The 57671-nt window shown below is 58.7% G+C and carries 55 protein-coding genes and 1 pseudogene (2 of these 56 cut by a window edge); 13 read left to right on the top strand and 43 right to left on the bottom strand.

All coding sequences use genetic code 11. The features are described 5' to 3' along the window. From L6639_RS36365 to L6639_RS36295, 15 genes are all read right to left on the bottom strand, one after another. Nucleotides 1–491 carry the start of an extracellular solute-binding protein gene (locus tag L6639_RS36365; RefSeq protein WP_128929621.1) on the bottom strand. 577 nt of this gene lie to the left of the window's left edge, so only the first 491 of its 1068 coding nucleotides appear in the window; it begins with the start codon at nucleotides 489–491; its stop codon lies off the left edge, out of view. A gap of 117 nt (nucleotides 492–608) precedes the next feature. Beyond that, a complete protein-coding gene (locus L6639_RS36360) occupies nucleotides 609–1676 on the bottom strand; it encodes an extracellular solute-binding protein (RefSeq protein ID WP_128929622.1) in 1068 nt (355 codons plus the stop codon). Between the two features lie 71 nt (nucleotides 1677–1747). Then, nucleotides 1748–3562: an ABC transporter permease subunit gene (locus L6639_RS36355; RefSeq protein ID WP_164933842.1), complete on the bottom strand. Its 1815-nt coding sequence runs from the start codon at nucleotides 3560–3562 to the stop codon at nucleotides 1748–1750. Then, nucleotides 3559–4587, bottom strand: a complete 1029-nt coding sequence (locus L6639_RS36350; protein WP_128955179.1) for an ABC transporter ATP-binding protein — start codon at nucleotides 4585–4587, stop codon at nucleotides 3559–3561. The genes L6639_RS36355 and L6639_RS36350 overlap by 4 nt, the downstream gene beginning before the upstream one ends. Nucleotides 4588–4600: 13 nt before the next feature. Beyond that, nucleotides 4601–6058, bottom strand: coding sequence for an NAD-dependent succinate-semialdehyde dehydrogenase (locus tag L6639_RS36345; protein WP_128955180.1), 1458 nt, complete (start codon nucleotides 6056–6058; stop codon nucleotides 4601–4603). Continuing rightward, nucleotides 6055–6639: a thiamine pyrophosphate-dependent enzyme gene (locus L6639_RS36340; protein WP_128929626.1), complete on the bottom strand. Its 585-nt coding sequence runs from the start codon at nucleotides 6637–6639 to the stop codon at nucleotides 6055–6057. The genes L6639_RS36345 and L6639_RS36340 overlap by 4 nt, the downstream gene beginning before the upstream one ends. Before the next feature lie 11 nt (nucleotides 6640–6650). Further along, nucleotides 6651–7166 (bottom strand): thiamine pyrophosphate-binding protein, encoded by a 516-nt coding sequence (locus L6639_RS36335; protein ID WP_164933841.1) that lies wholly within the window; start codon nucleotides 7164–7166, stop codon nucleotides 6651–6653. 243 nt (nucleotides 7167–7409) lie between these two features. Next, on the bottom strand, nucleotides 7410–8828 hold the full coding sequence (locus L6639_RS36330) for an amidase (protein ID WP_128929628.1): 1419 nt from the start codon (nucleotides 8826–8828) through the stop codon (nucleotides 7410–7412). A 71-nt stretch (nucleotides 8829–8899) separates the two neighbouring features. Next, the gene (locus L6639_RS36325) at nucleotides 8900–10276 is read right to left on the bottom strand and encodes an NAD(P)/FAD-dependent oxidoreductase (protein ID WP_237866328.1); all 1377 of its coding nucleotides are present in this window, start codon (nucleotides 10274–10276) and stop codon (nucleotides 8900–8902) included. Nucleotides 10277–10496: 220 nt separating this feature from the next. Further along, complete coding sequence (locus L6639_RS36320) at nucleotides 10497–11660, bottom strand: NAD(P)/FAD-dependent oxidoreductase (RefSeq protein WP_128955182.1); 1164 nt, start codon at nucleotides 11658–11660, stop codon at nucleotides 10497–10499. 77 nt (nucleotides 11661–11737) lie between these two features. Further along, nucleotides 11738–12142 carry an acetyl-CoA carboxylase biotin carboxyl carrier protein gene (locus L6639_RS36315; protein WP_128929630.1) on the bottom strand — a complete coding sequence of 135 codons (405 nt, stop codon included), beginning with the start codon at nucleotides 12140–12142 and terminating at the stop codon, nucleotides 11738–11740. Next, nucleotides 12139–12309 (bottom strand): biotin carboxylase N-terminal domain-containing protein, encoded by a 171-nt coding sequence (locus tag L6639_RS36310; RefSeq protein ID WP_164933826.1) that lies wholly within the window; start codon nucleotides 12307–12309, stop codon nucleotides 12139–12141. The genes L6639_RS36315 and L6639_RS36310 overlap by 4 nt, the downstream gene beginning before the upstream one ends. 4 nt (nucleotides 12310–12313) lie before the next feature. Next, the gene (locus L6639_RS36305; protein ID WP_128929632.1) at nucleotides 12314–12727 is read right to left on the bottom strand and encodes an acetyl-CoA carboxylase biotin carboxyl carrier protein; all 414 of its coding nucleotides are present in this window, start codon (nucleotides 12725–12727) and stop codon (nucleotides 12314–12316) included. Between the two features lie 205 nt (nucleotides 12728–12932). Continuing rightward, nucleotides 12933–14438 carry an argininosuccinate lyase gene (locus L6639_RS36300; RefSeq protein ID WP_128929633.1) on the bottom strand — a complete coding sequence of 502 codons (1506 nt, stop codon included), beginning with the start codon at nucleotides 14436–14438 and terminating at the stop codon, nucleotides 12933–12935. Between the two features lie 242 nt (nucleotides 14439–14680). Beyond that, nucleotides 14681–15973, bottom strand: a complete 1293-nt coding sequence (locus L6639_RS36295; RefSeq protein WP_128929634.1) for an aspartate aminotransferase type Ic — start codon at nucleotides 15971–15973, stop codon at nucleotides 14681–14683. 848 nt (nucleotides 15974–16821) lie between these two features. Between L6639_RS36295 and L6639_RS36290 the strand changes: the two genes are divergently transcribed. From L6639_RS36290 to L6639_RS43565, 4 genes are all read left to right on the top strand, one after another. After that, complete coding sequence (locus L6639_RS36290; RefSeq protein WP_128929635.1) at nucleotides 16822–17148, top strand: type 2 periplasmic-binding domain-containing protein; 327 nt, start codon at nucleotides 16822–16824, stop codon at nucleotides 17146–17148. Nucleotides 17149–17293: 145 nt separating this feature from the next. Beyond that, the gene (locus tag L6639_RS36285) at nucleotides 17294–17650 is read left to right on the top strand and encodes an extracellular solute-binding protein (RefSeq protein ID WP_128929636.1); all 357 of its coding nucleotides are present in this window, start codon (nucleotides 17294–17296) and stop codon (nucleotides 17648–17650) included. Nucleotides 17651–17922: 272 nt separating this feature from the next. Then, a complete protein-coding gene (locus L6639_RS36280) occupies nucleotides 17923–18786 on the top strand; it encodes an asparaginase (protein ID WP_128929637.1) in 864 nt (287 codons plus the stop codon). After that, nucleotides 18698–18922 (top strand): hypothetical protein, encoded by a 225-nt coding sequence (locus L6639_RS43565; protein WP_371746378.1) that lies wholly within the window; start codon nucleotides 18698–18700, stop codon nucleotides 18920–18922. The genes L6639_RS36280 and L6639_RS43565 overlap by 89 nt, the downstream gene beginning before the upstream one ends. A 521-nt stretch (nucleotides 18923–19443) precedes the next feature. Here the strand turns inward: L6639_RS43565 and L6639_RS36275 are convergent. The 5 genes from L6639_RS36275 to L6639_RS36255 form a co-directional block, all read right to left on the bottom strand. Further along, the gene (locus tag L6639_RS36275) at nucleotides 19444–20172 is read right to left on the bottom strand and encodes a class I SAM-dependent methyltransferase (RefSeq protein WP_128929638.1); all 729 of its coding nucleotides are present in this window, start codon (nucleotides 20170–20172) and stop codon (nucleotides 19444–19446) included. A 797-nt stretch (nucleotides 20173–20969) separates the two neighbouring features. Next, entirely contained in the window at nucleotides 20970–21899 is a 930-nt protein-coding gene (locus tag L6639_RS36270) for an alpha/beta hydrolase (RefSeq protein ID WP_206733167.1), read from the bottom strand. Beyond that, a complete protein-coding gene (locus L6639_RS36265) occupies nucleotides 21896–23236 on the bottom strand; it encodes an MFS transporter (RefSeq protein ID WP_164933839.1) in 1341 nt (446 codons plus the stop codon). Before L6639_RS36265 ends, L6639_RS36270 begins: the two co-directional genes overlap by 4 nt. 114 nt (nucleotides 23237–23350) lie before the next feature. Next, nucleotides 23351–24973, bottom strand: coding sequence for an FAD-dependent monooxygenase (locus tag L6639_RS36260; protein WP_128929640.1), 1623 nt, complete (start codon nucleotides 24971–24973; stop codon nucleotides 23351–23353). Nucleotides 24974–25015: 42 nt separating this feature from the next. After that, the gene (locus tag L6639_RS36255) at nucleotides 25016–25708 is read right to left on the bottom strand and encodes a GntR family transcriptional regulator (protein WP_128929641.1); all 693 of its coding nucleotides are present in this window, start codon (nucleotides 25706–25708) and stop codon (nucleotides 25016–25018) included. A gap of 93 nt (nucleotides 25709–25801) precedes the next feature. On the opposite strand from L6639_RS36255, the gene L6639_RS36250 reads away from it, so the two are divergent. The 4 genes and pseudogenes from L6639_RS36250 (at nucleotide 25802) to L6639_RS36235 (ending at nucleotide 28422) form a co-directional block, all read left to right on the top strand. Further along, the gene (locus L6639_RS36250; RefSeq protein WP_128929642.1) at nucleotides 25802–26581 is read left to right on the top strand and encodes an SDR family oxidoreductase; all 780 of its coding nucleotides are present in this window, start codon (nucleotides 25802–25804) and stop codon (nucleotides 26579–26581) included. A 27-nt stretch (nucleotides 26582–26608) separates the two neighbouring features. Further along, the gene (locus L6639_RS36245; protein WP_128955087.1) at nucleotides 26609–27553 is read left to right on the top strand and encodes a VOC family protein; all 945 of its coding nucleotides are present in this window, start codon (nucleotides 26609–26611) and stop codon (nucleotides 27551–27553) included. A gap of 229 nt (nucleotides 27554–27782) precedes the next feature. Continuing rightward, on the top strand, nucleotides 27783–28028 hold the full coding sequence (locus tag L6639_RS36240) for a type II toxin-antitoxin system VapB family antitoxin (protein ID WP_128929644.1): 246 nt from the start codon (nucleotides 27783–27785) through the stop codon (nucleotides 28026–28028). Further along, nucleotides 28028–28422 (top strand): annotated as a pseudogene (locus L6639_RS36235) (type II toxin-antitoxin system VapC family toxin). Before L6639_RS36240 ends, L6639_RS36235 begins: the two are co-directional and overlap by 1 nt. A 423-nt stretch (nucleotides 28423–28845) precedes the next feature. Here the strand turns inward: L6639_RS36235 and L6639_RS36230 are convergent. The 7 genes from L6639_RS36230 to L6639_RS36200 all read right to left on the bottom strand — a co-directional run bounded on the left by L6639_RS36230 (nucleotide 28846) and on the right by L6639_RS36200 (nucleotide 36064). Next, nucleotides 28846–29151 (bottom strand): hypothetical protein, encoded by a 306-nt coding sequence (locus L6639_RS36230; RefSeq protein ID WP_164933838.1) that lies wholly within the window; start codon nucleotides 29149–29151, stop codon nucleotides 28846–28848. 818 nt (nucleotides 29152–29969) lie between these two features. Further along, nucleotides 29970–30908 carry an ABC transporter substrate-binding protein gene (locus L6639_RS36225; RefSeq protein ID WP_128929645.1) on the bottom strand — a complete coding sequence of 313 codons (939 nt, stop codon included), beginning with the start codon at nucleotides 30906–30908 and terminating at the stop codon, nucleotides 29970–29972. Beyond that, nucleotides 30905–31999 carry an LLM class flavin-dependent oxidoreductase gene (locus L6639_RS36220; RefSeq protein WP_128929646.1) on the bottom strand — a complete coding sequence of 365 codons (1095 nt, stop codon included), beginning with the start codon at nucleotides 31997–31999 and terminating at the stop codon, nucleotides 30905–30907. The genes L6639_RS36225 and L6639_RS36220 overlap by 4 nt, the downstream gene beginning before the upstream one ends. Before the next feature lie 28 nt (nucleotides 32000–32027). Then, nucleotides 32028–33200: an acyl-CoA dehydrogenase family protein gene (locus L6639_RS36215; protein ID WP_128929647.1), complete on the bottom strand. Its 1173-nt coding sequence runs from the start codon at nucleotides 33198–33200 to the stop codon at nucleotides 32028–32030. Next, nucleotides 33194–33976 carry an ABC transporter ATP-binding protein gene (locus tag L6639_RS36210; RefSeq protein ID WP_128929648.1) on the bottom strand — a complete coding sequence of 261 codons (783 nt, stop codon included), beginning with the start codon at nucleotides 33974–33976 and terminating at the stop codon, nucleotides 33194–33196. Before L6639_RS36210 ends, L6639_RS36215 begins: the two co-directional genes overlap by 7 nt. Continuing rightward, on the bottom strand, nucleotides 33970–34986 hold the full coding sequence (locus tag L6639_RS36205; RefSeq protein WP_128929649.1) for an ABC transporter permease: 1017 nt from the start codon (nucleotides 34984–34986) through the stop codon (nucleotides 33970–33972). The genes L6639_RS36210 and L6639_RS36205 overlap by 7 nt, the downstream gene beginning before the upstream one ends. Next, nucleotides 34964–36064, bottom strand: coding sequence for an ABC transporter substrate-binding protein (locus L6639_RS36200; protein ID WP_128929650.1), 1101 nt, complete (start codon nucleotides 36062–36064; stop codon nucleotides 34964–34966). The genes L6639_RS36205 and L6639_RS36200 overlap by 23 nt, the downstream gene beginning before the upstream one ends. 477 nt (nucleotides 36065–36541) lie before the next feature. Between L6639_RS36200 and L6639_RS36195 the strand changes: the two genes are divergently transcribed. Beyond that, the gene (locus tag L6639_RS36195) at nucleotides 36542–37522 is read left to right on the top strand and encodes an ABC transporter substrate-binding protein (protein WP_128929651.1); all 981 of its coding nucleotides are present in this window, start codon (nucleotides 36542–36544) and stop codon (nucleotides 37520–37522) included. 213 nt (nucleotides 37523–37735) lie between these two features. On the opposite strand, the gene L6639_RS36190 is transcribed toward L6639_RS36195, so the two are convergent. The 14 genes from L6639_RS36190 to L6639_RS36125 all read right to left on the bottom strand — a co-directional run bounded on the left by L6639_RS36190 (nucleotide 37736) and on the right by L6639_RS36125 (nucleotide 50349). Further along, nucleotides 37736–38026 carry a WGR domain-containing protein gene (locus L6639_RS36190; RefSeq protein ID WP_232995584.1) on the bottom strand — a complete coding sequence of 97 codons (291 nt, stop codon included), beginning with the start codon at nucleotides 38024–38026 and terminating at the stop codon, nucleotides 37736–37738. Nucleotides 38027–38358: 332 nt separating this feature from the next. Beyond that, a complete protein-coding gene (locus L6639_RS36185) occupies nucleotides 38359–38676 on the bottom strand; it encodes a hypothetical protein (protein ID WP_128929652.1) in 318 nt (105 codons plus the stop codon). 1306 nt (nucleotides 38677–39982) lie between these two features. Further along, the gene (locus L6639_RS36180) at nucleotides 39983–41215 is read right to left on the bottom strand and encodes a type II toxin-antitoxin system HipA family toxin (RefSeq protein ID WP_128929653.1); all 1233 of its coding nucleotides are present in this window, start codon (nucleotides 41213–41215) and stop codon (nucleotides 39983–39985) included. Beyond that, nucleotides 41215–41595, bottom strand: coding sequence for a helix-turn-helix domain-containing protein (locus L6639_RS36175; RefSeq protein ID WP_128929654.1), 381 nt, complete (start codon nucleotides 41593–41595; stop codon nucleotides 41215–41217). The genes L6639_RS36180 and L6639_RS36175 overlap by 1 nt, the downstream gene beginning before the upstream one ends. Nucleotides 41596–41797: 202 nt before the next feature. After that, nucleotides 41798–41974, bottom strand: a complete 177-nt coding sequence (locus tag L6639_RS36170) for a hypothetical protein (protein WP_232995585.1) — start codon at nucleotides 41972–41974, stop codon at nucleotides 41798–41800. A gap of 310 nt (nucleotides 41975–42284) precedes the next feature. Then, nucleotides 42285–43016: an enoyl-CoA hydratase/isomerase family protein gene (locus L6639_RS36165; protein WP_232995649.1), complete on the bottom strand. Its 732-nt coding sequence runs from the start codon at nucleotides 43014–43016 to the stop codon at nucleotides 42285–42287. A gap of 41 nt (nucleotides 43017–43057) precedes the next feature. Beyond that, nucleotides 43058–43633, bottom strand: coding sequence for a cysteine dioxygenase family protein (locus tag L6639_RS36160; RefSeq protein WP_164933837.1), 576 nt, complete (start codon nucleotides 43631–43633; stop codon nucleotides 43058–43060). Nucleotide 43634: 1 nt separating this feature from the next. Further along, on the bottom strand, nucleotides 43635–44825 hold the full coding sequence (locus L6639_RS36155) for a CaiB/BaiF CoA transferase family protein (protein WP_128929657.1): 1191 nt from the start codon (nucleotides 44823–44825) through the stop codon (nucleotides 43635–43637). A gap of 73 nt (nucleotides 44826–44898) precedes the next feature. Further along, nucleotides 44899–46305, bottom strand: a complete 1407-nt coding sequence (locus L6639_RS36150; RefSeq protein WP_128929658.1) for an MmgE/PrpD family protein — start codon at nucleotides 46303–46305, stop codon at nucleotides 44899–44901. 40 nt (nucleotides 46306–46345) lie between these two features. After that, nucleotides 46346–47452, bottom strand: a complete 1107-nt coding sequence (locus L6639_RS36145; RefSeq protein WP_128929659.1) for an ABC transporter substrate-binding protein — start codon at nucleotides 47450–47452, stop codon at nucleotides 46346–46348. Between the two features lie 19 nt (nucleotides 47453–47471). Continuing rightward, nucleotides 47472–48290: an ABC transporter permease gene (locus L6639_RS36140; protein WP_164933836.1), complete on the bottom strand. Its 819-nt coding sequence runs from the start codon at nucleotides 48288–48290 to the stop codon at nucleotides 47472–47474. Nucleotides 48291–48330: 40 nt separating this feature from the next. Next, on the bottom strand, nucleotides 48331–49137 hold the full coding sequence (locus L6639_RS36135; protein WP_164933835.1) for an ABC transporter ATP-binding protein: 807 nt from the start codon (nucleotides 49135–49137) through the stop codon (nucleotides 48331–48333). 16 nt (nucleotides 49138–49153) lie between these two features. After that, nucleotides 49154–49786 (bottom strand): thiamine pyrophosphate-dependent enzyme, encoded by a 633-nt coding sequence (locus L6639_RS36130; RefSeq protein WP_206733166.1) that lies wholly within the window; start codon nucleotides 49784–49786, stop codon nucleotides 49154–49156. Nucleotides 49787–49791: 5 nt separating this feature from the next. Next, nucleotides 49792–50349, bottom strand: coding sequence for a phosphonopyruvate decarboxylase (locus L6639_RS36125; RefSeq protein ID WP_232995587.1), 558 nt, complete (start codon nucleotides 50347–50349; stop codon nucleotides 49792–49794). 292 nt (nucleotides 50350–50641) lie between these two features. Here L6639_RS36125 and L6639_RS36120 point away from each other — a divergent pair, with 292 nt between their 5' ends. Both L6639_RS36120 and L6639_RS36115 read left to right on the top strand, forming a co-directional pair. Further along, a complete protein-coding gene (locus L6639_RS36120; protein ID WP_128929662.1) occupies nucleotides 50642–52090 on the top strand; it encodes an aldehyde dehydrogenase in 1449 nt (482 codons plus the stop codon). Between the two features lie 153 nt (nucleotides 52091–52243). Then, the gene (locus L6639_RS36115) at nucleotides 52244–53503 is read left to right on the top strand and encodes a Glu/Leu/Phe/Val family dehydrogenase (protein WP_128929663.1); all 1260 of its coding nucleotides are present in this window, start codon (nucleotides 52244–52246) and stop codon (nucleotides 53501–53503) included. 198 nt (nucleotides 53504–53701) lie between these two features. Here the strand turns inward: L6639_RS36115 and L6639_RS36110 are convergent, their stop codons facing one another. Continuing rightward, nucleotides 53702–54637, bottom strand: coding sequence for a LysR substrate-binding domain-containing protein (locus tag L6639_RS36110; protein ID WP_128929664.1), 936 nt, complete (start codon nucleotides 54635–54637; stop codon nucleotides 53702–53704). 92 nt (nucleotides 54638–54729) lie between these two features. Here L6639_RS36110 and L6639_RS36105 point away from each other — a divergent pair, with 92 nt between their 5' ends. Both L6639_RS36105 and L6639_RS36100 read left to right on the top strand, forming a co-directional pair. Further along, entirely contained in the window at nucleotides 54730–55578 is an 849-nt protein-coding gene (locus L6639_RS36105) for an HTD2 family dehydratase (RefSeq protein WP_128929665.1), read from the top strand. Nucleotides 55579–55591: 13 nt separating this feature from the next. Beyond that, on the top strand, nucleotides 55592–56743 hold the full coding sequence (locus L6639_RS36100; protein ID WP_128929666.1) for a CaiB/BaiF CoA transferase family protein: 1152 nt from the start codon (nucleotides 55592–55594) through the stop codon (nucleotides 56741–56743). Nucleotides 56744–56880: 137 nt separating this feature from the next. On the opposite strand, the gene L6639_RS36095 is transcribed toward L6639_RS36100, so the two are convergent. Then, nucleotides 56881–57671: the 3' portion of an acetyl-CoA carboxylase biotin carboxylase subunit gene (locus tag L6639_RS36095; protein ID WP_128929667.1), read on the bottom strand. The gene runs 574 nt beyond the window's last position; 791 of the gene's 1365 nt are visible here — the last part of the coding sequence; its start codon lies beyond the right edge, outside the window; its stop codon occupies nucleotides 56881–56883.

Genomic DNA, 57671 nt, shown 5'->3' with positions numbered 1-57671 from the left:
ACGCCAGGGATCGCTTTGTCCCACATGTCCGCAACGCAAGTCAGATCTTTCCCGGTCGCGGAGGTCCGATAAACCGTTGAATAGGCTGATATCGAGTCGGGCACAAAACCGGCGAGGTTCCTCAGCTCCACCGGAAGGTCGTCATACAGGTGTTTTGGAAGGGTGATCTTTTCAACCAAATCCAAAGCCAAATATCGAACTGCTTCGTCCATGCCTGCGCCAATGCAAGCATCGAAGATATAATTCTTCGTGTCGACCATCGACTGCATCTGGGGCAGCGGCTGCGCGGCTCGCACCACGGGAACGACCGTGATGCCGGTAGCCTCCGTGAAAGGAGTGTAAAAGAGCTCCTTATAAATCTGAGATACGGAGCCACCAGCATCTGCAATGTAGAGAGTTTCGCCCGCTGCCGAAGCGCGACCCATGATCGCGGGTGCTGCTAACGTTGCGCCCGCCAGCATTGTGGTCTTAGTAAACTTTCTTCTGTTCATTTCTGGCCTTCCGTTAGCGACTTACGCCGACCGCGGATTTCATCGAATGTCGTCGGAGGCAATCATCCCGGGGCGTTCAAAGGGATGGTCGTTGCCGATAGTGCCGATCATCATTCGTCATTTCACAAGCCACTGATTGAACAGCTCATTCGATTTCGTGAGATTCTCTCCCCAAAAAGCCACGTCCAACGGGACCATCTGCTTGAAATTATCTGGTTGCGTCGGGACGTACTCGAGCACCTTCTTGTCGATAAATTCGAAGGCACTTTTCGAGGCGCTTCCTTGCATCAACTCGGAAGCAAGCGCGGCTTGACGCTTCGGATCCAATGAGAACTCGATGAGCTTCTGCACCAAATGGACCTTTGGATTGCCTTTTGGGATGACGTACCCATAGGCAGTGTAATAACCTTCGTTCCAAAGCACTTTGAGGTTCTCACCTTGCCGGATCAGCGTTGCAGCCCGGTTCGCATACGTCGCTGTAATATCGATCTCCTGAGCTTGCAGAAGCTGAGCGCTTTGTGGGGCCGTACTCCACCAAGTCAGGATTTTCGGTTTGATCTCATCCAATTTTCGAAATGCGCGCTCCCACCCGGCTTTTGTTTTCAGCTCATTGATAATGGCCGGTCCCGCGGGAACGCCATCCGCTCGAAGCGCCCATTCTATGTTGTCGCGACCGCCAGTACGCAGCGAGCGAACTCCCGGAATGGACATGTCCCAAATATCGGCAACTCGTTTCAGATCCCGTTTTGTCGCTAACGGCCGATATACCGTCGCAAACGCTGCAACGGAGTCCGGATAGAAGCCCGGAACATTTCTGATGGAGTCAGGAAGGTCGTCATATATTGACCTCGGCAACTCAATTCGTTCGCTGAGCCCCTCAGCATCGTAGCGGACACCTTCATCGAGACCGGCGGCCCCATGCACATCGAACGTATAGTTCTGCGTTTCCACCATGGTCTTCATCTGAGCCAGCGCTTGGGCTGGCCGAACGACCGGAACGACATCAATTCCCGTGCTTGCAGTAAAGGGCGTATAGATAACCTTCTTGTAGGACTCGGTGTACGCACCGCCCGCATCCGCAACATAGAGGGTCTCACCGGCCGCCGATGCGCGTCCGACGATGGCGGGTAGTGGGAAAGTCGCGCCGGATAGCGCAGCTATCTTGACGAATTGCCTTCTATTCATTGTTGGCCTCCTCACTAACCATTGCCTCGAACTGACGGCTCTAATGTCGGCCCATCCAACCGATGCAAGCGCTACACGCGTCTGGACGTCCCGCCAACGGAATTGGCTATGAGCATAAATCCGAGAATTAACGCCAGGAGTAGCGTCGACACTGCTGCCAACTCCGGTGACGCCCCGTACACTGCCTGTTGGTATAGCTGCTTCGGAAGCGTGGTGAAGCTGCCTCCCGTGACAAACAGAGAAATCGTCACTTCGTCAAACGACTGGATGAATGCGAAAAGAAACGCGCCATAAACTCCAGGCTTGATGATCGGCAGCATGATATATCGGAAGGTCTTGAATTTTGACGCGCCCATCGTCCATGCGGCATAGTCCAACGAACGATTGTAATTTTTGAGCACGGCCATCAGTGACATCGTGGCATAGGGCAGCGCAAACACCATATGCCCCATGATCAATCCGACCCATGTGCCAATCAGCCCGAAGCGGGCATAAGCGTAGAACAGCGCGACCGCCGTGATGATATGAGGCAGAAAAATCGGAATGGTCAGCAGCAGAATTATCAGGAACTTTGCCCTCGTCTTTTGACGAACGAGAAATAGTGCCGCCGGAATAGCGATGGCAATGGCCATCAAGCTGGTGATGGCGGCGATGCCAACCGATCGCCAGAAAGCCAATACCCAGATTGGTGAGCTAAGGACCGACGTGTACCATCGGAGTGAGAAACCCTGGGGCGGCCAGCCGAACAGAAGGCTGTTAGAGAATGAAATCGGAACGATACAGAAGATCGGAAGTATCAAGAACAACGCAATTGCCAGCGAAACCATCGACAGAATGGGTCTACTCACCCTTTGCCTGAGCTTCACCGTCCGTCCCGTCAGTTTTTCGGCGACCAATCCGAAGCTGGCGGTAATCCATGAAATTCCGTTGATTAGTTTCATTCCGCCACGGCGGAGCATTCGGTTCAGTCTCGACGGATGCTGGTCGCCCTCTTCTCCGGTCAGAATGTGCATTCCAACCACCCGATCAAACAGAAAGAAGGAAATAAGTGTTGCCAGCAACAGCATGGCGGATATCGCCGCAGCGAAGTTCCAGTGCAACACCTCGGTAACTTGTTCGATGATCAATTGAGCGATCATCGTTTCCCGAGGACTCCCGAGCAGCTGCGGCGTGATGAAAAACCCAAGAGCACTCACAAAGATCAAGATACCGCCGGCCGCCACTCCCGGTAACGACAGAGGAAAATAGACCCGCCAAAAACCATGGGAGGGGCGGGCACCCAGCGTGCTCGCCGCTTTTTCCAAGTTCGGCTCGATGCCCTCCATTACGGAGTACATCGTAATAATCGCCAAAGGCAAAAGCGAGCTGCTCAGGCCGATCATCACGCCGTTCCAGTTGTAGAGGAAGGCGATCGAATGATCGAGCCAGCTCAACTTCAAGCCGGTTACGTTGATCAAACCGCGGCGACCGAAGATAATAATCAGTGACAGATTGCGGATCAGAAAGCTAGTCCAAAGCGGCACCAGAACGGACGTCAGGATTGCTGCTCGAACCCCTGCATTTGCTTTGGAGAGTGCATATGCAACGGGGTAACCGAGCGTCAGGCAGATCCCGGTGGCCCAAGCAGCGGTTTGAATCGTTCGCACGAGCACGCTAACGTATAGATTGGTCTTAAATACTCGCGAAAAATTCTCTAGCGTCAGCGCACCGTGAGCGTCAAAGAGGCTGAGAACAAGAATTCCGCCGACAGGCAGTACAAATACGACGGATAGAAACGTCAGCAGCGGTGCTATCTGAAGAAACGGCCAGCGCGCTAGCAATTCGCTCAGAGGTAGGCGCCGATCTGATCGCGGCCATGATCCCGGGATGGTCGTCCGATCTGTCACGTTCCTACATCCTTTATTTCTACCGACCGGGAGGCGGCCCAGCTCAAGATGCAACGTTGACCGTTCTCGATATCGTGAGGAGCCTGTGCATTCAGAACAAGGGCTGAAAGGACGCGATCGGACGCCGACTTGAAGAAGTACCGGGTTGTCGGCCCAATATTGATGCGCTCAATAAACGTCGCTTCGGTCCGGTGGTGCGCGGGAACGACGTCGGCGTTGACGCGAACGTATTCAGGTCGAACCATCAGTCGCGTTCCCGCCTGCATGGGCGTCACGTTGCCGCTTGCATCGCTCACTTCGCCAGCCGCCATGATATTGGACTGTCCGATGAAGTTAGCGGCGAAGACCGTCGAGGGGCGATCGTAAATTTCGTTCGGTGGTGCCAGTTGCTCGATCTCGCCACCGTTCATCAGACAGATCCGATCTGACATGGCCAACGCTTCTTCTTGGTCGTGGGTCACGTAGATGATGGTCGTCTTTAATCGCTTATGCAGATGCTTGATTTCGATCTGCATCTGCTCGCGCAAGTTCTTATCCAGCGCGCCCAAAGGTTCGTCCATCAGTACGATCGACGGCCGGTAGACCATTGCGCGTGCGAGAGCCACGCGTTGTTGCTGACCACCCGATAGCTCCTTGGGCACACGCTCGGCAACGTGAGGTAAGCTGATGATCTCCAACATCGACTTTACCCGGTCGCGTATATCAGCCTCCGGCATCTTCCGCATGCGCAGCGGAAATGCGAGGTTTTCCGCGATACTCAAATGAGGAAACAAGGCATAGTTCTGAAAGACCATGCCAATATCCCGATAAAACGCGGGCTCGTTGGTAGCTCGACGACCGTTGATGTAGATCTCGCCGGAGTTTGGAGGGGTTAGTCCGGCGATCATGGTTAGGAGCGTCGTCTTTCCGGAGCCAGAAGGGCCCAATAGAGTCAGAAATTCTCCTTCGGCCACATCGAGAGACGTCGGCTTCAAAGCGTCGAACGCACCGTACCGTTTCGAGAGGTTTTCGATCTTGAGCTTCATTCGTATGCCCGCTCTAACGATGCGCAGGAACTGAGTTGCGGGGCGGTCCCGCCAGGAATGAAATGCTGCGTACAATCGTGTAGTTCAACAACCCCTCAGCCCCACCCTCACGCGCATACCCCGAGTCCTTTGTTCCCCCAAAAGGCGTCTCCGGCAGCGATGACGTGAAGTGATTGATCGCAAGGTTTCCGACCTGCATGTGGTCGGCGATGTAGCCGGCGTAGTCAGCCGAATGAGTCATCGCGTAACCCGCAAGCCCATAGGGCAGTTCGTTGGCGCGCTTGATCGCGTCTGGCAGCGAAGTAACCGAATTTACGAGTGCGACTGGGCCAAACGGTTCTTCCTTCATAATACGCGCATCCGCGGGCACGTCGGCCAATACCGTAAGAGGCCAATAGTAGCCGTTATTCTTGATGCGCTCCCCACCGGCAACAAGCCTGGCACCTTTCGCGATCGCCTCGCTGACGAGTTCCTGTATCGCAGCAAGGCGCCGTGAATTGGCTACGGGCCCCATCTGCGTGGCCGGATCGAGGCCATTGCCGACCTCAATTTTTCGAGCCGCCTCGCCCATGTTGTTGACAAACTCTCCATAAATGGAGTCGTGGACGAACCAGCGTGTCGGTGATGTACAGATTTGGCCCGAGTTGCTGGCTTTAGCGGCAACCGACCTGCTCGCTGAATCGAGCGGATCGACATCGTCACAAATTATGACCGGCGCATGCCCGCCCAATTCCATAATGCAGGGCTTCATATGCATTCCGGCTTGCGCGGCAAGTCCCTTGCCAACTGGAACGGAGCCAGTAAACGCAACCAGTCTGATTGACGGGTGTCCTATCAAATAGCGCGAGATATCTGCGGGAATGCCGAATACCAAATTCAACACGCCATCTGGCAGTCCGGCTTTCACAAAGGCTTCCGCCAGATGCACGGCAGCCGCCGGTGTTTCCTCAGAAGCTTTCAGGACGAGACTGCAGCCTGCCGATAGCGCACCGCCAACCTTCCGGGCGACTGAACTTAAGGGATAGTTCCAAGGACTAAAGGCCGCTACAGGGCCAATCGGATAGAGTTGCACGGTGTTTCGATACCCGGGCTCGGACGGAATGGTCCTGCCGTAAAGTCGGCGTCCTTCTTCCGCATCCCATTCCAACACCTGACATGCCCGCCGAACTTCGGTCTGCGCGTCGCGTAGCGGCTTGCCTTGCTCCAGAGTGATATCGCGGGCCACCACATCGGCATTCGCACGCAGGTTCGCCGCGGCTTGACGAATTATCTCGGATCGCCGGGCCGCTGAGGTCAGTGACCAAACGTTGAAGCCGTTCGTTGCAGCATCGACGGCAGCGGCAAGATCGGCCTCCCTTGCCATAGGAACGATCCCCAGCACGGCTTCGTTTGCGGGGTTCAATATCGGAGCGCCGTTACGTTCGATCCATTTTCCACCGATAAACAGCCTTATTGGGGTGTGCCCAGTCATCGGGTCACTCCGAGGAATTTTCGTGTGTCGGCCACCACTTTTGCCGGACTACGCTTACGCCACGGCGCGCGCTGACCTGGCGGACGGTTTTCGATTTCTGGGTGGATCTTATTCCAGACGAAGACGGGCCCGTCCTTCGCCAGGATTTCTGGCAGGGCGGCAGTATATGTGGCTAGATCATCGAAAAAATAAGTGCGATTGATGCCACATCCGCGAGCCACAAGGTCATAAGCAACGTTCTTCGCGTTCGGTACGGGCTGTCCACCAGTTGTGGCATAGCATTCGTTGTCCATCAAGAAGTAGTAGTAGTTTCGAGGCGCCTTTTCGGCGATCGTTGTCAAGATGCTGAGGTTCATTAGTAGATCGCCCTCAGAATCGAAAACGACTACCGGCTTCTCAGGTTGGGCCAATGCGAGCCCAAAACTAAAGCCGGCATGACCGCCCATGGAAGGATCACCGACTGGAAGGTCCGCACCTCCTTCGCTGATGTCCAACCAATATTGACCCGAGCGACCCGAGACGACGAGCGCATTCCTGCGATGAGGTGCGAAAGCGTGGACAAGATCTTTTGTGTAAATCATCGACCCGCGCCTCAATTAAAACCGTGAAATTCGTCGGCGATCAGTACGACGACTGGGCGCTGAGTTAGTTCAGACTCGGTGAAAGCGAGCGAGATGCGATCGGCGTCCGCATTACTTTCCACCATGTAGAACTTGATTCCGAAAGCGAGCAGGAAGCGTTCTGTATATTCGGCCGCGCTATCGTGATTGACGCCGTGCCGCGTGTAACCGCGGTAACCAACCAAGAAGACGACCGGAACGTTCAGATTGAGCAGCCAGCCGCGCATGGAATCTCCCGATTCCATCATGCCGGTATTCTGCACCAACACGATCGGCTTTGCTCCTCCTGCGAAAAGTCCGGCCGCTATTGAGCAGGCATGCCCTTCGCGGGCGACGCCGACCAAGCTCAGCGATTGCTCCTCCTGCATTTTCAAGAACAGCCAGTTCGTCTCGCTATCTGGCAGCCAAACAACATGCGACACGCCGTTTTGCTTCATTTGCGCAACGACCGATTCGGGACTCAGTGCCGCGGCTTGCTCGTCACTCATCATCGTCCTCTTTTCGCCGGCCGCCATGGGAGCGAGGGCCCGCGGCCCAATTTGTATCCGAGACGTTAATTTAGGATACGATTAAAGGGCCTCCGGCACATTCGTGTCAACCTGAATGTGACGAAATCGTAATTTCCGAATGGAATCCTCATTTTCAGAAAGCCACGAACAATGCCCGAAACTCGGCAAGCCCCCCAAAAGGGCTCGGTCTGCGACAAGTCATTGGGGGGATCGCGAACGGTTTCATATGTATCCGGGAGGGATTGCTACGGCGCCCCCTCGTTCGCGGTCAAACGCTTGCGCAATCCGGAAGGCCGTTGCATCACCAAAACGGCGGACGGTAATTTGCAGACCTACCGGCATAAGGGCTGCGAGCCCCATGGGTATCGATATAGCGGCCAAGTCCATTAGATTGGCTATACGGGCGAGGAGACCAAAAGGTGCGGTTTGCTCGTGCGCCCCCTCGATCTCTGGAGTCACGATCGGAGCCGAGGGCAAGAGAAACGCTGCTGCGCCTTCCAGATAACGATCGAATTCCACCTGCATTTCGCGGCGGGTTGTAAGCAGGCCGAAATAGTCCCTCGCGCTGATGCCACTGCTTTTGCGCATTCGCTGCGCTATCAAACGATCAACTCGACTGTCGAGCCCCTCGATGTATTGCGATAGCCCATTCCAGCCTTCGGTCCCCGTGATACCGGATGCGTGAGCCGCATATTCTTCGTGACTCCGAGGCATGGGACGCACATCTATGTGAGCGCCTAGTCTCTTGAGGTCGCCCAGTGCCTTATGGAAAAGGTCCATAATTCGGGGGTCGACGAATTTGAGCTGAGAGTCAGTTGGCGCTCGCAAGATCAAGCCCTCGACGCCAGCCGTTAACTCGCCAAGAGGATTTATGCGCCCAATTCCGTAGGTCGAGGGATCCTGGGGATCCCGCCCTTGCAAGGCATCGAGTACCAACGCGGCATCCCGGATGCTGCGGGCCAACGGACCCACAGTGTCAAATGTCGGCGCCAATGGAAAGACGCCGCCCCGGCCGACCAAGCCGAGCGTACTCTTGTGGCCAACAATTCCACAAAGCGATGCGGGGGTACGAATTGAGCCGCCGGTATCGGTCCCGAGCGCAACCGGCACGAGCCCCGCCGCGACCGCGACTCCCGATCCGCTGGATGATCCGCCGGGTACTCTCGCAACCGAGGTATCCCAGGGATTCACCGGCGTACCGCAGACGGGATTGCACCCCCAACCACCAAAAGCGAATTCAACGGTGTGCGTTTTCCCGATGAGAACCATTCCTCGATCGAGGAGGCGCTGAACAGCGTGGGCTGTGTTCTCCGCAGGGGTCGATGCGGTCGCAAGCGATCCGGCCCGGGTCGGTCTCCCCTTGACATCAAATAGATCTTTGACCGCGAAAGGTATCCCGTCCAGCATATGCAAAGCGTTGCCGCCCGCACGCCGTGCATCGGCGGTCTTGGCAGCTACGCGAGCCGAATCCGCGTAGATTGCGACGAAGGCATGGAGCTGCGGGTCGAACTTCGCAATCCGCGCCAGAAAACGCTCCGTGATCTCGAGCGACGTGACCTGCTTGGTGGCCAATGCGCGCGAAAGCTCCCCGATCGTAGCGAACGCGACGTCACCAAGGGGCAATGTATGGCTGTCACTCATCGGAGTTCCCAACTAGTCCAACGCTAGGCGCGTATCTCTCAAGCAATGCATCAATCGGTCGGGCGCAGACATCAAAGCAGCCCCGCGCCCACCGAGCCCAGATCAGGGATCAACGAAGGATCCGTGAACCTGTCCATTGTGAAGACAGCCGATCCGGGCAACGGCTTATCCGCAACCCATGCGGCCGTTTGCTCTCCGACAGCGCAAGCCATCATCGTGCCAAAGCCGGAAAGACCGACGCACATATAGGAGCCTTCCGGTCCCATGGGCCCGACCAGCGGCCAATTGTCGTGGGTCCGCGTATACCAGCCGCTATAATGATGCAGACCGCGCGTCAGCCGTCCGATATAGGTCCTGAGTCCGGGGTTGAGCCTCGAAGCCCCTCGAAGCACAATTTCGGGAAAGCGGTCGTCCAGCGGAACGTCCCAGGTCGCGTTTACCTGCGCCCTCTCGTTGTAGGCCCATCCGAGCCGTAGCCAGCTGCCGCCGTCTCCTCCGTCGGGACGGCAATGAATTGCGCCGGTCATTGGTTGTGTGAGCCAGGCAGTGTCTGCACTGGCCCGAAGCAGGCTAGCTTCTTCTTCCGTCCAATTGATCATTTGATCATCGAGGTCGATCGAAAACGGCATGTCCCGAGGAATGACCTTGTGAACATCCTCGAAGGCGATTTTCTGCTGCATCACATTGAATAGGGGCAACTCGACGTCGAGCATGGCGGCAATGTCGTTCGCAAAGGGACCCGCACAGTAAATTAGCTTGACCGCTCGGAGAGTCTTAGAGGTCCCCTCGTCCTTAAAAGCGATAGTAAACCCGCCTTCTCGCTCCGCCTTAATGCCGTCGACCATGCCCTGCATGCGGTGCGCGCCGACGCTGCCCGTGTATTCCAGCATGAAGGCTCCCATCTGCTGCCCCGAAATGTCGCCGGCTTGGCGTACATGCAGGATTGTTCGCAGGTCGCGATCATAATTGGGAAACAGCGATTGGATCAGCTCGGGATTGCGAAGCAGATCGAAGCCTCGTGGCGCCAGCGTCCAGTCAGCGTCTGCGGGTCGTTGATAACTGCGGCTCGTGGTACCCTCATGGATCCGTACCTGCTCATCGAATTCCGCACCCAAGCTGAAGCGCAATCCCTCGATCAGCTCGGAGGCATCTGTCTTTCGCGACGCCAAGACATATCCGCGTCGAGTCATGTTCAGCCGATTGCCCGACTCTCGCGCGATGTCTTCCATGAGCTGGATGGAACGATCAGAGAGACGAACCATCAGTGGATGGGTCCACCAATTTCGATAATTCTCGCCAGACTGAGCGGACGTGAAGGCCATCGGAGGGCCTTGGTCGATGAGCGCGATATCAGTGATGCCGTGGTGTTTGGCCAGATAGTAGGCGACCGCGATACCAATCGTACCGGACCCGATGATAGCGACCTCGGCGCTTTTCACGCTCGCCATATTTTGCATCCCTTCTATTGTTTTTGGATACATTTTATATTGCCACACCGCAACTGATTTCGCATCGCCGATCGCGTTTTACGGAAGGGTTCCAAAGCGCCGTTTCGAGGTCACACGGTCCGTGGCGCGTGGCGCCTCAAGGAGAACGGCCTCGCGGTCACATCGGAAGGTCTTGGAAGGCAAAGCTCCCAAATCCCACAGGCAGGGGAAAGCGTTGAAACTATATGATGCCGCGCTCGGGCAGAGGGGCGTCGTCGATCAGTCGCTGCCAACCGAAACGAGTTAAATCCAGCGTTTCGTATCGTCCCTTCAGGATAAGTTCGGAAATCGCCAGACCACAGCCGGGCGCATGCATCAGGCCGTGACCTGAGAAGCCCGCCAGCATGTGGAAATTGCCCAGACCATCGGCCCCCGGCCCGATGATGACATTGCCGTCGAAGTCGTTCTGATCATAGAGACCCGGCAAAGTTGAACGGCATTTCGTCCGTTCGAACTGCGGGAAACGGTGCGCCAATGCTGGCCACACAACTGATTCGAAATAGTCGTAGTCGACCTCGAAATTATAGCCCCGCGGTTCCGCGAGCGTCGGAACACCGCCTGAATAGCCGGCGCCTTCGGGACGGAAAGCTAATCTTTCGGGGTCTTTGAGGTAAGGCAGCGGCTCGATGGGTTCTTGCGTTTCGAAGTAATGTTCGAAACGCCGCAGCGGGGTGATTGGAACATCGAACCCCAGTTGCTTGCAGATTTCCTTTGCCCACGCTCCTGCGCAATTGATGAATTGATCCGCTTCAATCTGAGCGCCGGATGCCACTCGGGCATGCGTTACAGCATGAGCGGCGCGGTCCATCCCCACCACATCGTCGGCAAGATATTTGACGCCGAGAGATTGCGATTTCTTACGAAAACCCATCAGCACACTATGCGGATCCAGCCAGCCGTCATCGGGAGAATGGACGCCGGCGCCAAGGTCCGAAACGTTCATCGAAGGGAATTTCTCTTTCAGACCGTCCGGCGTCAGCCATACGACATTGCAACCTTGATCTCGTTGAGCGTCGTAATTTTGACGCAACATCCCCGTCGCACTAAGGGGCACGATGAAGAGGTAGCCATTTTTCTTAAAGCCGATCTCGGCATCCACGCCTTCGATCGCCATCGTCTTCGGAAATGACTCAAAGAAGGGGATTGAGAAATTTGAAAGCTGGATATTCTCGGAAAGCGCGAAAAGACGTCGGACGCCACCAGACGCCCGTGGCGTCGAGGCTATCGCATAGGTCGGATCGCGCTCTATCACTATGACATCTGAAGCCGGCGCCATGAGCTTGAGAAAATAGGCAGCCGCGGAACCGATGGCTCCGCCCCCAATAATTGCGACATCATATTTCATTTTCCTACCTGCCCGAGTAGAGTAGATGGTGTGATACTATGCCAACGCCGTGCGCCGATGCCGTTCGTAGATGCCGCCTACTCCACGTCTACCGGAAGGATCTCGAACAAGGGCGCGCCGTAACTAACCGCGGCGCCTTCTTCGATAAGAATTGTGACCAACCGCCCCCGCTGCGGCGTTCTGATCGGGATTAGAATCAAATCATCCTGTAGGTAGCCGAGGATATCATCCGAGTTTAAAGACGAGCCCATCGGCACCGCCGCTGAAGCCGCCGCGGGATGCCTTGGTAAGAATCTTCCCGGCCCAACCGCGCGAACAACAATATTTGCCGTAGCCGGCGGCGCCGCTCGCACCTTCTCGTCGGTCGTCGCCGCAAGCTCAATGTTTATAAACTCGCCGCCTTCCTCATATTCCAGCCGGATCAAGCCATGGCGCCTCATGATGGCAGTCAATTGCGGAATGTAATCGCAAAGACCCGTCATGATGCCACCGCAGAAGTGGCTCTCTTCAGCCTCAGCCCAGCGGCCAACCAATTCTTCAGAAACCGGATGTCCGCGCTGCCGGCTTTGAACGCTTCAATGGCACCGCAGGCGCGCTCCATTCTAACGGCTATTTCCCCACGGTTGGCGATCAGCACCTTGTCAAACATTTGCTCACTCGAGAACGAGAAGAGTGTCACCCGCGCAAACCACCTGGCCGTCGTCGGGTAGGATTGCTCGCACCGTCCCCGCTCTGTCAGCTTCGACACGGAACAGTGTTTTCATGGACTCTACGACAGCAACGATCTGCCCCTTGGTGATTGTCTGCCCTACTTCAACCGCAGGAGAACCACCCTGGACATCCGAGCGATAAAACACTCCGTCGGTCAAAGCTCGTATCTTATGACCTTCTTGATTCGAACCGAGACTGTCAGCTTTTTGCAGTGACAGCGGCGCGCTGGTGAAAGCGGATGTCACTTCAGCGGCGGCGATCAGCAGCAGCCGAATGTCCCCTCTTTTCAGCTCAATCTTCTGCAAATTGAGCTCAGCCGCCTTCCGGCAAAAAACTTCGATCTGCTTCAGGTCCATGAAGGCCGCGGTCTCCCGAAGAACGAACTAATCGGCAACCGAAGACGGGGCTGACAGCATCAAACTGCGCCGGGCCGTTTGCGCCGATCGCGAGACAATGAGCACGACGCCCATAACAGTCAAGCACAATGTATTCTATTGCGGCCCTTTTGGATACATCATCATGTTGCGATAGATGCTGGCCGGACATATCGACCACCCAATGTTACTCAAGGATGGCATTCACGGCTTCATCAAGAGCTTTAGCGGCGCGTTCGCGAACACAACGCAGCTTTTCCTGCTGCTCCGCATCTCTGGTCTGGCTCTCGCGAGCGAGCTTTATCTGCGCGCACACATTGGCGGGCGCCGGGCTGCCGTAAGTCGAACGTCGGCCAACGAAAGCGAGTGGACTAAGGCTTTCCCGAAACAGTTGGGGGTCAAGGCTTGGTGCAGGAAAACCGAGCTGATTTGCTGCTGCATCCAAGTCGGCACTTGTCACCGTGTTTGGCATCATTCCGCAATTGAAACAGTGCGCCACGAATCCGGCGACCAATTCATGCGCTTTACGCCACCCCAACGCAGTCTCGCGCGCTATGGCCGCAGCAAGGTCCGTTGCGGTGCACCAGTTGGCACCCGCCAAATAGCTCATTCTCGCGACATCAAAGCGCACATCGCCCACAAGGCGCGACAGAGTATCCAGTCGTGCGGGAATCATTTCACCAATGGCCTTGAGCTGACTGTCCGTATTGACCCGCTCCATGGTGGTAAAACCAGTAGGTCCGCGTTCGGACATGCTTACAGCCAGGAAGGCCGATGATGCTTGCGTCGCCAAACTCTTGATGTCCTCCAGCCCATCAGGATTTTTCTTCTGCGGCATGATCGAGCTAGTACCACACAGATAATCCGGCAATTCGACATAGCCATATTCAAATGTCGACCATAACTGCAGATCATCGGCCAAGCGAGCGAGCGAATGCGTTAAACCTGCCATGAGACCGGCATATTCGATCTCCATGTCGTGGCTGATGATCGCATCGAAAGTGTTGGGCAAGGGCCCATCGAAGCCGAGGAGCTCTGACGAGCGCCGACGATCGATCGGAAAATCGCTCCCAGTCATGATGGCAGCGCCAGCAGGCGACTGATTGATGCGAGCATGAGCTTCTTGATATCGCTGCTGATGCCGGGCTGCGACCAGTTCAAACATCAGAGCCCAATGCGCCAGTGTTGTTGGCTGGGCGTGCTGGCCATGCGTGTTGCCCGCCATGACGGTCTCGATGTGTTTCGACGCCAATTCTATGAGAGAATGGCGCAGCTTCATCATGCCATCCAAGGCTGAACAGATCTGAGCCGCAAACGCCCTCCTTCGAGAAACGGCATTCAGATCTCCCGAACTGCGCCCGGTGGCGATCTGCCCACCAATTTCACTGCCATAAAGCTTTGTTAGATATCGTTCGCCCGCGTGCAGGCCCGAGTTCATCTTAGAATGAACATTTAGAACACCTTCTGCCTCCATCTGTCGCAGGCCGGCTAGAAGTTGCTGTCCGATTTTACGCTTAATTGCGCCCCCTTCGGTTAGCGCAACTAGATGGGCCTTGTCGAACGCATGAATATGCGGAGCCGTTATCGCATCGAACCGAGACTTGTAGTTGTCAAGATAATCTAGAGGAACTTGCTTCAAACGCGCTCCGGGGTTGGCGGCGCTGCGATAAGTTTGCGGAGCGTGGGTTTCCATTTAAGGATCTGCCTTAGCTTCGGGCCCGAACGAGCCGGTTTGCCGGCCACCGACACAACCAAGCAAGCCTGATGTATGCATATTAATTATACTGTATCCAGTCGCGCTGCCTGTCAATAACATGACACTGGGCGTGGCCGATAGCCTCCGGCGAAGCGGACGAAAAATCGATGGCGAGGTGGCCGCTGAGGTGACGGGTCAGAAGACAAATGGCTTGAGACGAGTTGTGCTGCGTGTTCACTTCAGTCATTGTCATTGATGCCAAGCTGCTTCTCGACTGCCGCCAGCAGAATTGAGATTGCAATTGCCTCAGCTGCAATCCGCACGTCTTCCAACGATGCAAAACTTGGCGCAATGCGGATATTGCTGTCCTTGGGATCATGCCCGTTTGGAAAAGTCGATCCTGCTGCAGTGAGAGAGATTCCCGCGTCGCCCGCCAGCCTGACAGCTCGTTGCGCTGCGCCTGCAATAGTATCGACGCTGATGAAATAACCGCCCTCAGGCCGAGTCCAGACGGCAGCACCTTTGCCTGCGAGACGTCTTTCGAACGCTTGGAGCACTGCGGAAAACTTGGGAGCAAGAATAGCGCGGTGTCTTTTCATGTGTCGTGTCACGCCCCCTGCGTCCTTGAGGAAACGCGCGTGACGAAGTTGATTAAGCTTGTCTTGACCAGCTCCACGCCGCTTGGCGCAGTCAAGAAACCAACGAACGTTCGCGGGAGAAGCTGCGAAGAAGCCGATACCGGCTGTGGCGAAGGTAATCTTTGAGGTAGACCAGAACATAAGCGGTCGATCCGCATTCCCGGCGGCCGCGCAAGCAGGCAAGATCCGTTTAGCTGGCTTGCTGTTATCGGCTAAGTGATGGACGACATACGCATCGTCCCAGAAGAGCCGAAAATCTGTGGCCGCAGCCTCCATCGCAGCCAGTCGATCAATTACTTCATCGGACCATATTTCGCCCGTCGGATTGGCATAAGTCGGCACGCACCACATGCCCTTCACACGTGGATCCCGCACATGATGCTCCACCACCTTCATGTCTGGCCCCTTGGGCGTGACAGGGACCGGAATCAGATCGATGCCATACTCGATGCACATGTTATGATGCAGTTCATAACCAGGCACGGGGCTAAGGAACGCGATTCTTCCCTGTTTCATCCAAGGGGTCGCAATTGCTGTCACACCCTTTAGAAGAGCCCACACAATTACATCATGCATGATCGCAAGGCTGGAGTTACCTCCTACCACGACTTGCTCCACTGGAACGTCTAGGATGGGAGCGAATATGCGGCGGAGTTCGACAAGTCCCTTCGGATCGCCCCCGTAATTTCGTGCATCGTCCCCAGCTTCCGTGATCCAATCATCGGGTTTCGGTAGCGAAAGCAGTTCGTTCGACAGATCGAGCTGCTCTTCTCCCGGGCGCCCGCGCGCGATGTTCAGCTTCAATTTGCGCGCGCGAATAGCATCGTATTCCGCCCTCACGTGGCGGAGCATCTGCTGAAGTTCGTCGGCGCTCATCTCGGCAAGCCGCATCATGATCCTCTCTCGCACCTGGCGAAGATGAGGCCTGTGGGACGATCCGATCCCGAGGTCTTGCATCATCGCACGTACGGCTTAGCTCTTCGCACTAATGCCATTTCGACGCCTGAGCCGATCTACTGCTCGCCTCTTGGCCATCATCGCGTGGTCTCATCCAGTTGCAGGCGAAACCCAGATCGCGCGTCACCACCAACATGGTCACGCGCTTGTTCCTCCGCATGGTCCATCCGTCGCCTCAGGCCAAAACGCAGCACTTCTGGTCGTGGCGGAGACACGGAGTTTCGGGAAGCACCCAGTTGCTCCAGCCGGCCCACAGCCGCCGCATCTTGCCGGAATTCCACCTGGAGGATTCGATCTCAGAAGCTCGGCAAAGCTGTTGATTATACACTTGACGGTGTTTGGATACGAAAATAGCGTCTGGTAGTCAAGCAGCGCTGGCGACCGCGAAGCGGAATGCCAGACTTGCGCGCCAACAGCAAGAAACCCGGAGAAGGTTGGCGATGGCAGCTCCCGTAACACGGCAACTCACAAAAATCTGCGCCTCACGGCGGCACCTTCGTCGCACTGCCCAAGCAGCTTTGGGAAGAAGCGATTTACCGCGCGACCCCTTCTCTTGCCGCGGTCTCCGCTTGGCTTCTGCTGGTCGTGCGCTCTGTGATGCTTATCGCTCACGTGACCGCAACGAGAGCCAACGCGACAGTGGTAAGGGCAATCAGGAATTCTAGGAACGCCATGAACAGAAGGACGTTTTTAAAATGGACGGCGCGCGCAACTGCCTCGTTGGCCGCGCCCACAGTCTGGAGTCCGGCGCACAGACATTATACGTTGCGGATACCGGAGGAGCGATGACTGAAGTCAATCGTGAGCTTCTCTATGGGCCATTTGAGAAAGCCACAGGAATCCAGGTCGTCCCCGTAATCCGTAGCGCTAGTCCGACCACCCAGATCAAATCGATGGTAGAGACCAAGAACTACATGTGGGACTGTGTTTTCGGGGCCGGCGCCGATGAGTCGCTGCAGTGGCAGCAGGCGGATTTGCTAGAACCGCTCAACGTGAGTGGCGAATTCGTCGATCAGATTCCCGAGGAGATGCGGCACAATCCAAGCTTTATGCCAGATATATCTCTGCCATTGCTCTGGTATGCCTTCCCTCTGCCACCAAGAAGGAGCTGACGTCTTTCGCCGACATGTGGGACTTTTCGATCCCAGGAGCTCGTTCACTTCGCAATGGCGGCCGCGACGACAGCGAAGTTGCCTTGCGGGCTGACGGGGTGCCCGGAGGCGAGGAGATCTACAAGGTTCTTGAGACTGACGACGGCTGGAAGCGCGCCTTCAACAAACTCGACAAGATCAGAAGATAGTGACTTGGTGGACGACTCCGCCACAAGGCGCTCAGCTGTTCCACAGTGGCGAGATCGATATTATGCCAACTTTTTCGAACCGGGCCTATCAATTGATCGCGCAAGGGGATGGGCTGGCGATTTGCTGGAATCAGGCATTTTACAACTCTTATGGCTGGGTCATCCCGAAAGGTAATCCCAAAGCCGAGCTGACTCGACGTCTCATCGTTTTCTCGCTGGAACCAGAGAGTCAGGCAGCTCGTTGCGCCAAGATCGGTGCCGGACCGTCTAATGTGAACGCATATCAGTTTATGAGCAAAGACGTCAGTCGATAATGTCCACCTATCCTGACAATCTGAAGCAAATGGTGCCGGTCGACAACGAATCTTGGAGCAAGAACCTTGCCGAAGGCGAGGAACGATTCAGGCAGTGGATACTCCAGTGAGCTGGCGTAACTTCGGAGCAGGCTCTTACAGGCCGGCAGTGCCGAAGGGCGTCAGAAGAGTGACCATGGTTCAGAAGGCATGGACGCAGCTACCCTGGCTTGGACCCTCCACAATCATCGGAGAAAAAGCATCCCTTTCCCCCGCAAACAGCTGAGGCGAGCATGTCACTACCATTAGTATATGTATTGACGACTGGCGGCACGATCGCGGGCAAGGGCGACTCGTCGGTTCGCCCTGCCGACTACGAGGTCGGTCTTCTTACCGGCAATGACCTCGTTCAGGCCATCCCCGAACTCGCTCAGTTAGCGGACACACGGGTCATCGAGATTGCGAACATTGGCAGTCAAGACATTTCGTTCGGTCATTGGAAAAAGTTAGCTGAGACTGCAAACGGTCTTCTCAGTTCTAAAGAAGAGAACATTGCGGGCATTGTGGTTACCCACGGAACCGATACCCTGGAGGAGACAGCCTACTTTCTGAATTTAACGATGAAATCGGACAAGCCGGTGGTCCTGGTCGGATCGCAGCGTCCCCCAACTGCAATGAGTACGGATGGACCCTACAATCTCTACAGTGCAGTTCGCGTTGCCATTCAGCCAGAGGCGGCAGGCAAGGGAACTCTGGTGGTCATGAACGAGCAGATCAACGCTGCTCGCGAGGTTGTCAAGACCAGCACCTTCCGGCTAGAGGCCTTTAAGTCGGGAGACTTTGGCCTTCTAGGCTATGTCGATACGGATAGGATTGTTTTCTATCGGGCACCTGTCCGTCGTCATGGCAACAACTCTGAATTTGATATCAAGAACATCAACGAGTTGCCGACGGTGCATATTGTTTACTCCTACGCCGATGCACCGGGAACACCGATCCGGGATGCTCTCGCTTCGGGCGCGAAAGGAGTTGTCATTGCCGGCGCGGGTGCCGGGACCCTATCCCAAAATGAGAAGGCGGCCGTCGCGGCTTATCGTAAGACAGGTGGTGAAGCCATCATCATGCGTTCCAGCCGCACTGAACGGGCGCGTCATTGAACGCGACCACTACCTAGAGCTTGGCGTCCTCAACGCAGACAATTTAAGTCCGCAAAAGGCTCGCATCCTCCTTGCGTTGGCCCTAACCAGGACCAACAAGCCGCATGAGATAAAGCGAATCTTCTCCGAGTATTGACCGACATGGACGAGTGCGCATGTCCTAGATGGCTACCTTGTCCCTCTGCGACGCGCCAGTGCGCTCATCGGATGAAGGGGACGGGTGGTGCATCATTCATGAGGGTGCTGAGACGTTCCTTGAAGCAGGCAACGTCGCACGGCACTTCTGGCGGTCATCTCAACGACCAGCATTCCCGACCACCCGCTTCATTCCAAGCCGACGGCGCAACAGCCCAATATTAGGAGGCATCCGCGCATGCTTCGCATCCCAAACGGCTTTCTCGCCATCCCAAATCCTGGGCGAGAGGCATCCCCGGCGACGGGGGTCTTTCTGTTGTGGCTTCGCGAGGTCCTGGCCGAGAGTTCTTTGGCCGCAGTCGAAAATCGCTGAAAGACCCGACCCGCCGGCTGGTCCGCCTGGTCAATATGGCGATATCTGCATAATGCGCATGGCCAAGGGCTTTGAGAAGATTACTGATTGACTCGATGCAGTCATTGACAACAAGCGCGCCGAACGACCCGAACAATTGACTTTGGGTGCTACCGTTGCGCGGAAACCAGAAGCATCATCGGTCGCTCCAACTCTTCTTCCAGCTCTGGCGTTTGTGTGATCTGCTCGGGGGACGGGGCAAACTCTTCGACGGCTAAGATCCGGAAGCCAGCACGGATCAAGGTGTTAAGCGTCGTGCCGATGGTCCGGTGATATTTGATTACGCCTTTCGCAAACCAGTCAGTCTGGCGCTCACCCTCGATCGAATAGCAATTGACTGGCCAAGTCTTGCGCCCGTCCTCGTCGGCGATCCAATGCGGATGGACCGCTGCCATAAAGATCGGATGCTCGATGGTGAATACGATATGCCCGCCGGGCGTGAGCGCTTGGTGGACCATGCGCGCGAGACGGCTGAAGTCCCTGATATAGTGAAAGGTGAGTGCACTATAAGCGAGATCGAAGGCTGCCGGCGGCAACTCCACTGTCTCCAGGTCTGCAATCCGGTATTTAATTTCTGGATCGTTGGTATCCGCCTTTGCCCGGCTGATCATGTTTTCGGAGAGGTCCAGGCCGAGCACCGAGTTTGCGCCTTGCTTGCGCATCCAGCGCGACGTCCAACCAAGGCCGCACCCCAAATCGAGGACGCGCTTGCCGAAAATCGCTGGCAAAATCGCGCGTATGGAGGGCCATTCAGGCGCACCGTCCAGACCGCGAATTTGTCTCGGAAGCTGGCTGTAACCGGCGAAGAAATCGGGATTGTCGTAGATATTCTGTGCCATGGTGTTCTCTTGTCCGGCGTAATGGGATTCGGATCATACGACAGACCGAGATTCCTTTTGTTCCCCTTTCGTCGCGTTTACGGCGCGAATTGGTTTCAACCAATTCTCACTATTTGGGGCAGTGGCGGCGGCGAGCTTCCCCTTGAACCCAGCGATGCGGGGCTCAATCTAGACCTAGGGGATGCAGCCGACACTCTGCACGCCCAAAGCGGCTGGAAGAAACGTCGGATGATGCCGGGATTATTGGGCGTCAAAAAGAACAGAGCGACTTGGAGACTCTAGACCCCATCCCGGACGCTCTATTGCCCGTCGCCAATGAGGTTTGGCAAAAGCAAAATCTGTCTCGCCTTCTCATTGCTGACTTTGTCGCCCCGGAAACGGGAGAGGTCTGCCTTACGTAAATGACGCGGTTCAAACGCTTCCAACCATTCTGCCGCCTGACATCACTCCGGAGTATTACCGTCGTCTCCAAGGGCCGCTCAACAGGAACTATCAGGACAACCGAGGCACGGCTCGTATTACTCTTCATAGCGCAAGTGTTACTCAGTAAGGCTCTAGGTAAGCCGCTTGGAAAGAGAGCTCTGGTGGGCATCACCAAAGGACCGGGTATCTCAACAGAGCGCCGTCAATTCAGATGAAGCTTGCTTTGGACTACGTGGTCATAGAGCGCTTTCGTGGAGCGGCCTGGAAGTCGCCGCCCCGTTCGCTTTCGGCTTCGCAATTCAGCGATGGCCCCCCTGACATCGCAATGCGGGACTGAGGCCGGCGTTCGGATCCGAATTGCAGTTCTCCATGGATCATTGGACTCTCGGCAGAGACTTCGCGAAATCGAGCACCCGTCCGCTTACGCTGGTATCCACCGTATTGTACGAGCTGAATTGAGAGATATGCCCATGGCCCAACAACCGGAGTAGCAGGGGGCAATGGGACGCCCGCAGCGCCAAGGTGGCGAATAGTTCTCCGGCTTGCACCTGCATCGGAACCGGATCGTATTCCGCGTAGGTGATCAAGGTCGGCACGTCCGGGGCATCTATCAGACGGGTCGTCGACATCTCCAAATATCGGGCAGTCTCCTCGCCGAAATAGGCCTGATTGCGCAGGTCGGGAGAAGGTATACCGAAAGCCGCAGCCGCGACGCGTTCGAGAGCGACGTTGTAAGACCCGGACTGCAGAACCACGCCGGCCGCTCGGAGAGGTCGCCCCTTGTGGAAGGTGGAGACGAAGGAAGCGAGAGCGACGTGCGCGGCTCCCGCCGATTCTCCGAGCAGACATATTCGTCTCGGATCTCCTCCATGATCTTGCGCATTCTCCTGGGCCCACCTCAAGGCAGCAATCACGTCGCGTGCCCCAGACGGCCACTTGCATTCCGGGGCAAGGCCATAGTTCGCGATGAAGGCCGTGACCCCGTTGCGGGCAAAGAAGTAACCCACATTGCTCCTATCGGACTTGTCGCCGCGACTGTAGCCGCCACCGTGGAAGAACAGCACCACAGGCACCGAACCCGATGTCGCAACCGGCCGATAGACGTCCAACGACTGCCTGGTCCCGTTTCCGTAGCGGATGTTGGGAATGACGTCGACTCCGTCGGTCGGCTGGTGAGCCAGGATGTCTGCGTAGATCCGCGCGGTTCCGGGCGGATCTATCACCGGCCCCAAGGCTCTTATTCTTTCTGCTATCTCGTTCGGCGGCGAAGACATCCAGCGATTGTTTTCGAATGGAGCGGTCATGCCTCCCCCTTTGCCCTTTCATCCAAAGTCCAGCCTCCGAACCTCTGCCGGCAGGCGTACGTCAGCACGCCAGCTATCAGGACGCCGAATACGAGAGGCAACGCGGCGGTTTCGAAGAAAGCGGTACCGGAGAGTTGCTTGGACATCAGGAAGCCTCCGAACAGAGGGCCTCCGATCGCTCCGAGGCGGCCGATCGCCATTCCCCACCCGACGCAGTTCGACCGGATGGTGGTTGGATATAACATTCCGAAAGCCGAGTTGATCGCGGATTGGGTACCGGCAACGCATATGCCGGTCACAAGAACCAACCACGGCAGGACTCCGCGATCGACGAACGGCTGGCCGATGAGCGCCATCGAGGGGATCGCGACGATGTAGAAAGCGACGATGACGAGAAAACCATAGCGATTGAACCCCACCGTAAGCATGAAGCTTCCGATCAATCCTCCGAGACCGAACAGGGTCGCCGTGAGCGCGGCGGCTTCGGGTGAAAGTCCGATGTCACGCAAGACCGTCGGAGCCCAGCTCGCCATCAGAAGGGTCGTGAACAAATTGACCACCGCGAGTAGCCAGAGGAGCGGTGTGATGATGTGCATGCCGTTTCGAAGCGGCACGAGCGGGGACAAGGCTCCCCTCGAGCCCGTGGACTTCAAGGCGAAAACCGCGTCGTCCGGAAGGTGGCCCCTCGGGTCGAGAGCCCTGGCGATCCTGAGAAGCTCCGCTCGCTTCGATGGAACGAGCGACAGGTACTTGATGGACTCGGGCAGTACGAAAACGAGCACCGTCGCCAGCACCACCGGAGCGGCGCCTCCTATATGGAAAAGTACTTCCCAGCCGTAGCGGGAGACCAGATACGCGGCGACGAGGCCGGGTACTATGCCTCCGATCTGCACGCCGAGCTGTACGACTATGAGGAAGGCACCGCGGACGCGGCGTGGAATGAACTCCGATACGAGCGCGGTCGCGTTAGGGATGATCCCGGCAAGGCCGACTCCCGCGACGAAACGAAGAGCGCAGAACTGCGCGACGGAAGCGGCCAGCACGGTCGAGCACGTGGCTAGGCCGAAAAGCAATGTCGACAGAACGATCAGAGGCTTCCTGCCAAAACGGTCGCCGAGATAGCCGGCTATCGGAGTGCCGATCAGCATTCCGACCAGGCTGGAGCTCAGGATGACGCCCATCGCGCTCCGATCGAAGTTCAATATCTTGATGATCTCGGGGGCGGCATAGCCCATTACGACAAGATCGAAACCATCTGCGATCGTGACCAGCAGTGGCCAAAGCACGACATTGAGGTGGAAGGCGCCGATCGATCGGCCTTCCACGAATTCGTCCAAGTCGATCCTGCGGCCGTCCGGTCGGCTATCGACCGGAGCGGACCCATCGAACGGAACGACGACTTGTCCTCCGATTCCCATATTCCCTCCCGCTTTTTCGTTCGTTTTGGTTCGTCAAGCTCCGCGCACCCGGTCGATCACAGCCGTCGGATCCTCCGGTGGAGCGTTTCCGTGCCATGCGATGTGCTGGTCGGGCCTGACCAGAACGAGTTTGGATTGGTAGGGCTGGCCAGGAGCGGGACAACGGACCACCGACAGCGGGAGCCTCCGCAGCTTCGCGGCCTCGAGCAACGCCTCGAGAGGTTCTCCGCTTTCGAAATCGACAAGGGTGTAGTCTCGACCCAACAGATCGTAGAAGCCGCGTCCGGGCGACGGCCAGAAGTGGGGCGAACGCGCTCCCGGAAAGTCGGCGGGCTTGTAGTTGCTCCATGTGTCCGGAGGCGCGGCAGTGCCATTGGCACAAACGATGGGGGAGGATTCGTACCGCTCGCCCAACTGCAGTCCGGACGTGTCGTATTCGTCGAGATCGTCTACGACCACGAAATCCCCGAACGTCTTCCGGGCACGCGCACCGGCCTCGCCTTCATCCTCGATGGTCGGCGGGATCAGCCACTTGCCTTTCCGTTTCGAGCAGTGGATGCCGATCTTCGAGTTCCTCAAACCGATGGATCTCCGCTCGGCCTCGTACGAATCCAGGAGGTTGGGACCGGCCCACCCCGAGTATGCTGCCGCAAGCTTCCAAGTCAGGTTCAGGACATCTCCGATGCCCGTGTTCATGCCGAAGCCACCTAGAGGTGTGTAGAGGTGCGCCGCGTCGCCAACGAGGAAAGCGGGACCTGCCCGGTATGCCGCGGCAACCAAAGACAAACCGCCGGTCCACGGCCCCTCCGCGAGGATTTCGTACGGAAGGTCTTTGCCGAATATCGACCGCATCACCTCGTCGCTGCGGACCTGCTCCCAGCCGAGGCCTTCCGGAACCTGATAATGAATGATCCAGCGCTCGCGGCCGTCCTGGGCAAAAACGAACGCGCGGAGGTCGTGATTTATGATCCAGGTGATGGTCGCCGGCGCACGCCTGCTCTCCTCCAGCAGAGTCGGGGCCCGAACGAAATACGTGATCATGGTGCCGGAGACGAACGCATTGTCGATGCGCCCGTCGTCGCCCGCCATGGAAATGTTGAAGTGACGACGAACCGGACTCCGAGCCCCATCGGCACCGATGACGTACCGAGACCGGATTCGTTTGCGCACTCCCGTGCGCACGTCTTCGACCGTTGCGATCGGAGCGCCGTCCTCCCCACCGAGCGCGACCAGGCGTGTACCGAAGCGCACGTCGACCGACTCCGAGGCCTCGGCATGTCGGCGCAGCAGCGGCTCCAGAAAGAGCTGGGAGATGGACAGGCCGGACTCCGGTCCGAGCTGCCCTTCACTAAGGCGCGTCTTCAGCAGATCGATGTTACCGAATTCGTGGCCGCAGAAGCGCGTGACGAAGGCTACGCGCGGATGCATTTTGGCAAGCGGCGCCGCCGCGCGAACTTCCTCCGCCAGTCCGAGACGACGGAAATGCTCCATAGTGCGTGCATTCACGAAATTGCAGCGGGGCTGGGTCGCCGTCTCGAGGTTTTCCGTAATCAGAATGCAAGGTACCCCCCTCTGCGCGAGATCGATCGCGGATGTCAGCCCGACGGGTCCTCCGCCTACGATAAGAACGAACGTTTCCTCGAAATCGCCTGTCATTTCCTCTCTCTTCGGCTTCTTGTTTGTTTTTAGGAACGCTGCCTAGCAAGGCGTTCGCGTCACGACACCGGGCTGGGCTTTTCCCTGCAACAGCAGTTGCTGCCGGCAGAGTTCGGCGGTCTCGCTGAAGTGTCGTGTCAGCAGGACGACCGCCTCGTCCGGACGGTGCGCGAGCACCGCGTCGGCGATCATCTTGTGGTCGGCGGTGCGGGCTCCGCCGACGTGTGCGGCGCGAGACATGAACCGATACCTGTCGGCGCTGTCGAACAACTGATCGCAATACGCCAGAATGCGCGGCGCGCGGCACGCGGAGAGAAGCGTGGCGTGGAAGACACGATGCGCGCGCTCCCATTCCGGGTCAACGGAAGCCGGCGTAAACGGAATGCGGGACAGCCGGTGCCATGAGAGCAGGACCTGCTCCTCCCACTCGGCCCCACCGTACTCGAACGATTTTCTGAGAGCGAACTCGTTGAGCACGATCCTGGTCTGCAAGAGGTCGTCCAAATCCTCGATGCTCAACGGCGCGACGGAAAAGCCGCGCTGGTCGGAATGCATGATGAGGCCGTCTTTGGCCGCCCGGGTCAGAGCCTCGCGCATCGGAGCTGCGCTGACCCCATAACGTTCGCACAGCGAGCGGATCTTCAGCTTTTGGCCGAAGGAAAACATCCCTCCGATCACGTCCATACGGAGCTTCTGGTAGGCGGCCGTTGCGAGCGTCTCTGATGCGTCCGACAAACTACCCCTCCTGAAATAGAAATTTCTTGCCTTGACGTATGATAATCTTTATTTAAGTCGGGCAAGTCAAATAATATATTGTTTGGAGCCGAAATGGACCTCGGTTTGGCGGCTAAACGGGCCCTCGTATGCGCGTCCTCTAAGGGGTTGGGTTTTGCATGCGCGACTTCGCTCGCCCGCGAGGGCTGCGAAATCACACTGAACGGCCGGGATGAGGAGCGCCTTCGCCTGGCCGCAAAGTCCATCGAGGCCCTCGCGGGTAAGCCAGTGGCGTTCGTCCAGGCGGACATCGCGGAAGAATCGGGTCGCCAAACGGTTATCGAGGCCTGTCCCGAACCCGACATCCTCATCAACAACAATCACGGGCCGGCGCCCGGAAATTTCCTCGAGTTCGGCCGCACGGAGTGGTTGGAGGCGATCGAGCAGAACATGCTCGCGCCCCTTCACTTCGTAAAAACCTTTCTTCCTGGAATGCGGGACCGGAAGTTCGGGCGGATCATCAATATCACGTCTGCCATGGTGAAGGCGCCGCATCCCAAGATGGAACTCTCGTCAGGCGCGCGCGCCGGGCTCACGGCGGCCTGCAAGTCGCTTGCCCGGCAATACGCCGCCTACAACGTCACCATCAACAACATGCTGCCCGAGCGCATCGATACCGATCGTCAGCGCTTCATGGCGGAAAGGATGATGTCGGAGCTGGGAATATCGCTTGAAGAGGCACGCACCAGGATCGCCGACTCGCTTCCGGCGAAGCGATTCGGAAAGCCAGAAGAATTCGGGGATGCCTGTGCCTACCTCTGCAGCGTACAGGCGGGCTTCATCACCGGCCAGAATCTTCAACTGGACGGCGGCTCCTACCCCGGCCTGATTTGAACGAAAACCAATACAAGGGAGGACTTGATGGCGATACCGCGACCCGTATTTCGTCCACCGTTCAACATGACCCGAGCAAGCCATGTCGTGCTCGCGGTGAAAGACCTGAAAGAGAGCAAGCGCTTCTACGTCGACGCGCTCGGATTCGTAGTCAGCAGCGAAGACGAAAACCGCCTCTACCTCCGAGGACTCGAAGAAGGTTGCCATCATTCCCTCGTTCTGGAACAGGGCGGCAAGCCGAGCGCGCAACACATTGGCTTTCGCGTTCTGACCGAAGAGGATTTGGATGCTGCAGAAGCTTTCTTCCGGGATCTAGGTCATCGTCCGACCTGGGTCGAGGTACCTCATCAGGCTCGTACGCTGCGTGTTTCCGACGCCGCGGGTGTTCCTCTCGATATTTGCGCCTCCATGGAAACGAGGCCTCGTCTGATCTTGCAATCCAGCCGTTTTAGCGGCGCCTGTCCGCAGCGGCTCGACCATTTTCAGATTTTGACACCACACGTGGACCGGGCGCTCGAATTCTACACTCGTCTCGGATTCAGACTGTCGGAGTACATTACGCAGGACGGATCGGAAGAACCGAGCTTCGTTTTCCTGCAGAGAAAGGGCAATCCGCACGACATAGTGTTCGCCCCAGGTCCGGGCCCAGGACCTCTCCTTCATCACGCCGCCTTCACCATCCCGGAGACCTACCATCTCATGTTCATCTGCGATCTGCTCGCCGAGATGGGCTTCGGTAGGTCGGTGGAGTACGGCCCGGCGCGCCATTTCGCTCCCGGATATGCCCGCTTCGTTTATCTCCGCGACCCGGACGGACACCGCATCGAACTGTTCAACACTCACTACCAGACGATCGACATCGAGGACGAACCGCTCAAATGGGAGATGGCGAAGGTATTGGCCGGTGGATGGGGCCCCCCTCCTCCCCAATCGTGGATGACCGAGGCAGCTCCGTTCGGCGCGGCAGAATAGTCCGGCCAAACTGGCTGCGGCAGAGGGCCACCGGCTATTCCGAATAGTACCTCTAGAAGAGGCGCACCCGGGTGGAATTCAGGACTGAAAAGCTAGAGCGACGCGAGGTTAACCATCAGCGCGCCGACTGCCTGCGTCGGGAGCTCGGTGATCAACTTGGAGCCCTAGCCTTCAAAGGGTGTATCCGACGTGCTATATAATGATACACGGCAACGGCTAGAGGATCCGGATGGCTTTCCATATTAAGAATCCTGATACTGACGCGCTGGCCCGCAGGATCGCGGCGCTCAAGAAGATCGGCCTCACCGAGGCCGTGCATACGGCGCTCACCCATGAGCTGGAGCGTGAGCAGGGTAAGCCTACCTTGGTCGACTTGGGCGTACAGTTCTGTCGCGATCTCCGGGCCAGGGGCAATCCGCAAAAAAGTAGGCCGGCAGACAAGGTGTTTCGCGACGGCCTTTACGAAGTTGACTGATGTTTATCGATGCCTCGGCGTTGACCGCGATGTCGATCGATGAAGACGAAGCGCGGGAGCTGTTGACGCGCCTTCAACAAGCGGCCGCGCGTTGACACTCGCCGCTGGCAGTGTGGGAGGCGGTGATCGCCGTAGCCCGAATACTTGGTCTTCCAATCTCGGACGCTAGCGAAGCAGTCGAGAGCTATCTGGCGCTAATGGAAATCAAGATGGTGCAAGTGCCGCCCGAAACGGCCCGGATCGCGCTCGACGCCTTTGACCGTTAAGGCAAGGGCCGACACCCAGCACGGCTGAATTTCGGGACTGTTTTGCTTATGCATGCGCCTGCCATTTAGGAGAGCCTTTGATGTTCAAAGGCACCGATTTTCCGCAGACTAATATTGAAGCTGCATGATGCCGTCCGCGCAGGAGTGCTCACGGCAAGTGTAGGCCAGGACGAGAGCTACAAATCCCGGTCAACGACCGGCCAGTGACTGGAAAGGGCAGGTGGCTTTCCGAAGAACGCGGGCAGTCTCATCTTCTTCCCGAAGAGTGGTGCATTGACTTCCAGAGCGGACGCGCCACCCTAGACTCCGTCGAGACAGAACTGTTGCAGCTCTCCCGAGTTTCCAACTCGTTCACCTCCGCGGTGGCTCATAAATATGCGCAAAACGCCTGTCGGAATACACATTCGACGCAACCATGGATGCCATCATGGAGCTCGACATGCTCACGACGGCGTTTGTCGTAGCCTATGTGCGTCTGCATCAGGGCGGAAACGGCAGCGGATTCGATCGCCATAACCTTCCTTAAACGTTTCACAAAGTTCATGATGAAATCATCGAGATGCGCAACAAGATTCGCGCATAAAGACAGCCACCTTCACGAACTCATGGGGCTCGATTTTTATGGCGAACGCTTCTTTCTTAAATGCGGCGGAGAGGATGAAGGAGGCTGCATCCGACAAGTCCGCATTGCACGATGACGTCGACCGAGGAGAGCAAAGTGAGGAATTCAAGCGCATCACCGGCGCAGCTAGTGAACGATCGGAACGACCATGCTCGGCGCTGCCGCCGAGCATCTGAGGACCGAGGTCAAATTGACCGGCATTTAGGGCAACCGGGTGCAACGCTGCCATGTCCAAGCGGCACGCCGCCTATTCGCTGGATAGTTTCGATTGTCGCACGGTCGAACGACGCCTCCTATGTCGCGACGCCGGCGGTTGTAACCGCGACACGGATTTATCACGGTAAGCGCCTTGAAGGATCAGCTCGGTTTCCCGCGGGCACCCGTGTTGGAGCGCCGATGGCGTGGCGGCCTTCCCCGATCCCGTGTTCCTGCCGACTCCGCGCTCATTTGCGGAGCACACCTACCGACATGCCAACAGGCGGCCATTTCGCAGCGATGGGAGAGCCAAAGCTGATGCTGGCCGACTTGCGAGCTATCAACGGCAGAGTCTTGGGAGAGCGCTGCTAAAGTCGGAACTCTCGCTTTCCGAAGCGCGGCGCATCACGCTTGCGGCCCAGGGCTTCAATATCCCTCGTCGCGGCGGAGCCACCAGAGCGGCGCGGCTACAACGAGCGATCAAGCGGCTCTGCCTGCTTCAAGGGGCCCATTGGTTCAGCGTTGTTTGCTCGTCCACCTGCGGCAGAGACATCGTCGATGTCCTATCTCTTGCGACGCCGCCTTCGACAATTCGCGGACAGCTATAAGCATGACCTCACTGGAAGCCCACCGAAGGCATGCCATTCACCACCAGAGGGCCAACATCGACCTTGGTTGACATGAGAACGATCTCGGCAACTGGGATCTTTCCGTCACCGATGTCGCACAGCGCCAGCGTGCGAGCCACATTTCCGAGACAAATTGCTTGACCTAATGCGCGAGCGCGCTATCCGCGATAGTTGCTTCGTGTCGGCGGCGGCTGCTACGGAGCACCACGCATATTCTCGCAAAGAAGCATCAGAACCCCGCCTTTCCGATCGCATCAGCAAACGAACGATCGACGATCTCCGCCGCAACCAGCTTCTGCTTGATGAGGCCCCAGCGGAAATACAGATCAATCGTGCCCTGCTCGTCCGCAACCACGCCGTCGTCGATCGGCGCGATCCGGATTTTTGCGCGCGAGAGCCAGTTCTGCGGTACTGATGTCGGGATGTTCATCCACTTGCCCCAGGTCGCGGCATAGCTGTCGATATTGTTCAGCGACCACGCGCGCGCCGCGGTGAGGCGACGGATGAAGTCGTTGAGCTCGGTGCGCTTGTCCCTGATGGCATCGGATCGCGCCACCTGGAAGCTGAGGCCCGGCGTCAGGCCTTCCGAGGTGATGATGCGGCGCGATTTGAACAGCACCTCTTCCTGGCTGACGTACGGCTCCCAGGTCGACCAAGCATCGACCGAACCTTGCGTGTAGGCGATTTTGGCATCGGACGGCGCCAGGAATGCGATCTGCACGTCACCGGCACTCCAGCCGTTCTTTTCGAGCGCGGCCAGGATCAGCTGATGCCCGATCGAGCCACGGCCGGTCGCGATCTTTTTACCGCGCAGGTCGGCGAAGGTCTTGATCGCCGAGCTCTCGGGCACGAGGATCGCGAGCCCCTCGCGCGTCTGCCGGATCGCGGCGATCGCCTTGACGGGCGCGCCGGAGGCGGCGGCGAAAGTGAAGGGCGCGTCTCCGACCAGCCCGGTCTCGATCGCGCCGGCGCTGAGCGCTTCCAGCAGCGGCGCCGCGGCCGGAAACTCCTTCCATTCGATCTTGTAGGGAACGTCGTTGAGCAGGCCCGCGGCTTCCATCACCGCCCGCGCATTGCCCTTCTGGTCACCGACGCGCAGCGTCGTCTGCGCGCTGGCGAGACCGGCGCCCGCAAGGGCGAGCGCCAAAGCAGCGATGAGCCGGATCATTCCGCCGCGATGCCCCGTTGCTGGTCGCGTGTCGCGATCAGCTTGCGCGTCAGCGGGATCAGCTCGCGGCCGTAGTCGATGGCATCGGGCAGCGGATCGAAGCCGCGGATCAGGAAATGGCTGACGCCAAGATCATAATAATCGGCGAAGACCTCGGCGACCTGCTCGGGCGTGCCGACCAGCGCGGTGGTGTTGCTGTTGGCGCCGGTGAGCTTTGCGATCTCGGTCCACAGCCGCTTGTCAATGCGCGCGCCCTGGTCAGCCAGCGCCAGGAGCCGCTTGGCGCCGTCGGTGGCGTGGTTTGGCCGGCGATAGCCGGTCTGGTCCTGGAGCGCAGTTGCGCGTTCGAGGATGTGCTCCGCCTTCTGCCAGGCCTTCTCCTCGGTCTCAGCGAGGATCGGCCGCACCGACAGGCTGAAGCGCGGACTCGGCCGCCCGTGTTTCGCAGCCGCTGCGCGCACCCGCGCCGTGACGTCGCGCACCTGCGCATAGGACTCGCCCCAGAGCGCAAACGTGTCGGCATACTTGCCCGAGACCTCGATCGCGGCATCCGAGCCGCCGCCGACGAAGGTGTAGATGCCGCCCTTCTGCAGCGGCTTCACCTGGGAGAAACCGTTCTCGACGGTGTAATATTTGCCGCTGTAGTTGAACGGCTTTTCGCTGGTCCATTCCAGCCTGACCACGTCGAGGAATTCGCTGGTGCGGGCGTAGCGTTCGTCCTTGTCGTCGAAGGTGTTGCCGTCCTGACGCAGCTCGGCGGCATTGCCGCCGGTGATGACGTGCAGCGAGACGCGGCCGCCATAGAGCTGGTCGAGCGTGGCGAGCTGGCGCGCCAGCAACGTCGGCGCGGTGAAGCCCGGCCGCTGCGCAATCATCACCTTGAGCTGTTTGGTGATGGTCAGCACATGCTGGGCAACTTGCAGCGCATCCGGCGTGGTGGAATGAAACGCGAGCAGCGCGCGGTCGAAACCGGCAAGCTCATGTGCTTTTGCCACCGTCTCGATATAAGCGGGATCGAGGATCGGTCCCTGGCGCACGATGGTCTCGGAAGCATTGCTGTTGGCGATAAAGCCGATGAACTCGACCGACATGATAATCTCCCTGTTGTTTTCGGAAAGGCTAGAGGCCCAATGCGGCGCGGCCGAGGCCGGTGCGCGTGGCATCGTCCTGCGGCGTGTGCACGCGCCCGCACAGGACATCGCGATAATGCCGCTCCAGCGGATTGCTGCGGGATAGGCCGTGATTGCCGGTCAGCGACAGCGCGTCCTCGACCGCGGCGACCGCATTGTTGGTGACCGTCAGCTTGATGACGTTGGATTCGCCGTTGGAGAGATCGACGCCGTCGTCGAAGTCGCGGGCGAAGGTGTCGAGCAGCCGAGCATTAACCGCGAGCCTGGCCTCGATCGCACCGAGGATTTCCTGCGCGCGCGGCAGCGTGGCAAGCGGCGCGCCGAGGCTGGCGGGCACGCGCTGCTTCAGGAACTGGACGAACCAGTCGCGCGCCGCACGGGCAATACCATCATAGATCGCGGCGACGAAGACGGTGTGGACGGTCGCCTGCGCGACGTCGGGGGCGCGCCAGTCGGCGGGCTTGCGGACATCGACCTCGGCGTCGAGCGGGATCACGACGTCGTCGAAAATGACGTCATGGCTGCCGCTGGCGCGCAGGCCGTGATGGTCCCAGGTCTCGACGATCCGCGTTCCCGGCAGGCCTGCCGGCACCAGGAACTGGCCCACCCGCGGCTCGGCTTCGTCGGTCCGCGCCCATACCAGATACCATTTCAGGATCGGCGCGCCGGTCGAGTAGATCTTGTGGCCAGAGAGCCGCCAGCCGGTCTCGGTGCGGCGGGCCACTGTCGCCGGCAGGCCGCCCCGCGCGGGCGAGCCGAGTTCGGGCTCGACCCGGAGCGCATTGATGAGCGCGAGGCCCTCGACGCTTTCGCGCGCAAGCTTGCGCGACAGCCGCGCCGGCCAGGTCGGGCTGCGCGCCATCACCAAATGATTGATGTAGTGCATCGACAGCACCAGCGCGGTCGACGGATCGGCCTTGCCGATGATGCCGAGCACACGCGCGGCATATCGTGCGCCCGCGCCGGCCCCGCCGAGAGCCGCCGACACCGTCAGTGACAGCAGGCCGGCTTCGGAGAGCTCGCGAAAGTTCTGGAAGGGAAAGCTGGCGGCGCGGTCGTGCTCGGCTGCGCGCACGGCAAAGCCCGGCGCAAGCGCCTCGGCGCGCGCGATATAGTCGGGTTCGCCATGCGCCACCCGTCCCTGAGCGATAGAAGTCACCATGTTGCATCCAATCCCAGCAGGCCAAGAATCTGGCGGCGCAGGTCCGCAAGATATGGATCGCCGCGATGGCGCGGATAGGGACGGTCGACGCGGATGTCGGCCTTCACGCGCGCCGGACGCTCGCTGAAGACGATGACGCGGTTGGCGAGCACCAGCGCCTCCTCGGCATCATGCGTGACGAGGAGCGTGGTAAAGCCCTTGCGCTGCCACAACGAGACCAGCTCGGCCTGCATGGTGATGCGGGTCAGCGAGTCGAGCTTGCCGAGCGGCTCATCCAAAATCAGGATCTTGGGATCGTTCACCAGCGCCCGCGCCAGCGCCACGCGCTGCGCCATGCCGCCGGAGAGCTGGTGCGGATAGGCATTGCGGAACGACGACAGTCCGACGAGATCGAGCGCATCATCGACACGCTGCCGCTGGCTCTTCAGAATGCCCTGGGCTTCGAGGCCCAGGGCGACGTTGTCCCAGACCGACCGCCAGGGAAACAGGGTCGGATCCTGGAACACGACGACGCGTGACGGATGCGGCCTGACGATGCGGACTTCGTCCTCGCGCAGACTTCCCGCCTTGGGCTTGTCGAGCCCTGCCACCAGCCGCAGCAAGGTCGACTTGCCGCAGCCGGAAGGCCCCAGCAGCGCGACGAACTCGCCGGGCTCGACGGCGATGCTGACATCGCTCAGCACCGGCAGCGCGGCGCCGTCGATGTCGAAGGCATGGCCGACCTGCTCGATGTCGAGCGCGGCACCGGCGGCCGGATGCACGATTGCCTCTACCATTTCACGGTCCCCTTCTGCCAGACCAGCAGACGGTCGCGGATCGCAAACAGCAGCGTGATCGCGCCGGAGCAGAGCAGCGACATCACGATCAGCGCCGCATACATGTTGGCATAGGCAGCCCAGCCCTGCGCCCATTGCAGGTACCAGCCGAGACCGGCCTTTACGCCGATCATCTCGGCGACGACGAGCACGGCAAAGGAGGCGCCGAGCCCCATGAACAGCCCAACGAAGACGTGCGGCAGCGCGGCAGGGATCGCGACCTTCAGCACCAGGAAGGACGGTTTTTCCCCGAGCGTCCGCGCGACATCGTAATAAGCACTGCTGACACTCGCGACGCCCGACCATGTCAGCACCGTGACGGGAAAACCGGTCGCGAGCGCGATCAGAAAGGTCGACGCGCTCCAGCTCGAGGGGAAGGTGAAGAACGCGATCGGCAGCCAGGCGGTTGCCGGCAGCGGCCCGATGAAGCGCAGCACCGGGTGCACCCAATAGCCGACCGCGCGCGACCAGCCGATCGACACCCCCGTCAGGAAGCCGACCGCAGCGCCAATGATGTAGCCGCCGAGCTGCAGCTTGACCGAGGCGAACAGGCTGTCGAGCAGCTTCGGCAGATCGTCGGTATAGACCTCGATGATCGCCTGCGGCGGCGGGAAGAACGGCAGCGGCAGCCAGGCAAACTTGGCGGTCGCGACCTCCCACAGCGTCAGGAACGCGCCGAGCGCGATGAGCCAGGGCGCGCGCTGGCGCAGCGCCCTGCCCGCCGTGCCCAGATAGTCGGCGCCGACGGTCCCGAACAACACGACCGCGGCAATGACGAGCGCCGCGATGCCGAGCGAATGGGTGCGCGACCAGTCGCCGACATCCTCCCACCACAGGCAGGAGAGGCCGAAGGCAATCCACGCGATGCTGGCGAAAACCCCGGCGCCGGACTCGCGCACCCAGCTGGCAAACGCCGTCGTGGTCCGCGGCGCGCCGGAGGCGAGCCCGTCAGACAGAGAATACGTCGACATAGATGCGCTCCGCGAATTTGGTCGTATCGGTGCTCTGCTTGAAGACCTGCACGCTCTTGAGATCGTCGGCGTAAGCCTTCAGTTCGCGCTTGAGCACCTCACCGGTCGGATGATGATGGTGGGTGTGGTAGCGCACCATGCCCTCGATATCGGCGAGCGTTGCGGCCTTCGGTGCGTAGGGCTGGAATGACTTTGCCGCGACGGCCGGATTCTGCGAGGTGAACATGGCGGCGTCGAGCAGCGCCTGAGTGATCGCACGCGCGACCTGGGGTTCTTCGCGAACCAGCGAGCCGCGCAGGCCGACGATGCAGCAGCTCTTGTCGCGATAGTCGCCATCGAGGTTGGAGGCGACCTCCCTGTACTGGGTGTCCTTGAGCCAGAGATAGGCAAGCGGGTCGGACGACAGGAAAGCCTGCACCTCGCCCTTCTGGACCGCAACATCGAGCAGATTGCCGGGATAGGCGCGCCAGTCGACGTCCTTGTTAGGATCAATGCCGAGTTTTGCCAACTGGATCGAGAAGAAGTTCTTGTCGGGACCAGCGAGATCGCCGACCGCACCGATCTTGCCCTTGAGATCGGCAAGCTTGTTCACGCCGGAATCGGCGCGGCTCAGCACGCGCATGCAGCCGCCATGGGTGCCGGCGGCGATCTTGACGTCAAAGCCCTGCTCGAGCGGTTTCAGCCAGCGCAGCGCCATGCCGAGACCGGCATCGCTCTTTCCGGTCGCGATGGCCTCGAGCAACTGGTCGGTCGAACCGGAATAGTTGACGAGCTCGACATCGAGATTCTGCTTCTGGAAGAAGCCGTGCTCGATCGCAACAGGCAGCGGCGCAAGGCACACCGCGCCGGCATTCCACGAGAGCTTTAGCTTGCGCGGGGCTCCCGTGAGCACAGGACCGTCCGCGGCCGTGCGGCATAGCGGGAATTCCGAGAAGTCTATGCCAGGCGCGGGCGCCTGCGGCACAAACGCCTGTGCGCCCAGGGCGCCGAACGGGGCCGCAAAGGCCGCCGCCAGTCCCGCCTGAAGCAAATGACGCCGGTCGAGGCTCGATCCGTTGCGCTTAATGTCGTTTCCCATCAGCCCCACTCCTGAGTTGGCACGCTCCGCCATCGGCACAACTGTTCGCGTTGCGGATGTTCCTGAGGGAGCTGCGTAGAGAGAATATTTTTCGCGGGTCGCTTCCTGCGTCCACGTTGATGCGATGTGCAAATCATGCGGCGCGGGTACCGCATCGTCAATGAAATGGAATTTCGAATCTGGCGCGATGCGAAGTCATTCTCTCCATCGGCACACGCAACAACGATGAAACGATTTTCGCTGACGCATCGGCTCCCAGGCAGCTTCACGACTCTGCGAGAGGATCACTGTCACCCAGTCTGAGGCATGCGCACGCCGCTTTTCTGAAAAGCACACATTCATTGAAATGTCCTTGCTCATCGCGCGCGCAATACGGTTGGCCATTTCATTGACTGCGTATCACGCGGTCATAGACTTGATCGTCTCGCCGCATCACGCGCCCACGTGTCGTAACAGGCAAGCAACAAGACAGATCACATGAGCATCAACTCTTCGGACCATTCGATCACGCACCGCCTGGCGGCCTCTCTGTTCGCCGCGGTCGTCACCTTGTCGACGGCAGCCGCGTCGTTCGCGGCCGATACAGTCGTGCTGCGCGTCGGCGACCAGAAAGGCGGTAAACGCTCGCTACTCGAGATCTCGGGTTATGCGAAGGACCTGCCTTACAAGATCGAATGGTCGGAATTCCCGGCGGCAGCTCCCATTCTGGAAGCGCTCAACGCCGGCGCGCTCGACGTCGGCTACACGGGCGATCTGTCTTTCCTCTCCGTCTATGCAGCGGGCGCGCCGATCAAGGCGATCGGCGGCACGCGGTCGGATGCCAAGACGCAGGCGATCCTGGTTCGTCAGGATTCACCGATCAAGTCGGCCGCCGACCTCAAGGGCAAGCGCCTCGCTGGTACGCGCGGCGGCTGGGGCCAGTTCCTGATCGATGCAACCCTGGAGAAGGCGCAGATCAAGCTGGACGAGGCGACCTTCGCGCCTCTCGGCCCTGTCGATGCCAAGGTGGCACTGGTGGCGGGGTCAGTCGACGCCTGGGCGGTGTGGGAGCCCTATGTCTCATTCGCGACGTTGAAGGACAAGGCGCGCGTCATCGCCGACGGCGACGGCCTGACGCCGACCATCACCTTCATCGTCGCCTCCGACAATGCCATCGCCACCAAGCGCGCCGCGGTTCAGGACCTCGTGCAACGGCTGAACAAGGCACGGCTGTGGTCGCTGGACCATATTGCGGAATACGCCAGGAGCACGGCCGAGCTGACCAAGCTGCCGGAGGACGTGCTGATCTCGGCCTACACCGCGCAGCGCACCAGCCCGATTGTGATCGACGAGGGCGTGGTGAAAGAGGTGCAGGAAGCCTCCGACCGCTCGACCCGCTACGGCATCCTGCCGAAGACGCTCGACGTCAGCAAAGCCGTCGACCGCAGCTTCACGGCTGCTGCGGCGGGATCGAATTAGGTTGGCTCAGGTGGCGGCCGTCCGGACGAACATCACCACCGATTCGCTTGAACGCGGGCGCAAAGACGCAGTGTTCGAGCTATCGGGACCTTGAGAAGGGCTCCAACTTCATCTCGATGTTCCGACTTCAAACCAGGATAAGGTAGCTTGACGTAGAGAGCGGAAAGCCTTCCTGATGAGCCTCGATCACGGCGAAGGTACGCTATTGTTGTACTATGGAATACTGCAATTCTCGGAATAGATTCGAAATACCTTCGGATTACTTTGACATACTTTAATTGGAGATTTTCTCCAGATCAGACCGCTTGCCGCACGTCGCAGCCGGCTCCAAGCGAAAGTGCCGCTGTACGTAACCACGACGGGTCTTGCGCTTGAACCAGGACTCAAGCGCCTCTGCACGTGCCCATCGAACAGATCGAGCCGCCGTTGGCCGTGCCCACCGAGGCGGCCCCATTCGCGCACCAATGCTGTATCGCCAAACAGCGTCGGCTCGATCGTCAGCACGTAGAACTTTGCGGGCTTATTGCACGGTGAGTTCGGACATGCGCCAGAATCGCAATTCCCGAATCAACCGTCCAATTAAATAAGTGAATCGACCAGGGCCGACGATTCAGAAATTTCATAACGGCATTTGTGGCAATCGCTGCTGAGCTCGCGATAGGTGACCGAGGCGAAGCCCGCAAGCTCCGGGCCTGTCGGACTTCAACGAAAACGGCGAACGCACCGCGAAACAGCGCCGCGGGTACGACAGGCACGATTTTCTGAACTGCCCCGGGCAAGCGCTGGATCAAGATCATGGCGCCCCTACTCTTCATCTACATCACTGAATATCTCGATCAACGCTCCGGAGATCTTCGGCGAAGATTTGAAAGTTTCGCTTCGCCGCGGGGAGGCCGCTGGTCCTCATCCTCGTAGATCATCTCGTCCATCCGGCGCAAAGCCGTTGACAACGCCGCTTGCAACGCGTCATCGTCCCAAAAATACTTTGCGGCGGCCTCGAGAGAATCGCGAAAGTCACGATACATTCCTGCCTGATCGCTCGAGCTGTAACTTCTTCGCGTGCGACCGACCGACGCACCAAGGTCGGCAAGCCATTCCCATTTCACGTCGGCGCAGAGCCGTTCGAATTCGTCAGAAGGCAACAGTGATCGCACACGTCCATCCTGGAAAATCGACTCGTCGAAGCATTCCAGCGTATTCCCGTATCTCCCTCATCAGGTTTCAATGTCCTCTTCGGACAAAGGACGAACTGTTTGAATCGGGCAAGCAAGCGGATGTTATTGCCGTCAGCCATCGGAATATGCAGGGGAACTACCAAATCTCTGGGCGCGCCTCGACGAAAGTGCGCAGAAATCTTCATCACAGCGCTCGGCTAGGAAGTAATGAAGGACGCTATTGATCGGCACGTCCAATAGTACCTTCTGCGCTCTATGGCGTTCTGACGCATCGACATCGCTGCGACGTCCGCAAAACACGTACGCCAGCAGTCGCTCGGATTTGGCTCCGGGCAGGTATATCTCGACGAGGTCGGGGCCTCCCGCGACGAATAGGCATCCGCGATCGTCGGATGACGAAAGGTCCACCTGTCGCCTTCCTCGTGCTCGGCTATAGCAAGGTCATCCAGCGCGCCAAGAGACGATATCGCCGCGATCATCGATTTGCCGGAAGCCGGATCCCGCGAAGCAAGACGAACCGGTGATCCAGCAGCGCTTCCACGCTCCGTCTATGCGCGTCCGTGGTCGCGAAGCAGCGCAGATTTGTCGCCCATCGCGCCGAGTAGATGTCATGCCTGAAGATAGGCTCCGCCGTCGATGAATTGTCGGAGATGCGTGAGGTTGTAGATTCGCGGAATTAGCATCCTCGGGGACGGGCGGCTCCGAAGCTGGGCCGCGACCCAGTCGCCTCCAAACACGCGACAACGCTGCACACCGGCCTTTTCGAAAGCCTGCAGATGCTTGCCTCGGCAGCTCCCGAAACCCCGGCGTTCGTAATGAAGATGTAATCGCCTGCGCGCCCCCTGGGCAGCGAGCTCCTTGGCATTGCCCGGCTGTCGCGCGCCATGGAAAACTGCCCCCTCAGTTCCGGATGGCGTTTGACACCCGGCTTCTTGGTGAGGTGCGACAGAGATAGACGGGCGGCGGCATTTCCGAAATGCTTGATCTGGATCGTGCACTTTCCGGCGCGGGGCGGCCTCGCCTCCTTCCCAAGCGCCGGGAAATGCTCGTCCGACCGCCATCGTGGGAGGCCAAAAAGTTCTGTATCGGGGACTTCAAATCTTCCGCCACGATGGCGAGGCACAAATCTTGGAATGCCTCCCGTCCGATACGAGGCAAATCGTCGATCGTACCTAAGTGGATAGGGCAGAGGGAACCCGGCCGCGCCTTCGCAAGTCTCTGGCGCATCACTACGTAGTAGTCAAATATGATATATTGAAGCAGATAACATTTCATATATGATGAATTATAGACCAAGCGCTGTGTCGCTCTGATCATGGACGAAGGCGGCTTCGTAGTCGCGCGATTGGGCACGGCCGACCCCTGCCCGTCGGAAAGTTTCCCGCCATCCATCGGACACGCGTTGAGCTGTATCTCGGATGATCTTTCGCGCGTTGGCGTCGGTGATTTCGAAAAACTCGCAGGCCTCGAGGGCGAGCTTGATTGATCGGTCGTGCGTGCCACCTTCCATGATCGCCGTCTCGAGATGCGGGTTGCGATCGGGCGCCGGGTTCACATCGAACATCGGCGACAGACGCCACCGTCCCGAACCGACGTACAGGAAGCCATGGTTCTTCAGATGATCATCCTTGTTCGAAACAAGGATAGTGAAGACCATCCGCCGATAGAGCTCCTCAAAATCGACTTGCGGATCCGGAGCTGACGTCCGCATGAAATCGACAATCTCCGTGTACGAACCGAGCTCTAAGCCTGTCTTCCCGAGCGCCGTTCGGGCGGAGATGTAGGGAATGCGGGCGCGGCCGCGTCGATCGAAACGCTGGACCAGCGCGACCGGAAATTTCGTGTCAGCGAGTTCCAGTCTGACCTCTGGAATGCGGATGCCGCACATCCTGGCAAGGTTCAGCGTCGCGACCTCGACCTGTTCGATCGGGTGCTGATCGTGGACGGAAGTGAACTTGGCAAGCCAGAGAACGTCGCCGTCACGAACGTTGGCTTTGGGCCGAGCCCCGCCCGAGCCGCCGGCTCCGGCAAGAGCTTGCATGTCCGCAGGGGAAATCTCCTTGCCTTGTTCGTAGGCGCGGGCAATCGCCGTGATCGCCTCTAGATCAAGAAGACGCGGTACCGCTTCGTTGGCCTTACCGGTAATGATCTTCCCATGTTCATCGATGAAACGCAGAGCACCTTGCCGGCATGTATCGTCGGACAGTGTGAGATATTCGAATTCAGAGAGGCCATTGCCATAGGCACGTTCAAGCAGTCTGCGCCCCCAGCTGTCGGGCGCAGCATCGGAGAAGACGCCAGCAAGCGCCTCGCGCGAATTGCCAGACTGCGCCGACGCATGAAACGGCCCGCCCTCAAAGGGCATGTTCGGCTGCAATGCGAAAGCACGCGGATCCTTCGCCCAGGCCGGGTCATAGGTGAAGATCGAAAATTGACGAGGCCCGGTCTGCGTGAAGCGTAGTTCACCGACTCGCGTTAAGCCTTCGCCAAGGGCTACTTGGGCGTAGTATTCAGTCATCAGAAGGCCACGCCGTTCGGATCAACATCGTCCGGTTCGTTTTTCCCGTCCTTGTCGCCCTGCCTCTCCTGCTTGCGCAGCCTTGCAGCGTACGATCGACCGCGCTGCGGCAACCGCTCCGACGTCAACGCCAAACCCAGATCGTCTTTCCGTATATCGACGAGATCGGCGAGATTCTCGATAAGCCCGAGAGAGACGAGCACGTCCGCGAGCGTGCCTACGGCGACTCCCGGATCGCCTTTTTCCAGGCGTGCGATGGTGCTAGGCGACGTACCCGCGCGCGCAGCCAAGTCGGCCACAGCCACACGACGGCGCAGGCGAGCCGATCGAAGGTCGTGACCAAGACGTTCAAGCGCGGCATTGGATTTGGGCGAACTCATAATATCACCATATGTGGCGACTAACACTTGTTTATATGCCATATATGACGAATTGGTTTACTTGACAACAGCCTGAGCAGCTCCATTTGGGTCCGGAAGCCGGACATTTCTTCGACGCTCGACGAGACATCGCGCAGCTCTAGCTCGGCCCTGATCACCGGCGTGACCTCGATCCTGACCTGCGCGGCGCCTCTCTGGACGGTCAGCTTGATGACAATCTTTCACCGGCGCTGACGACTTCCGTCACCCGTGCTGCCGGCAATCCTTTCCTGATGGCCGCCGCCATGCGCTCCATCGCCGCATCGATCGGGGCCAGAGATTTGGGGCGCGGAACCACCGGCAGATAGGTGTGGTCGATATCCACCGACAGGCGCGGCATGTCGCGGTGGAAAGGATTGATGGCGGCGCCGTCCTCGAGCGCAAAAGTAGGCTCCGCCGCGACGAATATTTGCTAAATGTAAGCTACTCAAAGACGCCTGGGTCCGTCGACGATCTTGTGTGTGATGAGACCAAACAAGCGGAGTAGGCCGGCAAGCAATATCTCGTCAGATTGTCAGACGTCGCAGCTACCATCTCAAAAGAAGCGATGGTGACCGACCGGACGAAACGTTTCGAAGGTCAAATTGTGGCCGGCCCGAGGTAACATCGTTCACGCTGATTGTTCGGCGAGGTTAGATCACGATCCTATATCAAGGTGACGTGACGGGCCAGATCGATTGGCTTGCCGTTCGGTATGATGCTATTCTTTCCTTTAGGCCGACCTGCGAAGCGGACGCGATGAGCCTCAGCATGTCGAAGCCGTCACCCGTTTCTCCGCGAACGCTGCGAGCACTCGCTGCAGCCATCCAAATCGATTGATGCGTCGAACTATCTAGCCGACAGGCGCGAGCGGTCTCGCTAGACACTGCCCTTTCGATGTCTTCGTAGCCAATTTGTTTCATAGCCAAGCCGGATTCCAGCGCGGATTGCGCATCGACCGTCGCCCCTCCCATGATCCATTCCGCGGCCGTCGCGGCGCCGACGATCTCGGCGAGCCTTGAGGTACCCAAGACAAGGCCGAAATTCGCTCCCGGAAAGACGAACGACGACCCCGGTAGGATCCAACGGATGGCACAGGCGCAGAACAGGTCGGCCCCGGCTCCGATCGCTCGCCCTCGGGCTATTGCCAACGTCGGGAAAGGTGCATTCTTGATCGCCTGGAGACAATATTCGATACGGACGAATCTTGCCAATAGCGTATCGTCTGTTTCCTCCTGGAGTCGCGACAGATCAAAGCCAGTGCAGAAGTTGCGCCCACTCGACTCGACGATCATAAGCCTGGCGCACGATCTTCGTGCCTCCTCTACCTCGCGCGTGAGGGCCGCGATCAAACCTGGGTTCAAGGCGTTGCCTACTTCCGGTCGGTTCAGGCGCAATCGCACGACACCGTCGGCGCGACCGACGAAAAGGTCTTCCGTCCCACTCACTGCGCTGGCGCCCAGAGGTTGGGAGTGAGAGCATTGGAATAACCCGAGACAAACTCTTGGGTCTCACCGAGATCTTTGAAGACATGACGTCGGATTCTCCCGATATTCCCACCGTAGCAGTGGATACTAATGGACACGCGGTCATCGAACGCATTTCGCACTTGATGAATGTCGCCAACCGCTTCCGACACGATTTCCACGTCGCCTGGCTCCAGTCGCTCGGAACCACCGATCGGGTCCATCCCATAGGCCGTCCGGCCGTACCTCTGGTTGATCTCGGATCCTCGCAACATGCCGATGACACCCCACACGGAATGGTCATGGACCGGCGTCTGCTGGCCCGGTCCCCAAACGAAGCTCACGACCGAAAAGCGATCAAGAGGGTCTCCATATAGCAGATGTTGCTGATAGAATTTGGGATCGGACAGCGCCATCGTCTCAGGCAACCAGTCATCCGTTGACACAAGCTCGCTCATCGCCTTCCTGACGCGCGAAACGACTATGACTTCGTCCTGAACGTTTTCGACACAGCGTGTCACCTCGGCCACAAATGCAAGCAGCTTTTGGCTCACCTCAGTCCTCCGACCTTGTTGAAACTCGGTTGAGGTCCGGCTGCCTGCGGCTGTAGGCGTCACGGAACTCCTTTGTATGTTCACCCAGCAGGGGCGGTCGGCTCCGGATTTCAAAGCTTTCGCCGCCGAACTTCAGGGGCGATGCGAAAGTCTGCGTCGTTCGTCCACCCGGCAACTGGAGTTCTTTGATCCATCCCATGTGGCGCGTCTGAGGATCTCCAAGGGCCGCGTCGTAGCTATTAATCCTTGCATGAGGCACACGAGCCTTCGCGAAGGCTCCGATCCAGTAATCGACCGGCTGGGTTTCGAATACGGCCTCCAGCAGCTCCTTGAGGGAGTGCTGGTTCGAAGCCCTGTCAGCGGTGGTAAGGAAACGCCCATCGGTGACGAGATAGTCGCGTCCGACGACACGACAGACCTCGCGCCACAGTCCGTCGTTGCCAGCCGCAATCGCGAAGAAGCCGTCCGCCGCTCGATAAGCCTGGTAGGGCGCATTACGCGGGTGGGCGGATCCCAATCTGCGGGGGAGCAGACCAGTCCCGAAAAATTCACTTGTCTGTAACGCGGCTATACCCAACGTGCAGCCAAACATCGGAACGTCTATGTGAGCGCCGTTGCCCCCCGCCCGAACCCGCACCAGAGCGGAGGTCACGGCAAAAGCGGCGTATAGACCCGACGCAAAATCCGAGATCGGAACTCCGCATTTGACCGGCGCTCCATCGCTTTCGCCCGTTACGCTCATCACGCCAGCAGCGGCCTGAATGGTGAGATCAAACCCACCTTCGTCGGCTCGAGGTCCGGTTTGACCATATGCGGATATCGAGCAGTAGATAAGATCCGGCCTCTCCGCGGCGAATTGCGGATAACCGAGCCCCAAGCGCTCCATCACGCCGGGACGATTGTTCTCGATCAGCACGTCGGCATCGAGCACAAGCCGCCGCGCAATGTCATTGTCCTCATCATTCTTGAGATCCAGGACGATCGATTTCTTGTTGCGATTGAGTGAGGCAAAGTTCTCGCTAAATCCTTCTGTCAACGGCGGCCATTGGCGTAAGCCATCTCCATTTGGCGGTTCGACCTTGATGACGCTCGCTCCCATATCCGAGAGCAGCATGGACGCGAAAGGCCCCGCTGCCGTCGAGCAGAATTCGACTACGCTAACCTGATCCAGGGGAAGTGGCTTCGACGACATATTTTTTTCCGGTCGCAGTCGTTCTGCGCTGAATGGATCACGTGAGGCCGGATGCGTGGTCTTCCGGCCGCACTCACGCGAAGCTCGAAGTGCGGAAAGCGTGGTTTGCCTTTGCTCCGAATCGCAGCAAACCGGTGAACCGGGACAGATGCCCTTCGCTCTCGATATTGTTGATGGCCTCGAAGAGCCTATCGGAGGATACCTTGTCCAATCTAGATTTGCAGCAATCGTCGAATTTTGCTTTGCGGTCGTCGAGGCTAAACGGGTATTTGAGGGTACCGACCGGAAGATCCCGCGACCGTTCCAGCGACCGGCCATTCTTCAACTTGACGGTAATGACATGAGGACGCATTAGGTCGACGTTCTTCTGCTCCTCCGCAGGATCGTAGCAACTGACGGTTGTCAGTCCGAAAAGTCGACGGTATTTTTCCTGCTTGACGGATTGCGGCGTGAAGTGACTGAGCTTCGGAGCACCGTCGACAAGAGCCACGGCCATGCAATATTGCATAGAGAATCTAGCCTCCATTTCGGAGACTGGATTTGTGTACATCAGATTTCGCGAGTTACCGTATCCAATTAGCGTGTTGATGCTTTCGACCTCGTCGGCCTCGAACTTCTCTTGCGCCCTTAGCTCGAAGAACGCGTCTAGAACCCGGTGCGTCGAGGCGCAACACGGATAGCGTTTGAACATGAGACCGCGAGACTCCGCCGTCATCGGCGCGCCCAGTTTCTCGATGTTTTTTCCCCAGCCAGCCGGTCCTTTGCCGCCGAACAATTCGAGAAAGCCCATCCCTCCTTCAAGCGCATTCAGCCGTCCCTCGACGCCGGCCGCGGCCAATTGGGCCGCCTCGATGGCGTGCTGAGCGGCAAGCCCGGCGTGCAGAGGCTTTGCCATGCTGCCAAACTGGACCTTGCACCCAGACGCCATACTCGTCCCGAGGCTGAGCGCATGCGCGAAGCGCCTGGCATCCAGCTTGAGAAGCCGCGCGCAGGCGCCGGCGGCTCCGATGCACCCGATCGTCGAAGTGGAGTGCCAACCAAAATCGTAGTGGCTACGCATCACACCGCTGCCGACCGCGAATTGGAGCTCTAGACCGACCAAATAGGCATCGATTAATTCGGCGCCCGAGGATCCCGCTTGCTCGCCAAGCGCCATGAGGGCCGAGACGAGAACCGAACTGGCGTGATTGACGCCCGGAAGGAACGTATCGTCATAGTCCAATGCATGGCCGGCCGTTCCATTTGCGAGCGCCGCCAGCTGCGGCAACACGGCCTTCTCCTCTCCGACGACCGTGCCAGGACCGGCACTATCGGAGGCGTACACCATCTTGCGGACGTTAGAGGCGCCGAGATCGTTGGATCCCGCTATGATGCAGGCAATTACGTCTTCAACAGCGTGCCGAGCGACGTCTCGCGCTGCCCTTGAATGTTCGAAGGGCGCTTCGGACCCCCACTTTGCAAGATGCTCGATGACCGTCATTGAATATTCTCCTCTCTCGGTGTCCAGTTGTCGATTTCCTCTATTGCGGTTTCCAAGCGCGGGCCTGCGCCCGGAGCTCAGCGGGATCGAAACCGCCACAATCGTTCTTGAACCGTTGGTCCGCGTACTTTGATATTTCCATCCGCTCCGGAAGGATTCCGTTCTCGTACAGCTTGTCGACGGTGTGCTGAACGGTCGGCAGTTCCTGGTAGCCGATGATGCCACCGGCTCCTCTGTGGTTCACGACGTCGAGCTTGGCTCTCAGGATGACCTCGCCTTCCCGGACCGCTTCATCAAGTGGTTTGTTCGATGGGAGCTGGCCAGGATAGACCTTAAAGTGATTGCGCACGGTCCCTTCGATGTTTCCTTCGGCGAAGAAGAACGATTCGTAGAGCGCACGGCACAGGCCTGCGACCACCTTCGGATGCTTTTCGATTTCACTGCGGGTGACAACCATACCGACCATACCAACGAGATCGTTCAGCGGGGACGGCACGTCTCTCATCTTCACGCCGAGGAGATTTCCGATCACCGCGTTCGGGCTATCGAACCCCGCGAAAGCCTGGATCTTGCCGCTTTTCAAAGCGTCCGCCGCTGGTGCTCCGAGACCGACCGGCAGGAAGGTCACGTCCTTGTCGGGATCGAGGCCGGCTTCCTTGAGGATAGCCTTGCCATACGGATAGGCCGCCGTGCCAAAACTACCGACTCCAATAACTTTACCTTTCAGGTCTAAGGGACCCTTCACCGGACTATCGGGGGGCACAATCACCCGGAGAGAATTGCCGGGGTCGAACGAGACGATAACAAGGTTCGGGTCTTGACGGGCGAGCGGCAAGAAGGACGCTAACGCCACCAAAGTATAGAATGCATTGCCGTTGCTTACGGCCTGCACCGCAGCCGTCGCGCCAGCGGTAGGTTGAAACTTGACCGTCACCCCCGCGTACTTCTCCGGCAACTTCAAGGTGGGCTGGAGCGATGAGTAAGGCGCGGACCCGATGCTCAATGCTGTATCCGAGGATGCGAAGGTCACTTCCTTCAGACTCTCGGCTTGCGTCGCACCACAGACGAAGACGGACAGATTGGCTGCAACCGCCAAACAACCTACTAAACGCAAGGACTTCCTCCATTCAATCGTGCCGAAAGGCATTGCGTGCCCATACCTGCAATCAGCCCCACGCCATTGACTGAAGAGCTCGGGTCACCGTCCTGACGATGCTTCTAAGGCTTATGCCGATTGCGGCCGTGAGAGCGAGGACCGCATAAACGGCCGCTATGTCGCCCGTGAACGACTTTTGTTGAATGACCTGCCCCAGACCTGCGGCTCCGCCGACCAGTTCGGCAGCGATTGCTCCGAGCAAAGCCAGCACGATGGCCACATCGAGAGAAGGCACGATGAAAGCCATCGCGAAGGGCAGCCTCAATTTGCGAAGTTCTTGTAGCCGCGTCGCCTTCATCGATCGCAGCAGATCGATCATGTCCGAGTTCACTTCAGTGAATCCGGCAAGTGTAGCGGTGAATACCGGAAAGAAGGCGAGTAGAGCCGAAATGATGACCTTCGGTCCTATGCCGTATCCGAACCAGGCTATCAGCAAGGGAGCGATAGCGATCTTCGGGAACGTCTGAACAGCAATGACGTAGGGATAGCCGGCACGCCGCAGGAGCCCCGAATATGCGAACGTCGCCCCCAGAGTGATGGCGACGACCGTTCCAAACAGGAAGCCAAGTACGGTTTCGTTGAATGTCACGAGGATGTCGTTCAGGAAGCGTCCGCCGACCACGCCTTCGTAGAGCGCGCCCGCTACCAGAGCTGGGCTCGGGAGGATCAGAGCGGACACAAGTCGATATTGGGACGAGAGTTGCCAGATAGCGAGAAGCAGCAGCGCAATGCCGAGCGCTAGCAGTGCTGCTCCGAATTTTCGGCCCCCCTCTAGGATCGAGGGGACTGAGCCGATCTCGGATTCGCTTCTCACGGCCTGGCTGGACACTTGCATTCTCCGTTTACAACATCGAACGATAGGTCCCGAGTCACAAATGAAGCCTATCGAAGGCATCCCGGGCTCTCGCCACCTCCCGGAAAAATTCTTGCTTCTTCCGGAGTGAGGCGTCCCTCACAGCGGGAAAGCCCTGCGCTTCGATGATGCTGTCTAAGCGCCCGGGTCTTGGGGCCATCACTCCGATGCGATCAGACAGAAAGACCGCTTCGGATATGTTGTGCGTGACGAAGATGATGGTCTTTTGCGCGCTCTTTTGCAGACCCATCAGTTCATCGTTCAGGCGCTCACGCGTGAATTCGTCGAGCGCGCTGAAGGGCTCGTCCATGGCCAGGATTTCGGGATCTGTGATCAACGCCCGAGCTATCGCCGCTCGTTGTTGCATGCCGCCGGATAACTCGTCTGGCGAGCGATTTTTGAAAGCGGCAATTCCCATCATCTCAAGCAGGCGATCGGCCCGCGATCTCGCCTCTTGCATCGAGCATGATTTCGTCACCTCGACGGGAAGGAGAAGATTCTGAAGAACCGTTCGCCAGGGTAGAAGCGTGGACTTCTGGAAGACCATACCGATCCGTGAATCCGGTCCGGTCACTTGCGTGCCATTTATGAAAACGCCACCTGTCGTGGGGGTGGTGAGGCCGGCGATGATGCGGAGCAAGGTTGTCTTGCCGCATCCCGACGGTCCGATGAAGCTGAAGAACTCGCCCTTCCGGATCGTGAGGGAAAGCGGCTTGAGCGCCACGGTCTGTTCCGAAGCGCCGAGCGCGAAGATCTTCGATACATCGCGAACGTCGATGCCGGTAGCCGACGGCGCGGCGTCTTCGCTGCGTGCCGTCGGCACTTCGCGCCTCTTCGACTCAGCCGCCCGCACGAGCTGCATCCGCCAAAGCAGCCTTGAAACGGACGCGGCACACGGCCGGATCCAGAGTTCGCTTAAACTTCGGCGGATCGGTGGGCTTGACCCGCATCAAGATGAAGACGGCATCTTCAGATTCCCGCAGCAACTTGCTGCCTTTCGGTAGCTCGGCTGCTGTACCGATAGTCAGGGTGCGCCTGATGCCGGACCCGACGGCGATCTTCTCAAGGTCTACGCCCAAACTCGTATGGCTGCGCTGGTAGCCGGTTTCGCCGTAGTGACCGTTGTCGACACAAACGATTCTCAAGTTGGGAGGATTGCGGACGCCGATGGTGGCCAGGGACCCGACGTTCATCAGCAACTCTCCGTCACCGCAAAAGGCGATGACGGTACGATCGGGACGAGCGAGAGCGAGACCCAACCCCATCATCGTCGCCGCCCCCATGGCCCCTCCGAGACCATAGGCGGACGGACCATCGTTCACCAGCGAAGTCACATCGCGCGCGGTGCCAGCCAAGCCCGCGATGAACAGGAACTCCTTGTGACCTCCCACTAACGCTGGAACGGCCTCACGTCGATCAAGGACGTAGCGCTCGTCGAACTCCGGATTGCCAACATTTGCTTTCATGATCATGCCCCCTAGAACGCCTTCGCGCCGATGAGTTTTTGAGTGAGGAGGACCGCAACTGCCTCGCCGCCTTGGAAGGCCATCGTGATGGCAGCCGAGACGACAGGCACGACGTCCTCAGGCCGGTCTACACGCAGACATCGAACCGACATCGCTTCCAGGACCGGCTCGACGGCCCTCCCCATCGGCATCTGCCAGGGATTACCCTCGCCGAAATCTCCGCGCATACTCAGGAGCGTCAAGAAAGGGAAGCGTCCGCCCGCTATCAGGGAGAGAAGGTTGACGCAATTACCCGCGCCGCTGCTCTGCATAAGCAGCACGCCACGGGCGCCGCCCAACTCGGCACCCGCCATCATCGCGACACCTTCTTCTTCGGTTGTAAGCGCGATCGACTCGACCTCGGCATCTGCGAGCGACTCGTTGATGAGAACGGTGTGGCCGGCATCCGGGACGTAGGCAAACTGCGTGAAGTTGTTTCGTCGGAGCAGGTCGTACAACTCATATTGCCAGCCCGCCCGGGCGGCTTCCTTCGCCTTAACGCGGCTCTCTGCGTGCACAGCTGCTGACAATGAACGATCCTCCTTGTATCTCCGACCAACCCGGCAACCGGGACGACGTCGTAGTGATTGCTACGATCAGTGAGCCGGAGACGTCAAGGCGAGATCGACAGCCGGTCGCTTCCCGCGCTGCACCAAACCACGGCCGTCGCGACAAATTTACTCGAAGTCCCCGAAGCTTACGCGCAGGACAAGCCTCCTCTTTCATTTTGATCATACTTCCATAACAGCTGCTGTCGTTGCCCATGCTGCTACCTCGATCTATTGAGCTGCTTGTTGCGAACGCTCAAACGGAGGAGATGGAATGCAGCACTTCGAGATGGTGATCGGAGGAAAAAAGCGCGCGTCAAAGAGCCAACGGCGATTGGAAACACAGAACCCTTTTACATCAGAGACCTGGGCGACTGTCCCGCAAGCCGATGCTTCCGACGTGAACGACGCAGTCGACTCCGCACACAGGTCATTCGTCGAAGGACCTTGGCCTCGGCTGACCGGAAAGCAGCGAGGGGTTATTCTTCACCGGGTTGGAGATCTCGTGCTGAAGAACATCGAGAGCCTGGCGCGATGGGAGATCCGCGACAACGGAAAGACTATTTCCGAAATGCGGACCCAAATGCAGACGATGGCGCAGTGGTATCACTACTACGCCGGCCTTGCCGACAAGGTCCACAGCTCCGTTATCCCCGTCGATCCGGAGAATTATTTCAACTACACACGATACGAGCCGATCGGCGTCGTCGCCGCGATCACTCCGTGGAATTCGCCGTTGAGACTTCTTTCCTGGAAGATTGCCCCGGCCCTCGCCGCCGGCAACACGGTGGTCGTCAAGCCATCAGAATTCACATCCACATCGACACTGTTGTTCGTGGATCTGCTCGAAGAGGCTGGAGTGCCGCCCGGCGTCGTGAATGTTCTTACCGGCTACGGCTCCGAGATCGGACCCGCGCTGGTCCAGCACCCACTAGTCGCCAAGATCTCCTTCACTGGTGGTGTCGACGCCGGTCGCAAAGTCTACGAGCTCGCCGCTCGCCACCTCAAACCGGTAGCCCTGGAACTGGGCGGGAAATCGCCTAACATCATTTTCGAGGACGCCGATCTGGATGCTGCGGCAGCCGGTGCCGTCGGAGGTATTTTCTCCTCGACCGGGCAAACATGTGTCGCGGGCTCCCGCCTACTCGTTCAAGAGACGGTGCTTGAACAGATCCTTGAAAAGCTGGTCCGGCGTGGAAGCGGCATGCGGCTGGGCGACCCGTTGGATCCAGCGACCGACATCGGCCCTGTCGCGACGGAACAGCAATTCCGCAAGATACTTTCGATGATTGACACAGCCAGCTCGGAGGGCGCGCGGCTAGTGCTTGGCGGCAAGCGATCCCACGCCCCGGAATGCGGCAAGGGATGGTTCGTCGAACCGACGATCTATGCCGATGTGAAGAACACGATGACGATTTCCCAGCAGGAAGTCTTTGGTCCCGTTCTTTCTGTTATCGCGTTCAAGGATGAAGAGGATGCGATCCGCACGGCTAATGCGACCAACTTCGGCTTAGCCGGGGGATTCTGGACCAAGGACGTAAGTCGCGCTCACCGCGTCGCAGCCCGACTCCAGGCCGGAACGGTCTGGATCAACATGTATCGGAAGACTGATCCTGCCGTTCCCTTTGGTGGTTACAAGACATCCGGCTTGGGGCGTGAAAGTGGGATCGACGCGATGAAGGATTTCCTTCAGACGAAGAGCGTGTGGCTCCGATTGCAGTAGACATCCCGCTGCTATTTCGGGCCTGCGTGCTTGCACGCCCGCAAGTTCTCACGTGATCGCCGGCGCTGCGAGACAGCCGCGCGTCCTCCATCCGCTCGCGGGCGCTTAGTCGATTGCTCCCGGGCCGTCGCTTATTGATAAATCGGAGCCAAAATGAGCATCTATAGTGGGCCCGTCTTCGAGATGGCTTCACGACAGTTCACCGTGATTGCCGATCATCTGGCAATTCCCATCGACGAACGCAGCCGCTTGCTTCTTCCCAAGCGCGCCATCTCGGTTTCTTGCCCCATCCATTGTGATGACGGGTCGATCTCCGTATTCGAGGGCTATCGAGTCCAGCATCACCTTACACTCGGGCCGACCAAGGGAGGAACGCGCTTTGCCGCTAGTGTTGATATCGGCGAAGTCGCCGCCCTCGCGATTTGGATGAGCTGGAAATGCGCACTGGTCGGACTACCCTATGGCGGCGCGAAGGGCGGTATTCGTGTCGATCCAGCGAAGATTTCCCACCGAGAGCTTGAGGCGCTCTCGCGCCGCTATATGCAGGAGATGATTCCGTTCGTGGGTCCGCACGTCGACGTCATGGCTCCCGATATGGGCACCAACGAGCAAGTGATGGCGTGGTTCATGGACACGTATTCCATGTACCAGGGGCGTACCGTAACGGAGATCGTAACCGGCAAGCCTGTTGGCGCGGGAGGCACCTTAGGGCGTCGGGAGGCGACAGGACGCGGCGTCGCCCATCTGGCCAAACGAGTTTTGAAGGATCTGTCGATCGACTGGTCGACGGCGACCGCGGTGGTTCAAGGCTTCGGCAACGTCGGCTCGTACGCGGCACTGGAGTTGAGCAGGAGCGGCGTCAAGATAGTAGGTGTCGGCGACCACACGGGCGCATTTTACGACCGTGCAGGCCTCAACGTCACACAGTTGATCCGTCATGCGGCGAGGCACGGAAGTCTGTCTGATTATCACGAAGCGCCCCGTCTCGATCCAGCCGAGCTCCTGCAGCTTCCTTGCGACGTCCTTGTGCCAGCAGCCATGGAGCGGGTGATCGATGATCGCGTGGCGCGGGATCTGCGATGTCGCGTGCTTGCTGAGGGCGCCAACGGCCCGACCACTCCGGAGGCTGATCTGGTCCTAGAGAGGCGCCGCAACGAGATATTCCTCATACCGGATATTCTCTGTAACTCGGGCGGCGTGATCGTGAGTTATTTCGAGTGGCTTCAAGACCTCCAGCAATTGTTCTGGGAAGAAGAAGAGGTTATGCGGAGGGAATATCAGATCCTCGATCGCGCATTCAACGATATGGTTACCCGCGCCGCTCGTGACAACGTCTCTCATCGAACCGCCGCCATGGCCATAGGTGTCGAACGAGTGCGGGCAGCGAAAACGACCCGAGGGCTTTTCCCATAATAAGCTCACCATTCTTCGCTAACGGCGAGCGGCACTCTGCCCATCCTCATCTCACGAAAATGCCGAGACCTTTGAAGGCCTCGGCGAGTCAGGGAGGAAACGCCTCATGCGAGGCCGAGATCTAAAGCGCACGCGGCGAACTCTTTGTAAACTCGTTTCTGCCGAAAGCCGCCCTCGCGGTGGGCGAACACTGGCTGATTATGTCCGCAGGGGGCCGGCATCTCCGCCGATTTCGGCGAATCGAGACCTAGTAGACCTCGCTATGTCCGCTATTAGTCTCTGCACCAGATCTGATACGGGACGATCGACCGGGAGGCAGACCACAAGATTGCGTTGGGCCCAGTTATCCGACAACTCGACAGCCCGCGCTCCTGCGTCCTTCACCGAAGAAGAGATGACGCTTACTGGGACGACGGCAACGCCGGCGCCCGCAGCCACCATGCGGCAAACACTTTCAAACCCTCGCAAACGTATGCGGATGACCAGCTCTCGACCGAGCCTTCGCGCATGATCGGCGAGATATGTCTGAATGGATGCCTGCTCATCTAGGCCGATGAAGTGCTCGTTCAACACCTCGGCGAACCCTATTGAGGTGTAGTCGGCGAGCCAATGCCCCGGAGGAACCAGTACGACAAGGCGGTCCACTCCGAATGGCTCCGTTCGCAGCCCTTCAAACTGCGCATTCTCGGCGGCAATTCCGAGGTCTGCTTCACCCGCTCTTACCGCCACCGCGATGAGATCCGACGTCTGCTCCTGGAGATCGACCGTCACGTCGGGATGCCGGGCGAGATAGCTCGCCAAGACATCCGGAAGGAAGCTTGCGATGGCATTCGAATTGGCCCGCATCCGTATCAGGCCCCGTTCGCGCTTTCTCCACGATCGGACCGCCCCGCTCAGCCGCTCTGCCTGCATAAGTATGCTGCGGGCGTGCCCGGCGAACTCCAGTCCCGCTGAGGTCGGTCGTGTCCCTTTGACCGTACGCTCGAACAACTGCAGGCCAGCCCGCTCCTCTAGCGATTTCATGCGTTCGGACAGCGCAGAAACAGAGAGGTTGGCATGTCTGGCTGCCGCGGCAAGCCCACCTCTGTCCACGACGAGCACAAGCAGCCGCAGATCCACCAGATCGAAATGCATGCCTTTCTCCAACTCCGAATGCTGTTGCTGGATAATACGACTGTTGGTCCACCAGCGATATCCAATAGGTTCGACCAGAACGAGAGGTCTAGATGGTTGACGGACACGACTACCAGGAATGGATCGGGCGCACAGTAACCCAGGAAGACATGGTGACAGCCAGTCCGATTGAGCGTCTGGATGCGACCCTCGAAACCGACCACCAGCTCTATTCAACGGGGGTTGCGCTGCCTCCGCTGGCCCACTGGTTGTATTTTCTACCTAACGAACGGCAATCGACATTAGGGCCTGACGGGCATCCCAAGCGCGGGGGCTTTCTTCCTCCCATCCATGACCTTCCCCGGCGGATGTGGGCGGGCAGCAGGCTCACCTTTAAGAGCCCGCTGCGCGTGGGCATGCATGTCAAGCGGACATCGACGATCGAAAGCGTGACGTCCAAACAAGGTACGACCGGCCCTCTGGTGTTCGTCACGGTAGGGCACGCCGTCCACGACGAGAACGGCCATCTACTTCTGACGGACCATCACGACATTGTCTATCGAGATGTCACAGCGCCCGCCGACAGAGCGAGATCAACTGCACCGAAAGGACCATGGCATCGCAGCATCGTGCCGGATACCGTCATGCTGTTTCGCTATTCGGCTCTCACGTTCAACGGCCATCGTATTCACTATGACCGAACGTACGTCTTTGCGGTGGAAGGTTATCCAGGCCTGATCGTCCATGGTCCGCTCATTGCTACTCTCCTGATCGATCTCGTTAGGCGCAGTCTCCCTTCCTCAGTGGTGGTGAAGGCATATTCCTTCCGCGCGGTGTCGCCGCTTTTCGACGGCAGCGAACTTCATCTGAATGGCAGTCCGCCGGACGAAACCGGAAAAATCCTGCTGTGGGCCACGAACGATCGGGACGAGCTTATCATGAAGGCGGAAGCTACAATCTAAGGTCGGAGGTGTCGTGACGCGGCCACTGGACGGGGTATTGGTCATCGCAATCGAGCAGGCAATCGCGGCTCCCTATTGCACGCGTCAGCTTGCCGACCTCGGCGCCCGAGTCATAAAGATCGAACGGCCCGATGGTGGCGACTTTGCTCGGGCCTATGATACGCGTGCGCGTGGTCTTGCCAGTCATTTCGTCTGGACCAATCGGTCGAAAGAGAGCGTCACCTTCGACCTGAAACGGCCGGGAGCGTTGGAAGCCGTGCAACGGCTCATCGCGCACGCAGACGTGTTTGTGCAAAATCTTGCTCCAGGGGCAGCTGCCCGCCTAGGGCTCGCCGATGGCGTGCTGCGCTCCACATACAAGCAGCTGATTACTTGCAACATATCTGGATACGGTCCGAATGGGCCGTGGGAGAAGCGCAAAGCATACGATCTACTGATTCAGGCGGAGGCCGGCTTTTTGTCAACGACCGGCACGCCGGACGCCGTTGCAAAGGCCGGCATCTCGATTGCTGACATCGCTGCGGGCACAATGGCTTTTCAGGGCATTTTGGCCTGCTTGCTGCGTCGAGCCAAAAGCGGACAGGGCGATCATGTCGAAGTCTCGATGCTGGAGGCCATGGTGGAATGGATGGGATATCCGCTTTACTATGCGATGGACGGAGCACAACCTCCGGCTCGGGCGGGAGCTGGCCATGCCACGATCTTCCCATATGGGCCCTACGAAACTGCTGATGGCATGGTACTTTTCGGACTTCAAAATGATCGCGAGTGGGCCGCGTTCACGACGATCGTCTTACAACGGCCCGAGTGGGCCAGCGAAGCACGCTTTAAGGGCAATGCGGGCCGGATGAAAGAGCGAGCTGAGATCGATGCCGTCATCTGTGACACGTTCCGCAAGCTGCCGTCGAACGAAGCCATCTCGCGCCTCGAGACCGCCGGGATCGGTACGGCTCGCGTGAATGACATGTCCGCCGTGTGGGATCATCCGCAACTGCGCAGCCGCAAGCGCTGGGCTTATATCGAAACCCCGGCGGGCCCGATGCCATCTTTGCGACCAATTAGCGGTGAGTCCTGGCAGCCGCGTATGGACCCGGTGCCGTCCCTCGGACAACATACCGAGGCCGTCTTGAAGGAATTCGGTCTGACCGAGTTCCGCGAGAGCTGATATCTTCCTGGGACCCGAGCCCGAAGTCATCGACTCGATCGGACGCGATCTCGCACTGCACGAATTCGCCCAAGGCTGCCCGCCTTTGATGCGTGCTCGATTGCACATTAGGTTCGACGGGCCGTCGCCTATCACGCTCACCGTCGATCGGACGAGGCGCGCCGTCGAAGGATGTCTTCCAAGGAGTGGATGCTAAGGCGCGCGTCCCGAAAGGACGCGTCCTTCAATACCACCGAGTGAAGCTCGGTGTTCAACCGGATACCCTCTGCGCGCAGGTCTGCCAAGGCCGAAAGCATGCGCTCGATACACTCCGAACGATCCTCGCCCCTAGCGATCACCTTGGCTATCAAGGAGTCGTAGTGTGAAGGGACTTCCGAACCTGCCACGATATGGGTATCGACCCGAATTCCCGGTCCGCCCGGAGCCAGCCAGCTCTCAACACGACCAGGAGAAGGAATGCCGTCGAAAGGATGTTCCGCATTGATCCGGCACTCAATAGCATGGCCTCTGCAGGTGACCTCGGATTGACGAAGTCCGAGCGGCTCGCCCAATGCCACCCGAATCTGCTCGCGCACGATATCGATGCCGCTGGTTTCCTCGGTTATTGGATGTTCGACCTGTATGCGCGTATTCATCTCGATGAAAGCGAATATCCCGTCCTGGTAGAGAAATTCGAAGGTGCCTACGCCGCGATAGCCGATCGCCCGGCAAGCGGCTACACAGCGCTCCCCAAGTTCGGCGATATTGGCCTCAGGCACGCCTGGCGGCGGCGCCTCTTCAATTAATTTCTGGTGGCGGCGCTGCATCGAGCAGTCGCGGGCGCCGAGCCATACTCCCTCGCCTCCCCCATCGCAGATGACCTGGATCTCGACGTGCCTCGGGTGCTCCAAAAATTTCTCCAGGTAGATCGTCGGATTGGCAAATGCCC

This window comes from Bradyrhizobium zhengyangense, assembly GCF_022012555.1.
Classification (GTDB): Bacteria; Pseudomonadota; Alphaproteobacteria; order Rhizobiales; family Xanthobacteraceae; genus Bradyrhizobium; species Bradyrhizobium zhengyangense.
The sequence above is the reverse complement of the archived record's forward strand: the minus strand, read 5'-3'. Positions and strand labels throughout refer to the sequence as shown.

Bases quoted from the DNA above. Each gene is read 5' to 3' on its own strand.
- L6639_RS36295 (WP_128929634.1), bottom strand. From the start codon at position 15,973: ATGATGCGGCTTGCCGAGATGAGCGCCGACGAACTTCAGCAGATGCTC.
- L6639_RS36155 (WP_128929657.1), bottom strand. From the start codon at position 44,825: ATGTCGTCGAAGCCACTTCCCCTGGATCAGGTTAGCGTAGTCGAATTC.
- L6639_RS36335 (WP_164933841.1), bottom strand. From the start codon at position 7,166: ATGAGTGACGAGCAAGCCGCGGCACTGAGTCCCGAATCGGTCGTTGCG.
- L6639_RS36120 (WP_128929662.1), top strand. From the start codon at position 50,642: ATGCAGCACTTCGAGATGGTGATCGGAGGAAAAAAGCGCGCGTCAAAG.
- L6639_RS36250 (WP_128929642.1), top strand. From the start codon at position 25,802: ATGGACCTCGGTTTGGCGGCTAAACGGGCCCTCGTATGCGCGTCCTCT.
- L6639_RS36215 (WP_128929647.1), bottom strand. From the start codon at position 33,200: ATGGTGACTTCTATCGCTCAGGGACGGGTGGCGCATGGCGAACCCGAC.
- L6639_RS36245 (WP_128955087.1), top strand. From the start codon at position 26,609: ATGGCGATACCGCGACCCGTATTTCGTCCACCGTTCAACATGACCCGA.
- L6639_RS36275 (WP_128929638.1), bottom strand. From the start codon at position 20,172: ATGGCACAGAATATCTACGACAATCCCGATTTCTTCGCCGGTTACAGC.
- L6639_RS36220 (WP_128929646.1), bottom strand. From the start codon at position 31,999: ATGTCGGTCGAGTTCATCGGCTTTATCGCCAACAGCAATGCTTCCGAG.
- L6639_RS36170 (WP_232995585.1), bottom strand. From the start codon at position 41,974: ATGCCGCGCCTGTCGGTGGATATCGACCACACCTATCTGCCGGTGGTT.
- L6639_RS36180 (WP_128929653.1), bottom strand. From the start codon at position 41,215: ATGACTGAATACTACGCCCAAGTAGCCCTTGGCGAAGGCTTAACGCGA.
- L6639_RS36360 (WP_128929622.1), bottom strand. From the start codon at position 1,676: ATGAATAGAAGGCAATTCGTCAAGATAGCTGCGCTATCCGGCGCGACT.
- L6639_RS36115 (WP_128929663.1), top strand. From the start codon at position 52,244: ATGAGCATCTATAGTGGGCCCGTCTTCGAGATGGCTTCACGACAGTTC.
- L6639_RS36175 (WP_128929654.1), bottom strand. From the start codon at position 41,595: ATGAGTTCGCCCAAATCCAATGCCGCGCTTGAACGTCTTGGTCACGAC.
- L6639_RS36300 (WP_128929633.1), bottom strand. From the start codon at position 14,438: ATGGAAACCCACGCTCCGCAAACTTATCGCAGCGCCGCCAACCCCGGA.
- L6639_RS36225 (WP_128929645.1), bottom strand. From the start codon at position 30,908: ATGATCCGGCTCATCGCTGCTTTGGCGCTCGCCCTTGCGGGCGCCGGT.
- L6639_RS36240 (WP_128929644.1), top strand. From the start codon at position 27,783: ATGGCTTTCCATATTAAGAATCCTGATACTGACGCGCTGGCCCGCAGG.
- L6639_RS36270 (WP_206733167.1), bottom strand. From the start codon at position 21,899: ATGACCGCTCCATTCGAAAACAATCGCTGGATGTCTTCGCCGCCGAAC.
- L6639_RS36145 (WP_128929659.1), bottom strand. From the start codon at position 47,452: ATGCCTTTCGGCACGATTGAATGGAGGAAGTCCTTGCGTTTAGTAGGT.
- L6639_RS36315 (WP_128929630.1), bottom strand. From the start codon at position 12,142: ATGACGGGTCTTTGCGATTACATTCCGCAATTGACTGCCATCATGAGG.
- L6639_RS36105 (WP_128929665.1), top strand. From the start codon at position 54,730: ATGGTTGACGGACACGACTACCAGGAATGGATCGGGCGCACAGTAACC.
- L6639_RS36210 (WP_128929648.1), bottom strand. From the start codon at position 33,976: ATGGTAGAGGCAATCGTGCATCCGGCCGCCGGTGCCGCGCTCGACATC.
- L6639_RS36325 (WP_237866328.1), bottom strand. From the start codon at position 10,276: ATGGCGAGCGTGAAAAGCGCCGAGGTCGCTATCATCGGGTCCGGTACG.
- L6639_RS36110 (WP_128929664.1), bottom strand. From the start codon at position 54,637: ATGCATTTCGATCTGGTGGATCTGCGGCTGCTTGTGCTCGTCGTGGAC.
- L6639_RS36280 (WP_128929637.1), top strand. From the start codon at position 17,923: ATGTCACTACCATTAGTATATGTATTGACGACTGGCGGCACGATCGCG.
- L6639_RS36320 (WP_128955182.1), bottom strand. From the start codon at position 11,660: ATGAAATATGATGTCGCAATTATTGGGGGCGGAGCCATCGGTTCCGCG.
- L6639_RS36330 (WP_128929628.1), bottom strand. From the start codon at position 8,828: ATGAGTGACAGCCATACATTGCCCCTTGGTGACGTCGCGTTCGCTACG.
- L6639_RS36340 (WP_128929626.1), bottom strand. From the start codon at position 6,639: ATGATTTACACAAAAGATCTTGTCCACGCTTTCGCACCTCATCGCAGG.
- L6639_RS36150 (WP_128929658.1), bottom strand. From the start codon at position 46,305: ATGACGGTCATCGAGCATCTTGCAAAGTGGGGGTCCGAAGCGCCCTTC.
- L6639_RS36345 (WP_128955180.1), bottom strand. From the start codon at position 6,058: ATGACTGGGCACACCCCAATAAGGCTGTTTATCGGTGGAAAATGGATC.
- L6639_RS36260 (WP_128929640.1), bottom strand. From the start codon at position 24,973: ATGACAGGCGATTTCGAGGAAACGTTCGTTCTTATCGTAGGCGGAGGA.
- L6639_RS36350 (WP_128955179.1), bottom strand. From the start codon at position 4,587: ATGAAGCTCAAGATCGAAAACCTCTCGAAACGGTACGGTGCGTTCGAC.
- L6639_RS43565 (WP_371746378.1), top strand. From the start codon at position 18,698: ATGAGAAGGCGGCCGTCGCGGCTTATCGTAAGACAGGTGGTGAAGCCA.
- L6639_RS36205 (WP_128929649.1), bottom strand. From the start codon at position 34,986: ATGTCGACGTATTCTCTGTCTGACGGGCTCGCCTCCGGCGCGCCGCGG.
- L6639_RS36195 (WP_128929651.1), top strand. From the start codon at position 36,542: ATGAGCATCAACTCTTCGGACCATTCGATCACGCACCGCCTGGCGGCC.
- L6639_RS36290 (WP_128929635.1), top strand. From the start codon at position 16,822: ATGACTGAAGTCAATCGTGAGCTTCTCTATGGGCCATTTGAGAAAGCC.
- L6639_RS36310 (WP_164933826.1), bottom strand. From the start codon at position 12,309: ATGTTTGACAAGGTGCTGATCGCCAACCGTGGGGAAATAGCCGTTAGA.
- L6639_RS36200 (WP_128929650.1), bottom strand. From the start codon at position 36,064: ATGGGAAACGACATTAAGCGCAACGGATCGAGCCTCGACCGGCGTCAT.
- L6639_RS36130 (WP_206733166.1), bottom strand. From the start codon at position 49,786: ATGATCATGAAAGCAAATGTTGGCAATCCGGAGTTCGACGAGCGCTAC.
- L6639_RS36305 (WP_128929632.1), bottom strand. From the start codon at position 12,727: ATGGACCTGAAGCAGATCGAAGTTTTTTGCCGGAAGGCGGCTGAGCTC.